The sequence below is a fragment of the Micromonospora ferruginea genome, assembly GCF_013694245.2.
GTDB lineage: Bacteria > Actinomycetota > Actinomycetes > Mycobacteriales > Micromonosporaceae > Micromonospora > Micromonospora robiginosa.
In genome coordinates this window covers 2117861-2173457 of sequence record NZ_CP059322.2, presented here as the reverse complement: position 1 = coordinate 2173457, position 55597 = coordinate 2117861, and the positions used below count along the sequence as shown (strand labels likewise).

The window sequence follows — 55597 nt, the reverse complement described above, 5'->3', positions numbered from 1 at the left end:
CCTTCGGGCGGCCCCGCTACCAGGTGCTGCTCGTGGAGCTGGCCGGCCCGGGCGGCAGCCGGGTGCTGGTCTGCCGGGGCGTCGGCGCGAACGCGCTCACCGGCGCCGCGGTGGCGCTCGGCGCGGTGGCCGCCGCCGCCGGTGACCTGCCGCCCGGCGTGCACCACCTCGCCGAGGTGGTCGACCCGGTGTGGGCGGTGGACCGGCTGCGGGTCAGCCCGGCGGTGACCGCGCTGCACGTCGAGGACGGCCCGCTGTCCCGGCACGAACCGATCGAGGAGGGGGTGGCGTGAGACCGAGGGTGCTCGTCGCCGGTACCAAGTTCGGCCAGGTCTACCTGCAGGCGTTCCGGCAGCCCGACTTCCCGTTCGAGCTGGCCGGGATCCTGGCCGGCGGCAGTGCCCGCTCGGTGGCCTGCGCCCGGCACTACGGGGTGCCGCTGTTCACCGACGTGTCGCAGGTGCCCGAGGACGTGACGCTGGCCTGTGTGGTGATCCGCGGCGGCCTGCTCGGCGGGCCCGGCGGGGAGGTGGCCCGCGCGCTGATGGAACGCGGCATGCACGTGCTGCAGGAGCATCCGCTGCACCACGACGAGCTGGTCGAGTGCCTGCGCACCGCCGGGCGGGCCGGGGTGGTCTACCACCTCAACTCGTTCTACGTGCACACCGCGCCGGTGCGTCGGTTCGTCGCGGCGGCACGCGCCCTGCTGGCCCGCCGGCCGGCCCGCTACGTCGACGCGGCGTGCGGCTTCCAGGTCGCGTACGCGCTGCTGGACATCCTCGGCCAGGCGCTCGGCGGGGTCCGCCCGTGGGGGCTGGCCGCCCCGGCGGAGCTGCCCGAGCAGGTGCGCCGGCTGTCCCCGGTGGACGTGCCGTTCCGCAGCGTCGACGGGGTGCTCGCCGGGGTGCCGCTGACCCTGCGGGTGCAGAACCAGATGGACCCGGCGGACCCGGACAACTACGCGCACCTGCTGCACCGGGTCACCATCGGCACCGAGGCCGGCAACCTGACCCTGCTCGGCACGCACGGGCCGACCGTCTGGAGCCCCCGGCCGGACTTCCCGCAGCAGGTGCAGGACCGGGGGGTGGGCCGCCCGCACTTCGCCGGCTCCGGCGACGACGAGCCGGACCACCTGGACGTGCCGAGCGCGCAGCCGCTGGACGAGCCGACCGCGCCCAGCTACCGCGAGGTGTTCGAGCGGGTCTGGCCGGCCGGCGTGGGACACGCGCTGGGCGAGCTGCACCGCGCGGCGCAGGCCGGCGAGAAGCCGGTCCGCCACGGCCAGTACCACCTGACCCTGTGCCGGCTGTGGCAGGACGTCACCGCCCGGCTCGGACCGCCCGAGCTGCTGCACTCCACGCCGCCGCGGATGCTGCTGCCCGCCGACGTGGCCGAGCTGGCCGACGCCGCCGCCCATGCGGTCGAGCCGGAGCCGATCGGGGCGCGCCGGTGACCGCCGCCCGGACCTGGCTGCGCTGCCCCCGGCCGCTGCGCTGGCCGGCGCTGCGCCTGGTCTGCTTCCCGCACGCCGGCGGCAACGCGGCGTTCTACCGGCCCTGGGCGGCGCACCTGCCCGACGACGTCGAGCTGCACGCCGTGCAGTACCCGGGCCGGATGGACCGCACCGGGGAGCCGTTCGCCGCCGACCTGCCGAGCCTGGCCGCCGGTGTCGCGTCCGCGCTGCGCGCGCTGCCCGGCGACGTCCCGGTGGTCCTTTTCGGGCACAGCCTCGGCGCGTCGGTGGCGTACGAGACGGCCCGCCGCCTGGACGGGCCGGGCGGTGGGCTGCGGGCGCTGGTGGTCTCCGGCCGCCCGGCCCCGGACCGGCTGCGCGACACCCGCGTGCACCTGGCCGACGACGACACGCTCTGGGCCGAGACCGGCCGCCTCGGCGGGACCGGCCGGGAGACGCTGGAACACGACGGGGTGAAGGCGGTGGCCCTGCCGGTGCTGCGCGCCGACTACCGGATCGCCGAGACCTGGCGGCCGGAGCCACCGGTGCCGTTGCGCGCGCCGGTGCTGGCCTGCATCGGCGCGGACGACCCCGAGGTGACCGTGGACGAGGCGAACGCCTGGGCGGCCCGGACCCGGGGCCGGTTCACCCTGCACACCTTCGGAGGCGGGCACTTCTATCTGCTCGCCCACCGGCACCGGCTCGTCGAGACGATCCTGCGCGCCACGCACCGCAGCCCGGTGCCCACCTGGTCGGCGGCCGGCCCGTGATCCCGGCCCACCTGCGCTACCACCGCGCCGGCGACCTGACCGAGGCGCTGCGGCTGCGGCGCGAGCACGGTGACCTGCTGCGGCCGCTGGCCGGCGGGCAGTCCCTGCTGCCGGCGCTGAAGCTGCGCCGCGACGCCGTCGACACGCTGCTGGACCTGGGCCGCCTCACCGAGCTGTCGTACGTGGCGGCGCGCGGCGACCACCTCGCGATCGGCGCGCTGACCCGCTACCACCTGCTGCTCACCGACCCGCTGGTCGAGCGGCACGCCCCGATCCTGGCGGCGGCCGCCGCGTCGGTCGGCGACCCGCAGGTGCGCCACGCCGGCACGGTCGGCGGCGCGCTGGCCCAGGCCGACCCGGCCGCGGACGTGCCGACCGCCCTGGTGGCGCTGGCCGCCACCGCGGTCCTGACCAGCGTGGACGGTGCCCGGCTGGTGCCCGTCGCCGAGCTGGCCGTCGCGCCGGGCGTCACCGTGTGCCGGCCCGACGAGCTGCTCACCGAGGTGCGGGTGCCGCTACCCGGCCCGCGCCGGTGGAGCTACCGCACGTTCGCCCGGCCGGCGCTGGAGTGGTCGCTGGTCGCCGTCGCGGTGGCCGACGGCCGGGTCGCGCTGGCCGGCATGGACGACACGATCCGGCGCGCCACGGCCGTGGAGGCGGCGCTCGCCGAGGGCGCCGGACCGGCCGACGCGGCGGCGTACGCGGACCAGGGCTGCGCGCCCCCCGACGACGTACGGGGGTCCGCCGACTACCGCCGGCACCTGAGCCGGGTCCTGGTGGCCCGGGCGCTGGCCGACCGCAACCGGGAGCGACCATGACCATCGACACCCGACCCGGCGCCGCGACCGTCACCGTCACGGTCACCGTCAACGGCCGCCCGCAGCGCCGCGAGGTGCCGGCCCGCACGCTGCTGGTCCACCTGATCCGCGAGGAGCTGGCGCTGACCGCCGCCACCGTCGGCTGCGACACCTCGTCCTGCGGCGCCTGCACCGTGCTGCTCGACGGCCGCTCGGTCAAGTCGTGCACGCTGCTCGCCGCGCAGGCCGACGGCGCCGAGATCGGCACCGTGGAGGGGCTCGCCGACGGCGACCGGCTGCACCCGGTGCAGGAGTCGTTCCGGGAGCACCACGCGTTGCAGTGCGGCTTCTGCACCCCCGGCATGGTGCTCGCCGCGGTGAGCCTGCTGGCCGAACACCCGGGCCCGCTCACCGAGGCGCAGGTGCGGCACGGGCTGAAGGGCAACCTGTGCCGCTGCACCGGCTACCACAACATCGTCCGTGCCGTGCTCGCCGTCGACGCGGCCCGCCACGCCGGGTGAACGCCAGAAACCGGAAGGGAGACCGACGATGTCGGCACGCTACGTACTCGGGGTGAACATCGGCTTCCACGACTCCAGCGCGGCGCTGCTGCGCGACGGCGCGCTGTGCGCGCTGGTCGAGCAGGAGCGGGTCAGCCGGCGCAAGCACGCGGTGGGGCAGCCGCCCGCGGAGGCGGTCGCCGCCTGCCTGGCGATGGCCGGCATCGGGCCGGCGGACGTGGACACCCTGGCGATCGGCTGGGACTTCCGGCAGATCCCGCTGGGCCGCAACCGCCGGTTCACCACCGACGGGCTGCGCGCGATGCTCTTCCCCGACCAGGAGGACCTGGTCATGCCGGCGGTGCGCTGGGTGCCGCACCACGTCGCGCACGCCGCCAGCGCCGCGTTCAGTTGCGACACCGACGAGGCCGCGGTGCTGGTGGTCGACGGCGCCGGCGAGACCCAGTCGACGTCGATCGGCCGCTTCGCCGACGGCGAGGTGGAGATCCTGCGGGAGTGGCCGGTCGAGGAGTCGCTGGGCTTCTACTACAACGCCGCCGCCGAGTGGGCCGGACTGGGCTACTGGGGCACCGGCAAGCTGATGGGCCTCGCCGCGTACGGGCGGGCGGCGTCGGGCGCGCCGGTGCGGGCCGTGCCGGGCGGATACGAGCTGGTCCGGGCGCCCGCCGCGCAGGTGCCGGCCCGCCGGATCGCGTCGCTCGGCCCGCTGATGGCCTACTACCCGGCGGTGGCCGAGTCGCTACGGCCGGGCTTCGGGGCGTTCTTCCCGTACGCGCCGCGCGAGGCCGAGGAGCCGATCGCGTACGCGGACTTCGCCGCCACCGTCCAGCAGGGGCTGGAGGAGGCGGTGCTGTCGCTGGCCACCGAGCTGCGCCGGCGGGTGGACACGCCGGTGCTGGCGCTGGCCGGGGGCGTGGCGATGAACTGCACCATGATCGGGGTGCTGGTGCGCAGCGGGCTGTTCGACCGGGTCTACGTGCCGCCGGTGCCCACCGACGCCGGGGTGTCGCTGGGCGCCGCGCTGGTCTCCGCGCGCGAGTGCGGACCGTTCACGCCGACCCGCATCGACCACGCGTACTGGGGTCGGCCGGTGACCACGGAGGCGGGGGAGTCGGCCGCCGCCCGGGCCGGCCTGGCGCACCGCCGTCTCGGCGACGACGCGCTGGCCCGGTTCGTGGCCGGGGAGATCGCCCGGGGACGCATCGTCGGCTGGGCCCGGGGTCGCGGGGAGATCGGGCAGCGCGCGTTGGGCGCCCGCAGCCTGCTCGCCGACCCGCGCGACCGGCGCAGCCTGGAGCGGCTCAACGTGCTCAAGGGGCGGGAGATGTGGCGGCCGGTGGCGCCGAGCATGCTCGCCGAGCACGCGCACGAGCTGATCGAGGGCCGGCTCGACGACCCGTCCCGGTTCATGCTGGCCGCCGCGTCGGTGCGTCCGGACGCCCGGCGGCGGATCCCGGCGGTGACGCACGTCGACGGTTCGGCACGCCCGCAGACGGTGCACCGCGACACGAACCCCGGCTACTGGGCGCTGATCGAGCAGTTCCGGCAGCTCACCGGCGTGCCGGCGGTGGTCAACACGTCGTTCAACCTGGCCGGGGACCCGATCGTGGACTCGGCCACGGACGCGGTGGACACGTTCACCCGGGCCAAGGAGATCGACCTGCTGGTGCTCGGCGACACGGTGGTGACCCGCGGCGAGGACGACCTGCCGGCCTGAGCGGGTGGGGCGGGCCGGGAAACCCGGCCCGCCCTCAGGCCGCGCCGCGCCGCCGCTCTCGCCACACCTGCCGCAGCCGGTCCACGAAGAAGTCGCGGTTGACCCAGTAGAACTCCAGCCAGATGTGGTCCGGGTCGCGCAGCCAGATCTGCGAACCCGCCTCGTGCTTCGAGGTGGTGACGCCGGAGTGGGTCACGCCGAGGGCGTCCAGGTGGGTGACCCAGTCGTCCAGGTCGGCCCGCTCCGGCACGTGGTAGGCGAGGTGGTGCAGGCCGGGGCGGCGCTCGTCGAAGCGGTCCGGCACGCTCGGGTCGCCGGGCGGTTCGGCCCGGCCGAGCACCACCGAGGCGAACGAGCCGGGGTGCACCAGGGTGCGGAACCGGAACCCGGACTCGGGCGGGGTGACGTCGTTGACCACCACCATCTCGAAGACCGTCCGGTAGAACTCGGTGCTGCGGTCGAGGTCCACCACGGTGAGGTTGATGTGGTTGCGGCCGTCCAGGCGGGGCATCGGATCCTCCTCAGCTCGCCCGGCCGGCCGACGCGGCGGCGGCCGGGGCGTCGTCGGTGGGCGAATCCGCCGGCACCGCCTCCAGGACGGACATCGACGAGGTCGGCGTGATGCGGGCGAGGCGGAACCCGGCGTCGGCGAGCAGCGCGCGGAACTCGTCCTCGGTGCGGGTGTGCCCGCCGAACAGCGCGAGGGCCTTGACGTCCATCACCTTGCCGGTGTCGTCGTGGTTGCCGTACCTGCTGACCGACTCGACGATCACCACCCGGCTGTCCGGGCGCACGGCGGCGCGCACCGCGCGCAGGATCGCCGCGGCCTGCGCGTCGGGCCAGTCGTGGATGATCGTCTTGAGCAGGTAGACGTCGGCGCCCTCGGGCAGCGGGTCGAAGAAGCTGCCGCCGCGGGTCTCGCACCGGTCGGCGACGCCGGCGCGGGCCAGCACCGCCGGCGCCTCGGCCACCACGTGCGGCAGGTCGACCAGGATCGCGCGCAGTCCCCGGTGCCGGGCGAGCAGGCCGGCGGTGAAGGTGCCGTGCCCGCTGCCCACGTCCACCAGGGTCGCGGCGTCGCCGAGGTCGAGCACCGGCAGCACGGTACGCAGCACGAACGGGTTGACGCTCTCCGCCGAGCGCTCGAACCGGACGCACTCGTACGGGTGGTCGGCGAAGTGGTCGTAGTAGCGCGCGCCGTCGTGGACGTGGCCGAACGCGGTCTCGCCGGTGCGGATGCTGTGGGTCAGCCGCGCCCACGAGTAGATGTCCGGCGGCATGAGCGGGAAGCACTCGCGTACCGAGAACGGGTGGTCGCTGCGCAGCGGCTCGGCCAGCGGGGTGAGCCCGAAGACCTCGGGCTCGGTCTCGGTGAAGATGCCGCGCCCGGCCAGGGCGCGCAGGCCGCGGGTCAGCGCGCCGGGGTCCGCGCCGACGCGCGCGGCCAGCTCGCCCACCGGCAGCGGGCCGTCGGTGAGCTGGTCGGCGACGGCGAGGTCGCAGATGACCCGGATGGTGAACGGGACGATGTAGTCGGCCAGCTCGGTGAGCCGGGTGACCGAGGCGAGGTCGATGCGGGGCGTCACGGGCATGACGACACGGTATCCGCTCCACCGTTGCCATACCAGATACGATGCGAGATGCTTGATACGTGCATCTGAACCTGTTCACCCAGTGCTCGCCGTCCCCGCAGTTCAAGGGCTTCTGGCGGCATCCCGCCGACCGCAGCGCCACCGGCTACCGCGACCTCGGCTACTGGGTGGACCTCGGCCGCAAGCTGGAGGCCGCCTGCCTGGACGCGCTCTTCTTCGCCGACGTGCACGGCGTCTACGACGTCTACCAGGGCAGTTGGCGGGCGGCCGTGCGGCACGCGGTGCAGATCCCCTCGATCGACCCGCTGCTGGTGCTGCCGGCCGTCGCGGCCACCACCTCCCACCTCGGCCTCGCGGTCACCTACTCGACCACGTACCACGCCCCGTACGAGTGCGCCCGGGTGTTCAGCTCGCTGGACCACCTCACCGGCGGCCGGGTCGCCTGGAACATCGTCACCTCGTACCTCCGCTCGGCCTCGGCGAACGGGCTGGGCGCGCACCTGGACCACGACGAGCGCTACGACCGCGCCGACGAGTACGTCGAGGTCGCCCGCCGACTGTGGGAGGAGAGCTGGGACGACGGCGCGGTGGTGCGTGACGCCGAGGCGAACGTGTTCACCGACCCGGACCGGGTGCGCCAGATCGACCACCGGGGACCGTGGTTCGACGTGCGCGGTCCGCACCAGTGCGAGCCGTCGCCGCAGCGCACGCCGGTGCTCTACCAGGCCGGTGCGTCCGGGCGGGGGCTGACGTTCGCGGCCCGGCACGCCGAGGTGGTGTTCCTGACCATGGCCGAGCCGACCGACGGCGCGCCGCAGGTGGCGAAGCTGCGCTCGCTGGTGGCCGCGCACGGGCGCGACCCGCGCTCGGTCAAGGCGTTGCAGGGCAGCATGGTGATGGTGGCGCCGACCCGCGAGGAGGCCCGCCGCCGCGCCGAGGAGTACGTGGCGCTGTGGAGCGGCGAGGGCCAACTGGCCAAGTGGTGCGGCTGGATGGACGTCGACCTCGGCGCGTACCCGGACGAGACGCCGGTGGGCGAGATCGCCGGGCAGGGCAGCCACAGCTTCCTGGGTTTCCTGCGCCGGCTCGGACCCGAGCGCGCCTGGACCGTCGGCGACGTGCGCTACCTGGTGGCGACCGCGCGCCGGCCGCGCACCAACGCGCCGGTCACCCTCTTCGGCACCGTCGAGCAGGTCGCCGACCGGATGGAGCAGTGGATGGAGGTCGCCGACGTGGACGGCTTCAACCTGATTCCCTGCCCGACCACCCAGGGGATCGCCGACATCTGCGACCTGCTGGTGCCGGAGCTGCAACGGCGCGGGCTGTTCCGCACCGCGTACGACCCGGCGGAGCGGACGCTGCGGGAGCGCTACTTCGGTGCCGGCGCCCCGGTGCCGCCCCGGGTGCCCGCGCTGGAGCCCGCCTCGGCCTGAGGGCGCTCAGAACATGGTGGTGTCGACCGGCGCGCCGGCCAGCAGCGCGCCGACCGTGCCGTAGCTGTCCCGGCCGTTGACGAAGTGCTGGGTGGCGGTGTTGATGTCGCGCAGCCGTCGCTGCAGCGGCGAGCCGTCGAACACCGTGGACGCCCCGGCCAGCGCGTACGCCGCCTGCACGGCCTGGTGCGCGACGGCGGTGACCTGCGCCGCGGTGGCCCGCAGGCAGGCCCGCTCCAGCGGGCTGAGCACCTCGCCGCGGCGGGCGGTCTCCCAGGCGTTCTCGGCCTCGGCGTGCAGCAGCGCGCGGGCGGCGCGCAGCGCCACGTGGGCCTCGCCGAGCCGGTCGTGGAAGACCGGGGAGTCGGCCAGTGAGCGGGTGCTGAACGTGCGGCGGCGGCCGGCGGCGGCCTGGTCGGCGGCGTCGCGCACCGCGCCCTGGGCGATGCCGAGGTCGACCGCGGCGATGAGCAGCCCGGCCTGGGCGATCCGGAACACCGTGCGGTGCACCTCGTCGCCGCCGCCGACCAGGCTGAAGCCGCGGTGCTCCGGGCAGGTCCGGGCGGCGGCCCGGACGTCGAGGCTGGCGGTGCCGCGCAGGCCGAGCACCTGCCAGGTGTCGACCAGGTCCAGCTCGGCGGCGGGGAAGAGCACCATCCGGGTCAGCGGCGCGCCGTTGGGCAGCGTGCGGGGCGTACGTCCGTCGAGCACGATGCAGTTCAGGTAGATCCAGCTCGCCTGCGGGGCGCCGGTGACGAAGGGCCACCGGCCGTTGACCTGCCAGCCGCCCGCGCCGTCCGGGGCGGCCCGGCCCTTGGGCGCGACCGCGCCGGCGCCGAGCACGTCCGGGCCGGCGGCGTAGATCTCCTGCCGGGCGGCCTCGGGGAAGCAGGCGAACAGCAGGTGCGCCAGCCCGACCTGACCGACCAGCCAGCCGGTGGACGAGTCGGCGACGGAGAGCTGCTCGACCACCCGCAGCGCCTCGACCAGCGGCAGGTCGGCGCCGCCGTGCGCGGCGGGCACCAGCATGCGCAGGCAGCCGGCCGCGGCGAGGCCGGCGATGACGTCGTCCGGGATCCGGCCGGTGCGGTCGATCTCCGGCGCCCGTTCCGCCAGGTCGGGGAGCAGGCTGTCGACCCGGGGCAGCGTACTGGTCACGAACGCACTCTATCCGCTCACTCGTATCTTGTTTAGCCTTGTATCTGCTATCAATCTCAGATACATGTACTGAGGGAGGAGGTGACGGGCCGATGAGCGCAGACGCCACGCCGGGTTCGCCGTTGCTGAGCTGGCTGGAGCGACCCCGCGCGGACCGGGGGGTGCACTTCGCCGCCGCCGGCGACGAGTGGGACTTCCACTCCTACGCCGCACTCGCCGACCGCACCCGGGCGGTCCTCGCCGGCCTGACCGCCTCCGGGGTCGGCCCCGGCGACGTGGTGTCCGTCGTGGAGCCGGCCGGGCCGGACTTCGTGGCCACGCTGTTCGCCGCGATGGCCGCCGGTGCGGCGCCCTCGCCGATCGCCCCGCCGCTGACCTTCGGAGACCGCGACGTCTACCGCGAGCACGTGCTCGGGCTGCTGCGCGCCGCCGCGCCCCGGGTGCTGGTCTGCGCGCCGCGGCTCACCGCGACGATCGGGCCGCTGGCCGCGGCCGCCGGCGTGACCCGGGTGCTCAGCGCCGAGGAGCTGGTCTCCGCCGGCGGCGGCGCCCGGGGCACGGTCGCCGAGCCCGGCCCGCTGGCCCTGCTCCAGTTCACCTCCGGCTCCAGCGGCCGGGCCCGGGGCGTGCGCGTGCCGCACGCCGCGCTGGCCGCCAACGTCGCGTCGATCCGGCGGTGGCTGGCCATGACCCCCGACGACCCCACCGCCTCGTGGCTGCCGGTGCACCACGACATGGGCCTGATCGGCTGCCTGGTGACGCCGGTGGTGAACACCAGCGACCTGTGGCTGATGCCGTCCGAGGAGTTCGTCCGCGACCCGGCCCGTTACCTGCGCTGCTTCGGCCGGCACGGGGCGCGGCTGACCTCGATGCCGAACTTCGGGCTGGAGTACGTCGCCCGGCGGGTGCGCCCGGCCGCGCTGGACGGGATGGACTTCTCCGCCTGGCGGGCGGTGATCGTCGGCGCCGAACGCATCGACGTCGACGCGCTGCGCCGCTTCTGCGACCTGCTCGAACCGCACGGCTTCGACCCGCGGGCGCTGCTGCCCGCGTACGGGCTGGCCGAGGCCACCCTGGCGGTGACCGGGCTCCCGCTGGAGGAGCGGTACGCCGCCGTCGACCTGCGGCCGGACCGGCTGCGCCCGGGCGCGCGGGTGGTGGCCGGACCCGACGAGCCGGCCGACGACGGGCCGACGCAGCCGGTGGTGGGCTGCGGCCGTCCGCTGACCGGGGTCCAGGTGCGGATCCTGGACGCCGACGGCGCGCCGGTGCCCGACGGGGTGGTCGGCGAGATCGAGGTGCGGGGTCCGTCGGTCGCCCGGGGCTACGTCACCGACGGCGACTCGGCGTCGCAGACCGCGTTGGACGACGGCGTGCTGCGCACCGCCGACGCCGGCTTCCTGCACGAGGGCCAACTGCACGTGCTCGGGCGCCTCGGCGACAGCATGAAGGTGCGCGGCCGGGCGGTCTTCGCCGAGGACCTCGAATGGGCGGTCTGCCGCCCCGGGGTGCCGGCGCAGCGGATGGCCGCCCTGCTGGGTCACCGGGCCGGCGCGGCGACCGTGGTCGCGGTCTTCGAGCAGGCGCGCCCCGAGTGGCTGGCGCAGGCGTCGCAGGAGCTGCGCCGGCGGGCCGAGGGCGCGCAGGTGGTCATCGTGGACGCACCGCGCGGCACCATCGCCCGCACCTCCAGCGGCAAGCCCCGGCGACGCCAGATGTGGCAGGCGTTCGTCGACGACCGGTTGCCCGGCACCGTGGTCACCCCGACCGCCGGGCACCGGCAGCAGACCACCGAACACACGACGGCGTCCTGAGGGATGTCCGGACAGGAGGCGGCAATGACCGAGGCGACCAGGTCGACCCCGACCGAGGTACGGACCGTGGAGGACGTGCGCGAGTCGGTGACGGCGATCGTCACCGAGCTGGCACCCAACCCGGAGCAGATCGAGGGGGCCGGTGACTCGCGGCTGGTCGAGGACCTTGGCTTCCACTCGCTGGCGCTGCTGGAGCTGGCGTTCACCCTGGAGGACGAGTTCGAGCTGCCGCCGATCGACGAGACGACGGCCCGCAAGATCGTCACGATCGACGCGGTGGTCGAGCACGTCAGCGGCATCCTGCGCGAGCGCGGCGAGCTGGCCAGTTGACCACCCGCACCGGGCCCGCCCCCGGGCCGGCGGCGCCCGGTGCGCCGGCCGACGACGCGGCGCAGCGCCGCGCCCGCGCGCTGTCGCTGCGGCTGTTCCTGGCCATGCTGCACACCCAGGAGCTGCTCGCCGGCTACCTGGGCACCAAGCTGGGCCTGTACGAGGCGCTGAGCCGGGGTCCGGCCGACGCCGCCGAACTGGGCGCGCGGGCCGGGATCGCCCCCCGGTACGCGCGGGAGTGGCTGGAACAGCAGGCGGTGGCCGGCTTCCTCGACGTCGACGACGTGACCGCGCCGCCCGAGCGGCGGGTCTACCGGCTGCCGGAGGGGCACGCCGAGGTGCTGCTCGCCTCGGACAGCCCGCTGTCGCTGGTGTCGCTGACCATGCTGCCGCTGGGCGGGGTGGCTGGCGCGCTGCCGGCGCTGCTGGAGGCGTACCGCACCGGGGCCGGGGTGCCGGACGAGCTGTTCGGCGACGACTGGCGTCACGGGCACTCCGGGGCCAACCGGGCGCTGTTCACGCACGCGCTGCCCGGCTGGCTCGCCACCCACCTGCCGGCGGTCCACGACCGGCTCGCCGCCGGGCCGAGCCGGATCGCCGACGTCGGTTGCGGGGCCGGCTGGGCGGGCATCGCGCTGGCCCGCGCGTACCCGCTGGCCGAGGTCGACGGCTTCGACCTGGACGCGCCGACGCTGGCCGCGGCGGCGGAGCACGCCGCGGCGGCCGGGGTGGCGGACCGGGTGCGGTTCCACCGTCGCGACGCGGCGGAGGCGGAAGCGGCCGGCGGCTTCGACCTGGTCTGCGTCTTCGACGCGCTGCACGAGATGAGCCGGCCGGTGCCGGTGCTGCGGGCCTGCCGCCGGCTGCGCGGGCCGGAGGGCGCGGTGCTGGTGCTCGACGCCAAGGTGGCCCACCGGTTCGTCGCGCCCGGCGACGAGGTGGAACGGTTCCAGTACGCCACCAGCGTGCTGCACTGCCTGCCGGCGGGCCTGGCCGGGCCGGACTCGTCGGCGACCGGGACCGCGCTGCGCCCGGCCCAGGTGCGGCGCTTCGCCACCGACGCCGGGTTCGCCGACGTGCAGATCGTGCCGGTGGACGACCGCTTCCACCGGCTCTACCAGCTCACCGGCTGACCGCCGTGGGGCCGCCGGACGCACCGGCGGCCCCACGGCTCAGGCCGTCAACTCCGCGCCGAGCGCCCGCTTGTCCACCTTGCCCACCCCGGTGTACGGCAGCTCCGCGCGCACCTGGAGCCGGTCCGGCAGCTTGTAGCCGGCCAGTCCCCGCCCGGTGAGGAACTCCCGCAGCTCGCCCAGCGTGGGTGCGCTCCCGTGCGGCACCACCACGGCGCAGGTCTTCTCGCCGAGCACCCGGTCGGGCACCGGCAGCACCGCCACCTCGCGCACGCCCGGGTGGGCGAGCAGGTGCTCCTCCACCTCGCCGGCCGGTACCTTCTCGCCGCCGCGGTTCACCACCTCCTTGATCCGGCCGACCACGACCAGCTCGCCGGTCGGGGTCCACCGCACCAGGTCACCGGTGCGCAGCAGGCCGTCCGGGGTGAACGCGTGCGCGTTGTAGTCGGCGGCGCGGTAGTAGCCGCGCAGCGTGGTCGGCCCGCCGACGACCAGCTCGCCCACGTCGCCGTCGGGCACCGGCGCGCCGGTGTCGTCCACCACCCGGAACTCGTCGGCGGCCGACAGCGGCCGGCCCTGGGTGTGCGCGGCGCGCTCCGGCGGGTCGTCGGGCCGGGTGCAGGCGATCGGACCCTCCGCCATGCCGAAGAAGTGCGTCAGCCGGATGCCCAGCTCGTCCACCGCCCGGGCGGCCACCTCGGGGCTCAGGTTGGCGCCGCCCACCTCGACCACCAGGCCGGACAGGTCGGCGCGCAGCAGCGGCGCGAGGTCGGTCCAGAGCGGCAGGAACGCCGGCATCAGCGTGGTCAGCGTGACCTTCTCCCGGGCGACCAGCCGGAACGCCTCGTCGGGGCTGGGGCTGCCGGCGAGCACCGCGGTGCCGCCGGCCCGCAACGCGCCGAGCACCCCCGGGCAGCCGAGCGCCGCGTTGTGCGCGGCCGGCAGCGCCGCCAGGTAGACGCCGTCGGCGCCGAAGCCCATCGCCGCCGCGGTCGCCCGCAACTGGTACGCGTAGTCGTCGTGGGTGCGCGGGATCAGCTTCGGCACGCCCGTCGACCCGCCGGAGAGCAGGAAGAACGCCACGTCGGACGGGTCCGGTCGGGGCAGCGGCACCGGGTCGGCGTCCACCTGCGCGAGGGCGGTGAACTCACCGGGGTCGCCGACGACGAACACCTCCCGCAGCGACGGCGTCTCGGCGCGTACGTCGGCGGCCAGCTTGCGCAGGTCGAAGCCCTGGCTCTGGTCGACGGTCAGGTAGGCCACCGCCTCGGTGTGCGCGCACAGGTGGCCGATCTCGGCGCGCCGGTGCGCGGGCAGCGCCAGCACCGGCAGCGCGCCGAGGCGGAACAGCGCCAGGCAGACCACCACGAACTCCACCGAGTTCGGCAACTGCACGACCACCCGGTCGTACCGGCCGATGCCGCGCCCGCGCAGCCCGGCGGCCAGCCGGTCGGCGCGGCGGTCCAGCTCGCCGTAGCCGATCCGCTGCTCGCCGGCGACCAGCGCGGTCCGCTGTGGATCGGTGCGGGCCAGCTCCCGGCCCAGGTCGCCGAGCACCTCACCGCGCCAGTAGCCCTCGGCGCGGTAGCGCGCCGCGAGGTGCTCCGGCCAGCCCACGCAACCGTCAAGCATCGAAGCCTCCCGGGACGACGGTGACAGCGATCCCCACACAAGCTAGTGTGCACATACACGAGATACAAGACACGCGATAGGGGAGGCGGTTGATGGTGCTGGCCCGGCCCCGCGCCGATCTCGAGGCCCTCACCCGGCTCACCGAACTGGCCGACTACATCGTGCCGTTCACCGTGCGCGTCGTCGCCGACCTCGGCGTCGCCGACCAGCTCGCCGACGGCCCCCGCCCGGTGGCCGAGCTGGCCGACGCCACCGGCGCGCACGCGCCCGCGCTGCTGCGGGCCCTGCGCGCGCTGGCCGGCAAGGGCATCTTCACCGAGGTCGAGCCGGAGGTGTTCGCGCTCACCCCGCTCGCCGAACCGCTGCGCGCCGACCATCCGCTGTCGCTGCGCGACGCGTACCCGCTGCTCGCCGCCGACGTGCGCGCCTGGGCCGGGCTGGACCGCTGCCTGCGCACCGGCGAGGCCGCGTTCCCGCGCGTGCACGGCGCCGACTACTGGTCCTACCTGGAGCGGCACCCCGCCGACAGCCTGGCCGTCGACCGGTGGATGTCCAGCCTGACCAAGCTGCACCTGCGCACCGTGCTGCCGGCCTGGCCGTGGGCGCAGGCGCGCGAGGTGGTCGACGTGGGCGGCGGCGACGGGGCGTTCCTCGCCGGCCTGCTGACCCGCTACCGGCACCTGCGCGGCGTCCTGCTCGACCTGCCGCACGTGGTCGCCGCCGCGCCGGCGCTGCTCGACCGCGCGGCGGTGACCGACCGCTGCCGGGTGGTGCCCGGCAGCTTCTTCGACCCGCTCCCGGCCGGCGCAGACCTCTACGTGCTCAAGACGATCCTGCCCGGCTGGGACGACGCCCAGGCCACCGCCATCCTGCGTCGCGTCGCCGAGGCGATGCGGCCGGAGAGCCGGCTGCTGCTGCTGGAGGCGATCGTCCCGGCCGGCGACGCGTTCGACGTGGCGAAGCTGGTCGACGTGCACACCCTGGTCCTCACCGCCGGCCGGCACCGCACCCACGCGGAACTTCTCGACCTGCTCTCCGACGCCGGCCTGCGGCTCGACCGCGTCGTCGGCACCCCCACGCTCACCGTGATCGCCGCCGGTCCCGCCGGGGCGCGGCCGACCACCCCCTAGGAGGTTTCCGATGGCCCCGAGCCGACCCCGGATCGACATCGAGTCGGTGTTCCGACTGACCGAACTGGCCGACTACATCGTGCCGTTCACCGTGCGCGCCGTCGCCGACCTCGGCATCGCCGACCAGCTCACCGACGGCCCCCGCCCGGTGGCCGAGCTGGCCGACGCCACCGGCGCGCACGCGCCCTCGCTCCTGCGGGCCCTGCGCGCGCTGGCCGGCAAGGGCATCTTCACCGAGGTCGAGCCCGAGGTCTTCGCGCTCACCCCGCTCGCCGAACCACTGCGCACCGACCACCCGCTGTCGCTGCGCGACGCCTACCCGCTGCTCGCCCCGGACATCGAGGCGTGGGCGCACTTCGACCACAGCATCCGCACCGGCAAGGCCGCCTTCGACCAGGTGCACCCCGAGGGCTACTGGTCCTACATGGCCGCGCACCCGCGCGACAGCGCCCGCTTCGACGCCTCCCAGCAGGCGGCCACCCGGTTGGAGCTGCGCGCCGCGCTGCCCGCGTACCCGTGGGGGGACCTGGGCACGATGGTCGACGTAGGCGGCGGCAACGGCGCCTTCCTCGGCGGCATCATGGCCCGGTTCCCGAACCTGCGGGGCACCCTGTTCGACCTGCCGCACGTGGTCGCCGAGGCCGAGCCGGTGCTGCAGAAGCTCGGCGTGGCGCAGCGGTGCACGGTCACCGGCGGCAGCTTCTTCGAGACGGTGCCGGCCGGCGCGGACGCCTACATGCTCAAGCGCATCCTCTACGGCTGGGACGACGACGGCGCGGTCCGGCTGCTGCGCGCGGTCCGCGCGGCCATGCGCCCGGACAGCCGGCTGCTGGTGCTGGAGCCGGTGGTCGAGCCCGGCGACCGGTTCGACGTCGGCCGCCTCTACGACCTGCTGCTGCTGGCCATGGTCGGCGGCGGCGCCCGCTCCCGCGAGCACATCGAACGGCTGCTGGACGTCGCCGACCTGAAGCTGGCCCGCAGCCTGCCCACCATGATGTTCCCCATCCTCGAGATCGTGCCGAAGACGGAGGCCTGAGCGATGCGACTGGTCGTGGACTACTCCCGCTGCGAGAGCAACGCCGTGTGCGTGGGGCAGGCGCCGGAGGTGTTCGACGTCGGTGAGGACGACCTGCTGCACGTCACCGAGCAGCCGCTGGAGGGATCGCTGGGCCGGCGGGTGCGCGAGGCCGCCCGCCGCTGCCCGAAGCAGGCCCTCTCCGTCGTCGACGACTGAGCGTCGGCGGGCGTGCCCGGGCCGCGGTGACCCGGGCACGCCCGCCGGTCAGGCGGTCGCGGACCGGATCGCCGACCAGACCCGCTCCGCGGTCAGCGGCATGTCGACGTGCCGCACGCCCAGGTGGCGGACCGCGTCGAGCACCGCGTTCTGCACCGCCGGGGGCAGCCCCACCGCGCCGGACTCGCCGAGGCCCTTGGCGCCCAACGCGTTCACCGGCGTCGGCGTCTGCATCGCCACCGTGTCGAACGAGGGCAGCTCCGCCGCGCCGACCATCGCGTAGCGGTGCAGGTCGCCGTGCAGCGGCGTGCCGTCGGCGGCGAAGCGGACCTCCTCCACCAGCGCCTGCCCGGCGCCCTGCGCCAGCCCGCCGTGCACCTGCCCCTCGGCCAGCAGCGGATTGAGCAGCACACCTGCGTCGTCCACGGCCACCACCCGCAGCAGGGTCACCCGGCCGGTCTCCACGTCCACCTCGACCACCGCCAGGTGCGCCCCGTACGGGCAGGTGGCGGCCGACGGCTGGAACGTCGCCTCGGCGTACAGGCCGTCGCCGTCGGCCAGGTCGGTCCAGCCGACCTCGTCGCCGGACGCGGCACGGAACCGGCCGCCGGTGAACTCGACCGCCTCGGCCGGTACGCCCCACCGTCCGGCCGCCGCCTCCCGACCCCGGTCGACGAGCGCCAGCGCCGCCTCGCGGACCGCCATCCCGCCGGTCTGCAACGACCGGGAACCACCGGTGCCGCCGCCGGCCGGAATCGTGCCGGTGTCGGAGAACACCACGTCGACCCGCTCCACCGGCACGCCCAGCACGTCGGCGGCGAGCATCGCCCAGGCGGTGCCGTGGCCCTGCCCGTGCGGGCAGGTGCCGGAGCGGACCTCCACCCGGCCGTCCGGGCCGACCCGCGCCGAGGCGTACTCGCTGCGGGTGTCCGCGCCGGTCAGCTCCACGAACGTGGACAGTCCGACGCCGAGCTGGCACACGTCGCCGCGAGCGCGGCGGGCCGACTGCTCGGCCCGCAGCGCCGGGTAGTCGGCCTCGGCGAGCACCCGTTCCAGCGCGGCCGGGTAGTCGCCGTTGTCGTAGCGGGCGCGGGTGACGGTGGTGACCGGGAAGCTCTCCGGCGGCAGCAGGTTGCGTCGCCGCACCTCGGCCGGGTCCAGGCCGATCTCGGCGGCGTACAGGTCGATCATCCGCTCCAGCGCGGCCACCGCCTCGGGCTGCCCGGCGCCCCGGTAGGACACCACCGGCGTGGTGGTCGTGGTGACGCTGGCCGAGGAGAACCGGGCGCGGCTGATCCGGTACGGGCCGGTCAGCATGGTCCGGGTCCAGAACGGCAGGATCGACCCGATGCGCGGGTACGCGCCGGCGTCCTGCACCACGTCCAGCGCGTACGACACGATCCGCCCGTCGCGGGTGCCGCCCAGCTCGGCGCTCTGCCGCTGCGCCCGCCCGTGCCCGGCGGCGACCATGCTCTCGCTGCGGGTCTCCGCCCAGCGCACCGGCCGGTCCAGCCGCCGGGCCGCCCAGGCCAGCAGCACGTCCTCGCGGCTGGCGAACGCCTTCGAGCCGAACGCGCCGCCGACGTCGCCGTTGACCACCCGCACGCGGTCCTCCGGCTCGCCCAGCGCGGCGGCCAACTGCGCCCGCCACAGGTGCACGGCCTGGCTGCCGGCCCGGTAGCGCAGCCCGTCCGGCCCCCACACGGCCTGCCCGGCCCGCGCCTCCAGGGGGCACGGCGCGACCCGCTGGTTGGTCATCCGCTGCCGGATCACCACCTCGGCGCCCTCGTGCAGCTCGGCCCGCCCGGCCGGGCGGCGGAAACCGAGCTTGAGCACCATGTTCGTGCCGGCGTCGGGGTGCAGCACCAGCGCGTCGGTGAGCGCCTCGTCCGGGTCGACCAGCGGCGGCAACGGGTCGATGTCGACCTCGACCAGCGCGGCGGCGTCGACCGCCTCGGCCCGGCCGGTGGCCACCACCGCGGCGACCGGCTCGCCGACGAACCGGACCACGCCGTCGGCCAGCACCGGCGTGGTCATCTTCTGGTTGAGCACGCCGGCCTCGGGCGGCAGCGGCGGCAGGTCGACGTCCGCGGCGGTGAACACCGCGACCACGCCCGGCGCCCGGCGCGCGGCAGCCACGTCGACGCCGCGCAGCCGGCCGTGCGCCACAGTGGACCGGACGAAGACCAGCTCCAGGGCGCCGGGCACGATGACGTCGTCGGCGTACGTCCCGCCGGTGGTGAGCAGGACACGGTCCTCGGTACGCCGGACCGGGCGGCCGATCAGGGACATGCGGCGACTCCTCGCGATGCCGGCTCAGGCCGGGGTGACGGCGAGCGGGATCGACGCGTAGGACCGGAACAGCGCGCTGGGCTCCCGTTCCGGCGTCGCGGCCAGCTCCACCCCGGCGAGCCGCCGGGCGAGCCGGTCGAAGATCACCGCTCCTTCGATGCGGGCCAGCGCCGCGCCGAGACAACCCCGGACGCCGCCGCCGAACCCGACGTGCGGGTTGGGCCGCCGACCGACGTCGACGCGGCCCGGGTCGGCGAACACCTCCTCGTCGTGGTTGGCGCAGCCCAGCAGCAGGAACACCGAGCGACCGGGACGGATCACCCGATCGCCGACCGGCACCGGCTCCAGCGCCAGCCGCGCGGTGTACTGGATCGGCGCGTCGAACCGGACGAACTCCTCGGCGGCGGTGCCGGCCAGCGACGGGTCGGCGCGCAGCCGCCGCCACTGCTCGGGTTGCCGCGCCAGCGCCACGGCGCCGGTGCAGACCATGTTCATGGTGGTCTCGTAGCCGGTGAAGCAGAGGAAGACAACGTTGTCGACGACCTCCTCGACGCCCTCGGCCGGGTCGGCCACGGCGAGCATCCGGTCGAGCAGGTCGCCGTCGGGGTCGGCGCGCCGTTCGGCGAGCACGTCGCGCACGTAGCCGCGCAGCCAGCTCAGCGCGGCGTCGGCGGCCGGCCGGTCGGCGGCCGGCAGGAACGGCGTGAACGCCCGACCGAGCGCCGACGCGCGCGGCCACACCTCCGCCCGGGTGCGCGCCACGGGCAGCCCGATCAGCTCGCAGACCACGCTCGCGGCGACCGGGAACGCCAGGTCGGCCACCGCGTCCAGGCGGCCGGTGTCGCACGCGGGCGCGAGCAGTTCGTCCACCATCGCGCCGATGCGCTCCGCGCTGCGCCGGGCGACGCCGGGGCTGAACGCGCGCACCATCTGCTGGTGCAGCCGGCTGTGGTCGTCCGGGTCACGGGTCGGGATGATCCGCCGGAACACGTCGCGGGACAGGTCCGGCGCCATCCGGAACTGCGGGTCCTCCTCGGGGAAGGTGTTGCTCAGCCGGCGGTCGCGCAGCAGGGCGACCACGTCGCGGTGGCGGGTGACGCCCCAGCTCGCCGGCCCGAAGCGGCACAGCGGGCCGGCGGCGCGCATCCGCGCGTACGTGGGGTAGGGGTCGGCGACGACCTCGGGGGAGAGCGGGTCCATCCGCGCCGGCAGGACCCGGCCGGCGCGGGTCACCGGCCGACCGCCACCGGCACGCTGGCGTACGAGCGCAGCGTCCCGTCGGTCTGCCGGCGCGCCGGGCCGGCGGCGGTGAGCGTGGGGAAGCGGCGCAGCAGCGTCTCGAACGTCACCTGCGCCTCGACGCGGGCCAGGTAGCCGCCGAGGCAGTGGTGGATGCCGCCGCCGAAGGACAGGTGCGGGTTCTCCTCGCGGGTGACGTCGAGGCGGTCCGGGTCGGTGAACTGCTCCGGGTCGCGGTTGGCGCTGCCCAGGAGCAGGATGAGCACCCGCCCGGCGCGGATGGTGCGGTCGCCGACGGTGACGTCCTCGCGGGCCAGCCGGGCGACGCCCTGGATCGGGCCGTCGTAGCGGAGGAACTCCTCCACCGCCCGGGGCACCAGCGTCGGGTCGGCGCGCAGCAGGGCCTGCTGGTCGGGGTGCTCCAGCAGCGCGGCGACGCCGGTGGCGAGCAGGTTGGTGGTGGTCTCGAAGCCGGCGAAGAACGCGAACACCGCGTTGTCCACGATCTCGTCGGCGGCGAGCACCGCGCCGTCGTCGTCGGTGGCCGCGAGCATCCGGGACAGCAGGTCGTCGCCGGGTTCGGCCCGGCGCCGGTCGAGGATCTCGCCGAGGTAGCCGCGCAGCCACTCGACCGCCCGATCGGCGGCGGGGCGGTCGGCGTCGGGCACGATCGCGGCGAAGGCCTTGCTGAGGTCGAGCGCGTGCGGCCGGATCTTCTCGTGGTCGGCCGGTGGGATGCCCATCAGCGCGCACACCACCATCACCGGCAGCGGAAAGGCGAGATCCGAGACCGCGTCGAACCGGCCGGCGCGTTCCGCCGGGTCGAGCAGCTCGGTGACCATGGCCTCGATGGTGGGGCGCAGCCGGCGTACCAGGGCGGGGGTGAACGCCCGGGCCATGAGCCGGCGCAGCCGGCCGTGCTCGGGCGGGTCGCGGTAGAGGATGATGCTGCCGAAGAACGACCCGGCGGGGCCGTCGCCGGCCGACATGCGGTGGTAGTCGGCCGGGAACTCGCTGCCCAGGCGCGGGTCGCGGACCAGCCGGGCGACGTCGGCGTAGCGCGTGACGCCCCAGCTTCCCGGCCCCATCCGGCACAACGGCCCGGCCGCGCGCAGCGCGGCGTAGGTGGGGTAGGGGTCGGCGACCACGGCCGGGTCGCGCGCGTCGAATCTCGGCGGCATGCGGGTACGGGCCGACGTCATGCCCGCCAGTATGCGCAACCAAAGATACGAGAAACAAGTGCTTCCGAGATACGGGAAACGCGATTAGGCTCCGGTGTCATGACCGAGACCGTGGCGAGCGCTGATCCCCAGATCATCGCGATGGAGTTGCTGATGAAGGCCCCGGCCACCGTCAGCAGCCCCTACCCGCACTACCACGCGCTACGTGCCGCGGCGTCGAAGTACCGGATGGAGCAGCCCGGCCAGGGCATCGGCTGGGTGCTCACCGGATACGACGAGTGCCGCGCCCAACTGCGCAACCCGGCGCTGGACAAGTCGGCGCAACGTCCCCGCATGGGTGACTCCCGTGGCCGGCAGGGCGCCCGTACGCTGCTCTTCCTCGACGGGCCGGAGCACACCCGGCTGCGCGGGCTGGTCAGCCGGGTGTTCACCCCCCGGCGGGTGGAGACCCTGCGCCCCCGGCTCGCCGGCTTCGTCGACGGGCTGCTCGACGACGTCGCCCGTGAGGTCGGCCCGACCGGCGGCGAGGTCGACATCGTCGGCTCGTTCGGCTTCCCGCTGCCGGTGATGGTGATCGGCGAGCTGGTCGGCGTGCCGCCGGAGGACTGGCCGCTGCTGCGCCGGCTCACCCGCGCCGCCTCCGCCGGCCTGGAGATCTTCGCCCCGGAGGAGGTGCTCAAGGCATCCGACCAGGCGCTCGGTGAGATGGAGGAATACTTCACCGACCTGGTCCGCAAGCGCCGCGAGAACCCCCGCGACGACCTCGCCTCCGCGCTGGGGCAGGTCGAGATCGACGGCGACCGGCTCGGCCTCGACGAGCTGATCCAGGTCATCGTGCTGCTCTTCGGCGCCGGGTTCCAGACCATGACCGACCTGATCGGTCTCGGCACCCACGCCCTGTGCCGCAACCCCGACCAGCTCGACCGCCTGCGCGCCGAGCCGGACCTGACCCGCTCGGCGATCGAGGAGCTGCTGCGCTACGACTCCCCGGTGCACGTGCTGGGCCGGGCCGCGGTCGAGGACACCGCGTTCCTCGACGGCACCCCGCTGCGCGCCGGCGAACACGTGATCACCCTGATCGGCGCGGCCAACCGGGACCCGGCCCGCTACGCCGACCCGGACACCCTCGACATCGCCCGCTTCGCCGGCGCCGAACCCCCGGAGACGCCGCTGTCGTTCGCCTGGGGCCCGCACCACTGCCTCGGCGCCCAGCTCGCCCGCGCCGAGGGCCAGATCGCGTTCCGCCGCCTGGTGGACCGGTTCGCGGTGGTCGAGCTGGCCGACCCGGACATCGACGAGATCGACCTGGAGTGGCGGCACAGCAGCACCTTCCGCGGGCTGGAGGAGCTGCGGGTGCGGCTCGTGCCCGCCTGAGACAGCCACCACCACACGCCGACAGCCGAGAAAGGGGGGACGATGCCGGAGGCGGTGATCGTCGAGGCGGTCCGCACCCCGATCGGCCGGCGCGACGGGGCGCTGTCCGGCCTGAAGGCCGTGGAACTGCTGCGGCACGTGCAGGTCGAGGTGCTGCGCCGCGCCGGGGTGGAACCCGGCGACGTCGACCAGATCATCGGCGGCTGCGTCACCCAGGTCGGCGAGCAGAGCCTCAACGTCACCCGCAACGCGTGGCTCAACAGCGGCCTCGACTTCGAGGTCGCGGCGAGCACGGTGGACACCTCCTGCGGCTCCGCGCAGCAGGCCAACCACCTGATCGCCGCGCTGGTCACGGCCGGCGCGATCGACGTCGGCATCGCCTGCGGCGTGGAGTCGATGAGCCGGGTCCCGGTCGGGACCAACCTCTACCAGGGGCCCGGCCACTACAAGACGCCCGACTACCCGTACGACGATCCGCCGCGCGCGCAGTTCGGCGGTGCCGAACGCATCGCCACCCGGCAGGGGCTGACCCGCGCGGACCTGGACGCCTACGGCCTGCGCTCGCAGCGCCTCGCCGCCCGCGCCCGCGACGAGGGCCGCTTCGACCGGGAGACCAGCGCGGTGCCGCTGCCCGACGGCACGCTCGTCACCACCGACGAGGGCATCCGCGAGAGCACCGCCGAGGGCCTGGCCGCGCTGCGCCCGGTGGTCCCCGACGGCCGGCACACCGCCGCCACCATCTCGCAGATCTCCGACGGCGCGTCGGCGATCCTGTGGATGTCACGGGAGCGCGCCACCGCCCTCGGGCTGCGGCCCCGGGCCCGGCTGGCCCACCAGGTGGTCACCGGCGCGGACCCCTACTACCTGCTCGACGGGCCCGTCGTGGCGACCCGAAAGCTGCTCAAACGCGCCGGGATGAGCCTCGCCGACGTCGACCTGGTCGAGGTCAACGAGGCGTTCGCGTCGGTCGTGCTGTCCTGGGCCGCGCACCACGACGCCGACCTGGACCGGGTCAACGTCAACGGCGGCGCCATCTCGCTCGGGCACCCGCTGGGCAGCAGCGGCACCCGGCTGCTGGTCACCGCGCTGCACGAGCTGGAGCGCCGCGACCGGCACAGCGCGCTGGTCACCATGTGCTGCGGCGGCTCGCTGGGCACCGCCTCGCTGCTGGTACGGGAGTGAACGGCATGGACACCGACACGAGCGCTCCCACCGACGCCGCCGCGTTCTACGCCGACGCGCGCGCCGACCTGCCCGGTCCGCTGCACGGCGTCCGCGTGCTCGACGTGACGAAGGTCTGGTCCGGCCCGGTCGCCAGTTGCGTGCTGGCCGACCTCGGCGCCGACGTGCTGCGGGTGGAGATGCCCGGCAACCGGGAAGGGCTCATGCCGCCGCACATCCCGGGCACCGGGCTGTCCTGGTTCCGGCAGAGCGTGCACCGCAACAAGCGCAGCATCGGGCTGGACCTGCGGCGCCCCGGCGCGGCCGAGGTGTTCCTGCGGCTCGTCGCCACCGCCGACGTCGTGGTGGAGAACTACAAGCCCGGCACCCTGGACGCCTGGGGCGTCGGCTACCGGGCCTGCCGCGAGGTTCGCCCCGACGTGGTGCTGGTCTCCATCTCCGGCTACGGCCAGTACGGCCCGGACGCCGCCCGGCCCGGCTACGACCCGACCACCCAGGCCGCCGCCGGGTGGATGTCGCTCAACGGCGAACCCGACGGCGCCCCGCTCAAGGCGCCCACCTTCCTCGCCGACGACATCGCCGGCCTGCACGCGGTGATCGGCGCGCTCGCCGCGCTGCGCCACCGCGACCGCACCGGCGAGGGCCAGCACGTCGACGTGAGCATGCTGGACGCGTTGCTGTTCTCCAGCAACGGCTACCTGACCCTCGGCGCGACCGGGGTGCCGCTGCGCCGCTGGGGCGACCAGGCCGACTTCGTGGTGCCGGCCGGCTGTTTCCGCTGCGCCGACGGGCACGTCTACGTCGCCGTCGCGCTGGACCGCTCCTGGCGGCGCCTCGCCGAGGTGGTCGGCCGGCCCGAGCTGGCCCGGGCGCCCGGATACGCCACCAACGAGGAGCGCCGGGACAACCGCGCCGAGGTCAACGCCGTTCTCGCCGGCTGGTGCGCCGAACGGACCTGCGCCGACGTGGTCGCCGTGCTCGACGACGCCGGGATCACCGCCGAGCGGGTCCGCACCTTCGCCGACGCGGCCGCCGACCCGCAGGTGCGGGCCCGGGCGATGGTGCAGGAGACCGTGCTGGCCAACGGCAGCACCGCGCCGCTGACCGGGCCGGCGGTGAAGTTCTCCCGCACGCCGACGGCGGTGCGCGCCGGCGCCCCCGAACCGGGCGCCGACACCGAACAGATCCTCGACGAGCTGAAGGTGGACGCGGCCACCCGGGCGCGGCTGCGGGCGGAACGGGCGATCGGATGACCGGAGGTGGCATGGACACGGCGGGTGAGACGCCGCGCTGCGCGCTGGTGACCGGCGCGTCACGGGGCATCGGGCGGGCGGTCGCGCTGCGGCTGGCGGCCGAGGGCTACGCGGTCGCGGGGTGCTTCAGCACCGCCGGCGAGGCCGCCGAGAAGACCCGCGCGGAGGTCGAGGCGTACGGGGTGCCGAGCTGGTTCGCCCCCTGCGACGTCACCGACCGGGCGGCGGTCGACGACTTCGTCGCCACCGCCGAGAAACGCCTCGGCCCGCTGACCGCGCTGGTCAACAACGCCGGCATCACCCGGGACCGGCCGATGGTGCTGATGGGCCCGGAGGACTGGCACGACGTCGTCGACACCAACCTGACCGGCACCTGGAACACCTGCCGCGCGGTCGCGTTCCGGTTCCTCAAGCGCCGCCGCGGGGCCGTGGTCAACCTCTCCTCGGTCGCCGGGGTCACCGGCAACGCCGGGCAGACCAACTACGCGGCCAGCAAGGCCGGCATCATCGGGCTCAGCCGCTCGCTGGCCAAGGAGGTCGCCGGGTACGGCATCCGGGTCAATGTGGTCGCGCCGGGCTTCGTGGAGACCGACATGACTGCGGCGTTGACGGAGAAGCAGCGCGCGCAGGCGTTGACGCAGATCCCGCTGCGCCGCTTCGGCACCCCGGAGGACGTCGCCGAGCTGGTCGAGTTCCTGCTGTCGGACCGGGCCGCGTACGTCACCGGCCAGGTCGTGCGGGTGGACGGGGGGATCGTGCTGTGACCGCCGTCGTACCCGCCTTCGCCCCGGACCGCACCCCCGCCCAGACGTACGCCGAGGCGGCCGCGCCGCTGCCGGCCGTCGCGTCGGTCCAGGTCGCCGCCGGCCCGCGCGGCGGGATCACCCTGCGCGCCGAGACGACCGTCGACCCGGACGACCTCTACCTGACCGGGCACTTCCCCGAGCTGACCGTCTATCCGGGGGTGTTCACCCTGGAGACCCTGCGGCAGGCGGTCAGCGCGGCGGTCGGCCACTGCGCCGGCCGCCCGCCGGAGCTGCACCGGCTGCACTCGGCCCGGTTCCTCGCCCCGCTGCTGGCCGGCGACACGCTGACCGTGGAGGCGTCCGTCGGCCCGGTCGCGCAGGACCAGTCCTTCGAGGTCACCGCCCGGTGCGTACGCGGCGACGGGGTGCGGACCGCGACCGTGCGCGCCGTGTTCCGCTGGCCGACCGACGGGGACGACGGCCGATGAGACTGGACCACGCCGCGCTGCGCGCCCTGCTGCCGCACCGCTACCCGATGCTGCTGCTCGACCGGGTCGAGGACGTCGAGCCCGGCGAGAGCCTCACCGGCGTCAAGGCGGTGAGCGGCTGCGAGCCCTGCTACCGGGGCATCGCCGAGGACCAGCCCGCCGACCGGTACGCCTACCCGGCGTCGCTGCTGATCGAGTCGTTCGGCCAGGGGGCGGCGGTGCTCTGGCTGCTGTCCCGCCGGTCGGGCACGGCGGGGCTGCCGATGTTCACCGCGGCCCGCGACGTGGTGCTGCTGCACCCGGTGCACCCGGGTGACGTGGTCCACCACCGGGTCCGGCTGGACCAGGTCGTCGACGGCGCCGCGTTCGCCTCCGGATCCAGTTGGGTCGGGGAGCGGCGGGTGGCCGAGTTCGACTCCATGATGGCCGTCGTCCGACCGGTCGACGCCGTCGCCGAGCCGCGAGACTGAGAGAGAGGAACCGCGATGAGTGAACGCGACCAGCACCTGGAGCAACTGCGGGAGATCGTCGCCGAGGTGCTCGAGATGGAGCCCGAGGAGGTCGCCGACACGGCCGACTTCGTCGAGGAGTACGAGGCGGACTCGCTGCGGGCGATCGAGATCCTGGCCCGGATCGAGAAGAGGTACAAGGTGGAGATCCCGCAGGCCGAGCTGAACGAGATGCGCAGCCTCAAGGCCGTGCACGAGGTGGTGGCGCGGTACGCCGGCTGGCAGGACTGAGGCGTGCACCGGGTAGTCGTCACCGGGCTCGGCCCGGTGTCGGGCATCGGCATCGGCGTCGACGAGTTCACCGACGGGCTGCGTCGGGGGCGCTCCGCCGCCGCGCCCATCACCAGCTTCGACGCGTCCGGCTTCCCGCACCGGTACGCCGGCGAGGTGCCCGCGTTCCGGCCGGCGGAGGTGCTGCGACGGGTCCGGGTCGAGCAGTGGGGCCGGTCGGCGCTGCTCGCCGCGGCCGCCGCCCGGCTGGCCGCGACCGACGCGGGGCTGCCGCTGCCGCTGGCCGACCCGGGACGCGCGGGCGCGGTCATCGGCACCACCAGCGGCGAGTCGACGGTGGTGGAGCAACTCGTCGCGGACCTCGTCGCCGGCGGCTACCCGAGCATGTCGGTGGACTCGCTGCGCCAGGCGCCCGCCGAGCGGCTGGCCTACGCGGTCAGCGCCGAGCTGGGCCTGGCCGGTGAGTCGGTCACGCTCACCACCGCCTGCTCGGCCAGCAACTACGCCATCGGCTACGCCTACGACCTGCTGCACACCGGCGAGGCGGACGTGATGGTGGCCGGCGGGGCGGACTCGGTGTGCCGGTGGGCGCACGCCGGCTTCTTCCGCCTGGGCGCGCTGACCGAGCGGCAGTGCCGCCCGTTCGACCGGGACCGCTCCGGCATCCTCACCGGCGAGGGTGGCGCGGCGCTGGTGCTGGAGACGCTGGACCACGCCGTCGCCCGGGGCGCGCGGATCTACGCCGAGGTGCTCGGCCACGGCCTGAACTGCGACGCCCACCACATGGTCGCGCCGAACGAGGACAGCATCGCCGCCTGCATGCGGCTGGCCCTGGACAACGCCGGGATCAAGCCGGTGGACGTCGACTACGTCAGCACCCACGGCACCGGCACCCCGGCGAACGACCTGTGCGAGGCCCGGGCGATCCGGGCGGTCTTCGGCGACCGGGTGCCGCCGGTCAGCTCGATCAAGTCGATGCTCGGGCACACCATGGGCGCGGCCAGCGGCTTCGGCGCGATCGCCACCACCCTCGCCATCCGGCACGGGTTCCTGCCCCCGACGATCAACTGGGCGAACCCGGACCCGGAGCTGCCGTGGATCGACCCGGTGCCCAACGTGGCCCGGCCGGCCACCGTCCGGGTGGCGCAGAACAACGGGTTCGCCTTCGGCGGCAACAACGCCATCACGATCTTCGGGGCGATCCGGTGAGCGGGGTGGTGACCGGCTGCGGTGTCGTCTCCGCCGCCGGGGACTCCGTCGCCGACGTGCTCACCGCGATCCGCGCCGGCGCGGCGGTGCGCGCCGACGTGCGGGACCGGTTCGCCGAGCCGCTGCCGGAGGTCGAGGCGCCGGCGATCGCCGACTTCGACGTACGGGGCCTGCTCGGGCGCAAGGGCACCAGCTTCCTGGACCGGGCCACCGCGTTGGCGATGGTGGCCTGCGGGCGGGCGCTCGCCGACGGGGAACTGACCCCCGACGACGACAACCGGCACCGCATCGGGGTGGTGCTGGGCACCACCACCGGCAGCCTGAAGTCGACCATGGACTTCTCCCGCGAGACGCTGGTGCAGGAGAAGCCGTACCTGGTCAACCCGGTGCTGTTCCCCAACACGGTGATGAACTGCGCCGCCGGTCAGGCGGCCATCCGCCACGGCCTGCGCGGCGTCAACGCCACCGTGGCCGGCGGCCCGCTGGCCTTCCTGTACGCGCTGCGCTACGCGCTCAACGCCATCCGGCGCGGCTACGCCGACGCCCTGCTGGTCGGCGGCGTGGAGGAGTACACGCCGAACACCGCCTGGGCGGCCCGGCTGACCGACGCCGGACCGGCCGGCGAGGCGTCGGCCGTCTACCTGCTGCGTCGGCGCGGCGCCGAGGCGACCGGCGCCCGCGCCGAGGTGCTCTCGGTGGCCACCGGTTTCGCGCCCGACGACGCCGACGCCGGGCTGGCCGGCTGCGCCCGCCGGGCACTGGCCACGGCCGGCGTCCGGGCGGCCGACGTCTGGGCGCTGGCCGGCGACGACGGCGACGGCCTGCGGGACGCCGTGCCCGCCACGGCGGAACGGCTGCCGGTGCGCCCGGCACTGGGCGACTGCCAGGCCGCGGCCGGCGCGCTGGCGTTCGGCGCGCTGTTGGCCCGGTACGCCGAGGAGCCGGCGTCCGCCGGCCGTCCGGCGCTGGTCACCGGCCGCTCCCGCGACGGCGGGGTGGCCGCGGCCGTGGTGAGGGGGTGGGCCGGTGGCGGCGACGATCACCGCTAGCGCGGTCCGCACCTGCTTCGGCGACGGGCCGGCCACCTGGGACGCGCTGCTGCGCGGCGACTGCGGCGTCGCGCCGCTGCGACGGGTGGACCCGCGCCGCGTCGGGGTGGAGCACGGCTACCCGATCGCCGACGACCGGCCGTTCGGGCCCGGCCGCTGGCTCGCCGACTGCGTCACCGAGGCGCTGGCCGCCGCCGGTGTCGATCCTCGCCGCCGCCGGGTGGTCAGCCTGGTCGGCACCGGGCTGCGCGAGTCGGCCGAGGTGGAACGCGCCGCGCTGGGCGGCACGGTGGACTTTCCCGCCGAGCGCCTGCACTTCGGCCCGGCCGTCACCGACGCGGCGCCGGGCGTCGGCCGGGTGGTCACGCTGGCCAACGCGTGCAGCGCCGGCGGGCACGCCCTCGCGCTCGCCCAGGACCTGGTGGAGACCGGCGAGGCGGACGCGGTGCTGGTCGGCGGCACCGACGCCAGCACCGCGTCGATGCTGGCCATGATCGGGCGGGTGGCGGCCAGCCCGACCGATCGGGTGCGGCCGTTCGACGCCGACCGCGCCGGGGTGCTGCTCGGCGACGGCGCGGTGGTGCTGGTCGTCGAGGCGGACCGGCCGGGCACGGGCCTGGCCCGGCTGCTGGGCACCGGGCTGTCCTGCGACGCCGGGCATGAGACGGCGCCCGACCGCGACGGCATCCTCCGGGCGGTATGCGACGCCCACCGCCGGGCCGACCGCCGGCCCGAGCAGGTCGACCTGGTGCTGGCGCACGGCACCGGCACCGCGCTCAACGACGAGACCGAGGCCGGGGTGCTCGCCGAGGTCTTCGCCGGCTGCGCGCCCGGACCGCTGGTGACCGCGCTCAAGGGCGCGGTGGGCCACACCTCCGGCGGGTCGGCGCTGCTCAGCGTCGCCGTCGCGATCGAGGCGCTGCGCACCGGCCGGGTTCCCCCGGTGATCGGGCTGCGCCGGCCCACACCCGAGGCGGCGGGGCTGCGACTCGTGCGGGACCGGGCGGTGGTGGCGCGACCGCGTGTCGCCCAGGTCGACGCGTTCGGCTTCGGCGGCCTCAACGCGGTCACCCTCCTGGAGGCGTCGTGACGACCGTCCACGCCGTGCCGTCCCCGGCGACGACCGGTTTCCGGCCGGTGGCCGCGGTGCTGAGCGCCGCGCTGAACGTGCCGGGGCTCGACGTGCCGACCCTGCTGGTCGGCACCGGCCTGCCCGCACCGGATCTCGGCACGCGGGGCGCGCGCCCCGCTCCTGGCGGGGTCACCGCGCCGGACGACGCCGCCGCCGACGGGCCGGGCTGGCCACCGGAGCGGGCCGCCGAGCTGCTCGGCCGCAAGGGCCTGCTGGCCAAGGAGCCGGCCACCCGGCTCGCGCTGTGCGCGGTGCACCGGGCGCTGGGCCTGCCGCCGAAGGCGCCCCGCCGCACCGGCCCGGCGGACCCGCGTACCGCCGTGGTGGTCAGCTCCAACCTGGGCAACGTCGCCACGGTGGGCGACATCGCCGGGCGGCTGCGCGACGGCGGGCCCCGCGAGGTCGGCCCGCTGGAGGCCCCGAACGCCTCCAGCAACGTCATCGCCGGGGCGATCGCGATCTGGTTCCGCTTCGGCGGCCCCAACCTCACCGTCTGCTCCGGCGCCACCGCCGGACTGGACGCGATCTGGCTGGCCGGCGTGCTGCTGCGCACCGGCCGCGCCGACCGGGTGGTGGTGGTCGGCACCGAACCGGACGACCCGCAGGCCCGCGCCCTGCACGCGGCCCGGCGCGGGGCCACGCCCGGACGGCCGCTGCGGGCCGGCGCCGCCTGCCTGCTGCTGGGCCCGGCCGAGACGCCGGAACGGCGGTCCGCGCCGCGCGGCCCGACCGACGCGGCGGAGCGGCCACCTGCGCCGCGCGACCCCGCCGGCCGGCCGTTGGCGCTGCTCGGGGCGGTCCGCGACGGCGCGTCCGGCGACGGTCCGATCGTCGACGAGGCCCGGCTGGGCGGTGACCACTACGGCGCCGCCGGGGTCGTGCACACCGCACTCGCCGTCCGGCTGACCGGCGGCACGCCGGCCGTCGCGGTGCGCTGCGGCGACCCGGTCGACGGCGTACGCGAGCTGACCGTGCGGGCGGTGCCCCGATGACCCGCGCCGCGCCCGCCGCGCCGGTGCACCAGGTCGCCGGTCCGGACTCCGGCGCGCCGACCGTGCTGCTGGTGCACGGCATGTCCGACACCTGGCAGAGCTGGCGGCACCTGGTGGCGCGGCTGCCGGCCACCTGGCGGCTGTTCGCCGCCGAACTGCCGTGGAAGGCCGGCACCGACCACCACTGGCGGCGGCGGGGCACCCCCGGCGGGTGGCTCGCCGCGACCGTCGACGCCATGACCACGCCGCCCGACATCGTGGTCGGCCACTCGCTCGGCGCGAACGCGGTGCTGGAGATGCTGGCCACCGAGCCGGCGGTGGCGCCGCGCGGCGCGATGCTGATCGCGCCCTTCTACTGCCCGCCCGACCTGCCGATCACCTGGGCGGTGCACGAGCGGGCGCAGGCCAACTTCGTCCAGATCATCGACGAGGGGCTGCGCAACCGGCTCGGCTCCCGGCTGGCCGAACTGGACGCCGCCACGCTGGCGTCGATGCGCGACATCATGGTCGACCGGATCGGCCCGGTCGGGTTCACCGCGCTGTTCGACCACTTCACCGCCACGGCCGGGCTGCCGCTGCACGCGGTGACCGTGCCGACGAAGGTGCTGACCGGTGGGCGGGACCCCAGCCTGGACGGGCCGTGCGCGGGCGCCCTGCGCGCCCAGTTGCCCGACGCCGACATCGTCGTCGAGCCGGACTTCCACCACTTCTGCCACCTCGACCGCGCGGCCGAGGTGGCCCGGCACATCACGGTCTTCGTCGAGCAGGTCTGCCCCGATCCCGCGATCCGAGGAGGTACGCCGTGACCACGGCGGTCCAGCACGAGCCCGTGACCCTGTCCGCCCGGCCCGGGTTCGAGGGCGCCAACATCCGCACCTGGATCGGGTTCAAGCACTTCGCGTACCTGGTCGAGCAGGGCGTCCTGCAGTGGTTCCGGGAGCGCGGGTACGGCCCGGGCCGGCTCTACCTGGAGCACGGCGTGGGTCTGTCGGTGCGGGACTGCTCGCTGCTGCTGCCGGCCGTGCTGGAGGTCGACGACGAGGTGAGCGTGACCGCGACGCCGGGCGCGGGCGGCCGGTTCGCGGTGCGGATCACCCGCCCGGGTGGCCCGGCCCCGGCCGAGCCGGTCACCGCCTGCCGGGCCCGGGTCCGGGTCGCGCTGGTGCGCGCGTCGGACGCGCCGGCCGCCGCGCCGCTGCCGGCGGACCTGGCCGGGCTGCTGGAGGAGCCGGGCGCCGGCGAGCCCGGCCCGGCCGCCGGGGCCGACCCGGCCGCCACCCTGCGGGCCGGCGGCGCCGGCTTCGTCTGGGCCTGGCGGGTGCCCTACTTCTACTGCCAGTACTCCGAGCGCATGCAGCACGCCGGCTACGTCCGGCTGCTGGAGGAGGTGGTGGACCGCTACCTCGCCGACCGGGGCCTGTCGGTCGGGCGGATGCTGCGCGAGCGGGGCTGGATCCCGGTGGTCTCCCGGGCCCGCGTCGAGGTGCGCGGCGACGCGCGCGTCGAGGAGCCGATGTGGATCACCTTCACGGTCACCGACGTGCTCAAGGACGTCACCTACGACGCCCGGATGACCTGCCACGTGGTGCGCGACGGCCGGCTGGTGCAGGTGGCCACCGCCACCATCCTGCACGGGTACGCGGCCAGCCGGGGCCCGGACGCCGGCAGCCTGGCCACCCTCGACCGGCAGACCGTGGCCGCCCTCACCGGCGGAGGGCGATGATGGCGCCCCGACCGCCCCGGTTGTACTTCTCGTTCCGCAGCCCGTACAGCTGGCTGGCGGTGGAACGGCTGACCCGGGCGCTGCACCGCCCGCAGGAGGCGCTGGAGTTCATCCCCTACTGGGACCCGGATCCGCGTACCGGTTCGGCGCTGACCGCGGCCGGTGGCGCGTTCCACTACGTGCAGATGAGCAAGCCGAAGCACCTCTACCTGTTGCAGGACGCCAAGCGGCTGGCCCGGCGGCTGGAGGTGCCGATGCGCTGGCCGATCGACATCGACCCGTGGTGGGAGCTGCCGCACCTGGGTTTCCTCGCGGCCCGGGAACGGGGTGCGGGGGAGGCGTTCTACCGGGAGGTGATCGCGGCGCGCTGGCACCGCGGCGAGGACGTCTGCACGCCGGAGGTCCTGGCCGGGGTGGCCGAGCGGGCCGGCGTCGACCCGCAGGTGGTGCTCGGCGCCGTGGACGACGACGCGATCCGCGCCGCCGGGGTGGACTGCCTGATGCGCGCCTACGACGACGACATCTTCGGCATCCCCTACCTGCGGATCGGCCCGCACCGGTTCTGGGGTTTCGACCGGGTCGACGACTTCCTCGCCGCGTACGCCGACCGTGCCGGCGCGCCGGTGCGCCCGGCGGAGCCCGTGCCGGCCGGCGCCGGCGGGTACGACACCGACACCGGAGGCGGCTGTGGCTGAGCGACGCACCCCCGAGCAGGAGCGGGCGTACCGGCGGCGGCACCTGGTGCTCACCGCGCGCGCCTTCGCGCTGGCCGGCTTCGACGAGGGCGCCGGCGGGCACGTGACCGCCCGGGACCCGATCGACCCGGACACCTTCTGGATCAACCCGTTCGGCCGGCACTTCCGCCACGTCCGCGACGACGACCTGCTGCGGGTGGACCACGCCGGCGAGGTGGTCGAGGGAACGGGCCGGGTCAACCCGGCCGGCTACGCCATCCACTCCGCGATCCACAAGGCCCGGCCGGACGTGGTGGCCGCCGCGCACACCCACTCGGTGCACGGCCGGGCGTTCTCCGCGCTGGGCCGGCCGCTCGCGCCGATCACCCAGGACGCCTGCGCGTTCTTCGAGGACCACGAGGTCCACGACGAGTACGGCGGGGTGGTGCTCGACGGGGCGGAGGGCGACCGGATCGCCGCCACGCTGGGCGCCGGCAAGGCGGTCGTGCTGCGCAACCACGGCCTGCTCACGGTCGGCGGCTCGGTCGCCGAGGCGGCCTGGTGGTTCCTCGCCATGGACCGCTGCTGCCAGGTGCAACTGCTCGCCCAGGCGGCCGGCGAGCTGGTGCTGATCCCCGCCGAGGCGGCCCGGGCGGCGCGCGCGGACATCGGCACCGCCGGGATCGCCCGGCTCAACTTCCGGCCGGTGGCCGAGCACGTCCTGGCCGTCAGCCCCGACCTGACGGCCTGAACCACGCACAGACAGGAGGCTCCGAGTGGCCGAGCTGCTGCAGGACATGGTGCGCGACGCCGGCGGCGACACCGCGCTCGTCGACGAGGACGGCACCCGCACGTGGGCGGAGCTGGACCGGGCGGTCGACAGGTGGATCGCGGCGCTGCACGGCGCCGGCCTCGCCGTCGGCGACCGGGTGGCGTTCGTGCTCGGCAACCGGCGCGAGACCTTCGAGGCGCTGCTGGCCTGCGTGCACTCCGGGCTGGTGGCGGTGCCGGTGAACTGGCACCTGACCGCGCCGGAGATCGCCCACATCCTGGCCGACTCCGGCGCCCGCGCGGTGCTCACCGAGGCCGCGTACGCGCCCGGCGTGCGCGCCGCCGTGGACCGCGTGCCGGACGCCCCCGAGGTGCTGGTCACGGTGGACTCCGGCGAGGGCTTCACCCCGTTCGCCGACCTGCCCGCCGGCCCGCCGCCGCCGGCCGTCTCCGGCGGTGTCCTGCTCTACACCTCGGGCACCAGCGGTCGTCCCAAGGGCGTGGTCAACCCGCTGCTCAGCGTCGGCGCGCCGATCGAACGGGTGGCCGCCACCACGGCCGCGCTCGGCGCCGGGCTCGGCATCCCGACCGACGGCCGGGCCCTGCTGGTGGGCCCGTGGTACCACTCGGCGCAGTTGTTCTTCGCCCAGTTCCCGCTGCTGCGCGGCTGCGCCCTGGTGATGCGCCGGCGGTTCGACCCGGCCGAGGTGCTGCGCGTGATCGACGACGAGAAGATCACCATCAGCCATCTGGTGCCGACGCAGTTCATCCGCCTGCTGCGGGTCGACGACGCCACCCGCGCCGGGTTCTCCGGCGCCAGCCTCGCCCGCATCTGGCACGGCGGCGGCCCGTGCCCGCCGGAGACCAAACGCGCGATGATCGACTGGTGGGGCCCGGTGTTCGTGGAGTACTACGCCGCCACCGAGGCCGGCATCGTCACCCTCGCCGACTCGCACACCTGGTTGGCCCGACCCGGCACGGTGGGCCGGCCGGCACCGCCGACCGAGGTCCTGGTGGTGGACGACGAGGGCCGCCCGGTGCCGACCGGGCGGGAGGGCCGGGTCGCCGTCCGCCGTCCCCCGGGTCGCGGCTTCCACTACCACAACGCCCCGGAGCAGACCGAGAACGCGCACGTCGCCCCGCACACCTTCACCCTCGGTGACCTCGGCCGCCTCGACGGCGACGGCTACCTCTACCTGACCGGACGCTCGGCGGAACTGATCGTCTCCGGCGGCGTCAACGTGTACCCGGCGGAGGTGGAGGCGGTGCTGCTGACCCACCCGGCGGTGGCCGACGGGGTGGTCGTCGGGGTGCCGGACGCCGAGTTCGGCGAGCAGGTCCGGGCACTGGTGCAACTCGACCCGGCGTGGCCGGCCGACGGCGTCGAGGCGGTCCTCGACGCGCACTGCCGGGCCGGGCTGGCCGGGTTCAAGGTGCCGCGCTCCTACGAGCTGGTCGACCGGATCCCCCGCGAGCCCACCGGCAAGGTGCCCCGCGCGGCGCTGCGGGACCGCCACCGGCACGCGCCGGCGCCGCCGGACGTGCTCGCCGACCCGCGGACGTACCTCAGCGGCGTGCCGCACGCCGAGTTCGCCCGGCGCCGCCGGGAGGCCCCCGTCGCCTGGGTCGACGAGGTCGCGCTGACCCGCACCGACCGCGACGGCGAGACGACGTCGCGGGGGCGGGGCTTCTGGGCGGTCACCCGGTACGCCGCCGTGTCGGCGGTCTCGCGTGACCCGGCGCTGTTCTCCTCGGCCGCCGGCGGCGCGTTCCTCGCCGACCCGCGCACCCCGGCCGACCTGGAACGCAACCGGCAGCTTCTGATCAACATGGACGCTCCCGAGCACACCTGGGTACGCCGCCTGGTGGCCGGCGCGTTCACCCCGCGCGCGGTGGGACGCCTGCGCGAGCTGGTCACCCGGCACGCCGAGGAGGTGGTCTCCCGCGCGGTCACCGCCGGTGCGATCGACGTGGTGGCCGACCTGGCCGCCGAACTGCCGCTGCTGGTCCTCACCGACCTGCTGGGCATGCCGGCCACCGACCGCAAGCTGCTGTTCGAGTGGAGCAACAACCTGGTCGGCTTCGACGACCCGGAGCACGGCGGCGGCAGCGTGCCGCGCTACCGGGACACGTTCGCCGCCGCCTTCGCCTACGTGCGGCAGCTCGCCGCGCAGCGGCGGGCCCACCCGACCGAGGACCTGATGAGCCTGCTGGTGCACGCCGAGTCCGACGGCCGGGGGCTGACCGACGCGCAGCTCTGCCAGTTGTGGCTGCTGCTGGTCATCGCCGGCAACGAGACCACCCGGCACCTGATCTCCGGCGGCGTGCAGGCGCTGCTGGCGCACCCGGCGCAGCGGGACCGCCTGATCGCCGAGCCGGACCTGACCGGGCCGGCGGTGGAGGAACTGTTGCGCTGGGTCACCCCGATCATGCAGTTCCGGCGGACCGCCACCCGCGACACCGTGCTCGACGGCACCCGGATCGCCGCCGGTGACAAGGTGGTCGTCTACTACAGCTCGGCCAACCGGGACCCGGAGGCGTTCGCCGACCCGGACCGGCTGGACCTGGGCCGCGACCCGAACCCCCATCTGGCGTTCGGCATCGGCCCGCACTTCTGTCTCGGCGCCCACCTGGCCCGGCTGGAGATGGCGGCCTTCCTCACCGCGGTCCGCCCACACCTGGCCGGACTGCGGCTGACCGGACCGGTCCGCCGGATGCGGACCAACTTCATGAACGCGATCACCGCGATGCCCGCGCGCTTCGACACCGCGCCGAGGGGGGACTGACCCGATGTCACTGGAACTGCACTGGTTCCTGCCCTCGCACGGCGACGGCCGGGACCTGGCCGAGCCGTCGCGGGGCGGGAGCCGCCCGGCGCGCATCACCCGCCGCCGGCCGGACGTCGGCTATCTGGCCCAGGTGGCGCAGGCCGCCGACCGGCTCGGCTTCGCCAGCGTGCTCACCCCGGCGGGCCTGTTCTGCGAGGACCCGTGGATCGTGGCGTCCGCGCTGGCCGCGCAGACCGAACGGCTCAAGTTCATGATCGCGCTGCGGCCGGGACTCGTCTCACCCACGCTGGTTGCGCAGATGGCCGCCACCCTGGACCGGGTCACCGGCGGCCGGGTGCTGCTCAACATCGTCGCCGGCAGCGACCCGGACGAGCAGCACCGCTACGGCGACTGGCTGGACCACGACGCCCGCTACGCCCGGGCCGGGGAGTTCCTGGCCATCCTCAACCAGCTCTGGTCCGGCCGGCCGGTCGACCACGAGGGCGAGCACTACCGGGTACGCGGCGCGCTGCTGGCCCGGCCGCCGGAGACCGCGCCGACGGTCTTCCTCGGCGGCTCGTCGCCCGCCGCCCAGCAGACGGCGGCCCAGCACGCCGACGTCTACCTCGCCTGGGGCGAGACCCCCGCCCTCCTCGGTGAGCTGCTGGCACAGGCACGCGACCGGGCGGCGGAGGCGGGGCGGACGCTGCGCACCGGCAGCCGGCTGCACGTGATCAGCCGGGACACCGCGCGGGAGGCCTGGGCCGAGGCGGAACGACTGCTCGCCGGCGTCGACCAGGCGCGCATCGACGCGGCGCGCAAGCGGTTCTCCCGTACCGAGTCGGAGGGGCAGCGGCGGGCCGCGGCGCTGCACGCCGGCGGCAACGCCCGGATGGAGGTCCACCCGAACGTCTGGGCCGGCTACTCGCTGGTCCGGCCGGGTGCCGGCGCGGCGCTGGTGGGCAGCCACGAGGAGGTCGCCGAACGGATCGCCGAGTACCACGCCGCCGGCGTCGACCACCTGATCCTCTCCGGGCAGCCGCATCTCGAGGAGGCGTACTGGGTCGGCGAGGGGGTGCTGCCGCTGCTGCGGCACGACGGCCTGCTCGCCCCGGACACCGACCGTACGCCCGAGATGGCGGCCCGGTGATGGCGGCGCCGGCGCGGCACCTGCCGCTGACCGTGGTGATCGGCAACCCGAAACCGCACTCGCGGACCCGGACCGTCGCGCTGGGCGCCGCGGCGGCGCTGCACCGGCGGCTGGCCGGCGGGCCCACCCCGGTCGGGCCCCCGGGCGTGATCGACCTGTCCGAGCTGACCGCGGAGCTGGTCGGCCAGGGCAGCCGCCCGGACGCGCTGGACGAGGTGCTGGAGTCGGTCCGCCGTCCCGGGCTGCTGCTGGTGGCCAGCCCCACCTTCAAGGCGGCGTACAGCGGCCTGCTGAAGCTCTTCGTGGACGTGCTGCCCCGGGGCGCGCTGGCCGGCGTGGTGGCGGTGCCGCTGATGACCGCGGCCCGGTCCGGGCACCGCCGCGTCGTCGACACCCACCTGGGCGCGCTGCTGGCCGAGGTGGGCGCCTGCGTGCCGACGCCCGGGCTGTGCGTGCTCGAACGCGAGTTCGACACCGCCGAGGTGGGCATCGGCCGGTGGCTGGACGGCGCCGCCCCGGCGGTCGCCGAGGCGCTGGCCGAGCTGGCCTGAGCCGGCGATCAGCCCGCGCTCACCTCGGCGTCGTGCTTGCGCCGCAGCCGGCTGATCCAGCCCTGCGCGGTGTGCACCGGCACGTCGAAGTGCTCGGCCACCCGGCTGATGGTGCCGACCTGCTCGTAGACCGCCTCCAGGTCGGCCGGGTCGGGCGCCCGCCGGTAGGCGCGCCCGCTCTTGAGCCGGCTGAGGCGCTCCGGCTCGGCCGGGCGTCGGGCGGGTCGCGGCGGCGGCGGTCCCGGCGCGACCGCCGGGGTGACCGGAACGGCCGCGGGCACCGGCCCGACGACCGGACCGGGGCGGTCGCCGGAGCCGGCCGGCCGGCCACGCTCGCGGTCCTGCGGTGGGACGAAGGCACGCAGCAGGGCGTCGAAGTCGACGTACGGCAGCTCGCCGGTCAGGCCGGCGCTCTGCGGAGCACGGACGGTCAGCTCCCGGACGACGGGGTGGCCGTCGCCGGTGTCCAGCCGCACGACGGTCTGGGCCACCGGACCGGTGATCTCCTCGCCGTCGTCCTCCACCGGGACGATGGTGATGATGTATTGGCTCACGGCGATGCCTTCCTGCGCATGTCCGGTGGGGCAGCGAGGCCGTCCGATCTGCTTGAACGGGGGGTGCTGATGGTGGGAGACAAGATATCGGACCTCAGTATGACAGGAGCCAAGATGTCCGACACCATCATGCGGTCGCCTATCCTTCATCTCTCTTCGGTCCAACCGAGAGAACCGGGGTGTCAGGCCGGACCCCGATAGTTGAGCGCCCCGGTGGCCAGCAGCGCCGCCAACGCGGCCCGGGAGGACACCCCGGTCTTGCGGAAGATCCGGGTCAGGTGGGCCTCCACCGTCTTCACCGTCACGTACACCTGCTCGGCGGCCTCGGCGTTGCTCGCCCCCGCCGCGACCAGGCGGGCGATGTCCCACTCCCGCCGGGTCAGCGTCAGCTCGCCCCGGGTCGCGCCGTCGGGGCGGCGGCCGGCCGCGCCGGCCGCCCGGCTCTGCACGGCGGCCACCGCCCGCCGCAACGGTGGCGAGGCCACCAGGTCGGCGATCCGGCGTGCCTCGGCCAGCTCCACCTCGGCCGCCGTCCACTCCCGGACGTCGCACAGCGCCCGCGCCCGCACCAGCCGGGCCGACGCCTCGTCCAACCGCCAGCCCATGTCGGCGAAGCTGTCGGCGGCGGCGCCGGCCAGCTCCGCCGCGCCGCGCGGATCGGTGTCGAGGGTCAGCCGGGCGCGGCTGATCCGCACCATGGCGCTCTGCCCGCGCAGCCGCACCCGCTGCGCGTGCCGCCCCGCCACCGCCAGCCAGTGCAGCGCCTCGTCCCGCCGGCCGCCGCGGTGGGTCATCTCGGCCAGCGACGACGCCCAGCAGGCCCGGCCGGACACCTCCACCTGGCCGAGGTCGGCGCCACCGCAGGCACGCAGCAGGGCCGGCGCCGCGCCGACCCGGTCGCCGGCCAGGAACCGCAGCCGCACCGCCACCCGTTGACTCACCCCGTCGTACCAGTTGGACCGCCGGGTGGACGCGTCCAGGACGGCGGTCTCGGCGAGCTGTCGGGCCGCGGCGGGACCGCGACGCCACGCCACCGCGATGGCGCGGTGCGCCCGGGCCAACCCGACCATCGGTTCGACGCCCATCGCCACGGCCACCTCCTCGGCGTCCTCGCCCTCGCTCAGCGCCCGGTCCAGGCTGCCCAGCCGGCACGTCACCGCGCAGCGGCCGATCAGCAGCCACGGGGTCAACGCGACCAGGCCGGCGCGGCAGCAGATCTCCAGCGCCCGGTCGAGGTGGTGCAGCGCGGACCGGTCCCGCTCCAGCAGGTGCTCGGCCCAGGCCAGCAGCGCCAGCAGGTCCGGGTGGCGGGCGAGTTCGTCGTCGGCGAGCGCGTCCACCTCGGACGACGCGCGGCCCAACGCCTCCTCGACCGGCAGGCCGCAGTCGACGTGCGCGGCGACGAAGCAGCGGACCACCGCCGCGGTGGTCCGGCAGCCGGGCTCGTCGAGCTGGTCGGCGAGCCGGCCCAGGGCGTACGCGTGCTGCCCGGCGCCGGCCGCGCCGCAGAGCGCGCCCGACACGGCGGCCTCCACGCTCAGGTCGAACCGGGCGCGCGGCCCGGCCGGCGCGTCGAGCCGCGGCAGCAGCAGGGCGTACGCGTCGAACGGCCGTCCCAGCAGGCGCTCGACGCGGGCCCGCGCCACCAGCGCCCGGACCCGTTGGTCGTCGTCGGGCAGCGGGCGGCGGCTGAGGTCCTGCAGCAGCGTCCGGGCCTGGCGCAGCCGGCCCGCGCCGACCAGCGCGTCGGCGGTGGCGAAGTCCAGGCGAATCCGGCACGGGTCGGCCGGTCCGGCGTCGGGCAGTAGCCGGCGGACGCCGGTCAGCCACCGGATGGCGTCCAGCCGTGGGGTCTGCGGGTTCTCCGCCGCCTCGATCAGCGCGTCGGCCGTGGCCGGGTCGGTGCACTGCCCACCGGCCCACAGGTGCTCGGCGTAGCGCGTCACCGGGTGGCCGAGGTCGCGCAGCAGGCCGGCGGCGAGGGCGTGCAGGTGGCGTCGCCGGCCGGGGGACAGCGACCGGTACACCACCGCCCGGTCGACCTCGTGCCGGAAGCGCAGGGTCGGCGCGAGCGCCGGGTCGGTGCGCAGCAGGTCGGCCGCGACCAGCCCGTCCAGCAGGTCGCTGGTGGTGGCCGGGTCACGGCCGGCGAGCGTGCCCGCGAGCGCCGGCTCGAACCCCTCCGCGCACACCGACACCGCCTCCAGCATCCGCCGCTGGTCGACCTCGAGCGCGTCCACGTCGAGCTGCACCGCGGCGGTGACCTCGAACGGCAGCTCCGCCGGCAGGCCGCGCAGCGCGGCGACCGCGCCGTCCAGCGCCTCGGGCCGGTAGGCGAGCACGTAGCGGGGCACCCCGCCGGAGAGCCGGTGCACGCGTTGCCCGGCCCGGCCGTCGGGCAGCCCGAGCAGCGCGGCCACACCGGCCGGATCCAGCGGCGACAGGGTGAACGTGCGCCGGTTGAGCTGGACCACGCCACCGAACGTGGCCGTCGCCCAGCCGGGCATCTGCCGCGGCCGGTACGCGACCACCAGCAGCAGCCCGGCCGGCGGCGCCTGCGCGAGCCGGGCCAGCAGCGTCGCCACCGCCGGCGGCACGAGGTGCAGGTCGTCCAGGAGCACCACCGACGCGCCCGCGACCGGTTCGGGCCGGCCCGCCGCCGGTGCGGCCGGGTCCACCAGCGCGGTGAGCGAGCGCAGCACCCGGTCCCCGTCGCGGCCGGCCGCCGCGAGCACCGGCACGCCGGCCCGGCCGGCCCGGACGGCCAGCTCGCGCAGCAGGCGCGTCTTGCCGCAGCCCGGATCGGCGGCGAACTCCAGCATCGACGGCTGCCCGCCCCGGGCCGCGCACAGCGCCTTGTCGAACACGTCGAGCGCGCAGTTGCGGCCGACCAGCGGTTCCAGGGGTCCGCCGGGCGCCACCGGCTCGACGCCGCTCACCGGCGCACCGCTGCCCGGCCCGCCTCGACGCGACCGGGTGGGGCGGCGCCAGGTGACACGCTCAGGTCCCGCATCAGCCGCCCCCCAGTTCCGCCCCTTGTGGACCGTGCGGCGTGCCCGACCCGCCCGGAACGTCGCCGGTGTCGGGGCGAGCACCCGGTGTCACTCTACGATCGCGAAACAACTGTGACGATCGCGAGAGTGGCCGGATCTGACCGTCTTGGAAGAGGAATCGACCGTGGTCAACCAATCGCGCCCGGATCCCTCCGGTCGCCCGGCGCGCCGCCGCGATCGCGATCGGTTCACCTCACTGTCGGGTTTTCCCTACTGTCGCTTCGACGGGCGTGGCCTACCGTCGACTGCGGCGGTGCGACGCCTACGTTGGGGGAACGGTTCATGACGATGCATGGTCGATCCTGTCTGGACGGTCCGTCGGCGACCGGGGTCGAGAGGACACCCGATCGCTGGCACGTGTTCCGGTGCCTGCTGCCCCCGCGCGCCGCGGTGGCCGACGCGTTCGTGACGCGGGGAGTCGGCCCGCTCCTGCGCGAGTTGCAAACCGTCGGTGAGGTGTCCGGCTGGTCGTTCACCCGCCAGTCGCCGCGGATGGTCGACATCCACCTGCTCGGTGGCTCGCCGGCGCTGCTCGCGGCGCGCCTGGCCGGTCTCTGCGCGGCGGTCGGCGCGCACGGCCCGACGCGGCTGCCGCAGCTCTCCGGGCCGCCGACGCCCGACCTGCGGCTGGTCGACGTGGCGGTGGAGCTGATCGGGATGACGCCGGACCGGCCGGCCCGACTCGGCGCCGCGGTCGACCTGACCATGGTGGCGGCGGTCCGCACCTGTCCCGCGCTGCGCGTCGCCGACGCCCCGGTCGTGGCCGGCACGCGGGACGTCGCGGTGGTGCCGCCGGCCCGGTGGCGGCGGATCGCCGCCGCGCTGGCCACCGAGCAGCACCCGCTGACCTGCTGGTCGCGGCTGCTGGAGACGCACCGGCACGCGCCCGGCTACGACGGCTCGGCGGCGTTCGGCATGGTGCACGTGCTGCACAACCAGCTCGGGCTGACCGCACGCGACGAGCAGCGGGTGCACGCCGGGTTGATCCGGTCGCTGTCGCGGCGCCCCGGCGGCCCGCGCCGCTCGCCGCGGTGGCACCAGGGCGTCGTACCCCCGGGGGGCGTGGGCCGGCGCGGCTGAGCGCCGCGCTCAGCGGCGGGCGGGCCGACGCTCGGGTCGGGGTCGGCCGCGTTCCGGGTCGACGCCGACCTGCACGGCGAAGGCCGGGTCGACGGCGAGCAGCGGTCGGGGGCCGAACAGCGCCATGGCGGTCAGCAGCGCGTCGGTGTCGCGCCCCTGCCAGACCGGGCGGCGTTCGGGGTCCAGGTCGGCGTGCTCGCGGCGCAGCCGGCGCAGCAGGCGCAGCAGGCGGCGGGCGGCGGCGCCGGTCTCCGGCACCTCGGTCAGCCACCAGCCGCCCAGCGCCGTGGCCAGGCAGCACAGCAGCAGCCCGGCGACCGACGCCGGGCCGCCGGCGGCGCGTCCCTCGACCGCGCTCTCCACGAGCCGGGTCACGCCGACGGCGGCGACCACGAACAGGGGCAGGGTGCCCAGCGCGACGCGTCGCCGCTGCGCGGGGGTGAGCAGCCAGCCGTCGCGGGCCAGCCGGGCGACGGTGCGGCGCAGCGCCCGGCCGACGTCGGGGTCGGCGAGGACCGCGGCCCAGGTCTGCGGGCGGCGCAGCGCGGTGTGCAGGGCGCGCACCAGCGCCGGTGAGCGGGGCGGCGGCGGGCCGTCGGCGTGCAGGGTGGCGAGTTCACCCACGGTCACCCCGCCGGTGCGGCGCAGCGCGGCCACGCCGACCTGGCAGGCCAGCAGCGCCCGGTCGGTGAGGTACGCCAGCTCGACCCGGTCGGGCGTCGCGCCGCGGGCGCGGCGCCCGGTCAGCTCCCGCACCGCCAGGGCGAGCGCGACGGCCACGGCCACCGCGCCCAGGTAGTCGAGGAGGAAGAGCGGCCCGCTGACACCCCAGAGCATGGCGACAAGTATGGCCCGGCCGCCCGGCCCGGTGATCAGGAGGCGTGCCGGGCCCCGCCGGAATGCGGTGGCGGGGTGGCCCGGTCGGCGCTAGCGTGCCGGCGATGCGCATCCGTGACTGCACCGACGCCGACTGGCCGCAGGTCTGGCCGATCGTCGAGGACGTCCTGACCGCCGGCGACACGTTCGTCTACGACCCGACCTGGCCCGCCGAGGTGGCGCGCGAGGTGTGGCTGGAACGCCCGCCGGGGCGTACCTCGGTGGCGGTGGACGACGACGGCGTCGTGCTCGGCACCGCGAAGATGGGCGCCAACAAGCCCGGCCCGGGCTCGCACGTGGCGACGGCGAGTTTCATGGTCTCGGCCGCCGCCCGCGGCCGGGGCGTCGGTCGGGCCCTGTGCGAGGACGCGCTGGACTGGACGCGCCGGCAGGGCTTCGCCGCGATGCAGTTCAACGCCGTGGTGGAGACCAACACCGCGGCGGTGGAGCTCTACCGGCGGCTCGGCTTCACCGTGGTCGGCACCGTGCCGCAGGCGTTCGCCCATCCGCGCGAGGGTCGGGTGGGCCTGCACGTCATGCACCGGTTCCTCTGACCGGCGCCGGTGCGCGAGGATGGCCGGATGAGCGCTGAACCGATCGAGCTGGCCGCCGCCCTGGCGCGGTTCGACCAGTTGTGGAGTCCGCGGATCGTCACCACGGTCAACGACTACGACGTGCGGATCGCGAAGGTGGCCGGCGAGCACGTCTGGCACAGCCACGACCACACCGACGAGTTCTTCCTGGTGCTCGACGGGGAGCTGCGCATCGCGCTGCGCGACGGCGCCGACGGCGGGCAGCGCGAGGTCACGCTGCCGCGCGGCGCGGTGTTCGTGGTGCCGCGCGGGGTGGCGCACCGGCCGTACGCGCCGGACGGCGCGTCGATCCTGATGTTCGAGCCGTCCGGCACGTCGAGCGTCGGGGACCGGCACGACGCGGTGCCCGGGCACGTGGACGCGACCACCGGGCACCGCCTCTGACCCGGCCGGAAGTGTCGGGGACCACGGTTAGGTTCGTCGCGACGACAGCCGCCGAAGGAGTCCCGCCATGACCACGCTTCCCGACCGCCCGCGCACCGCCCTGCTCGTCGTCGACGTGCAGAACGGTGTGGTGGCCGAGGCCCACGACCGCGACCGGGTGGTCGCCACCATCGCCGCCCTGGTCGAGCGCGCCCGCGCCGCCGGCGTCCCGGTGGTCTGGGTGCAGCACCGCGCCGAGGACCTGCCGGCCGGCAGTGAGCCGTGGCAGATCGTGCCGGAGCTGACGCGCCGCGACGACGAGGCGCTGGTGCACAAGGCCTACGGCGACTCGTTCGAGGACACCGACCTGGAGCGGGTGCTCGCCGACGCCCGGGTGGGCCGGCTCGTGGTGACCGGCGCGCAGACCGACGCGTGCATCCGCTCGACGTTGCACGGCGGTTTCACCCGCGGCTACGACGCCGTCCTGGTCGCCGACGCGCACACCACCGAGGACCTGTCCGCCTACGGCGCGCCCCCGCCGGCGCAGGTCATCGCGCACACCAACCTCTACTGGGGGTTCCAGAGCGCCCCGGGCCGCACCGCCGGCACGGTCGAGGCCACCGACGTCGACTTCGCCGCCACCGTCGCGGCCTGACCGTCGCGCGCCGCGCCTGCCGGCGGCGAAAACGCCTGGCCGCCCCGGGTGGCGGCTGGCAGGCTGCCGCCCATGACCGCACAAGCTCTGGCGGGGGCGCTCGCCGACGAGCGCCGCCGTGTCGTGTTCGCCGCGATCGTCCTCGGCGCCCGGGACGTGCCCTCGGTGGTGGCCCGCACCGGCCTGCCCGCCCGGGACGCCGCCACCGCGGTGCGCCGGCTCACCGACGCGGGGGTGCTGGCCGACGACGCGGCCGGGCTGCGGGTCGACGGCGAGCGGCTGCGCGAGTTCGCCCGGGCCGCGTCGGCGGCTCCGGCGACGCCGGCGGCCGACCCGCGCGAGACGATCCTGCGCACGTTCCTGCGCGACGGCGCGCTGGTCCGGCTGCCCGCGCAGCGCGGCCGGCGTCGGGTGGTGCTGGAACACATCACCGAGCGCACCTTCGAGCCGGGGTTGCGCTACCCGGAGCGGGCGGTGGACGACGCCCTGCGCCCCTGGTGCGACGGCGGCGAGGCCGACCACGTCACGCTCCGCCGCTACCTGATCGACGACATGCTGCTCACCCGCGAGCAGGGCGTCTACTGGCGGACCGGTCCGTGACCGGCTGGACGACGCACCTCGCCCGGCCCGACGATCCGGACGCGGCCGCGCTGCTGCGCGAGTACATGGCGGAGATGGTGCGCCGCTGGTACGGCCGCCCGGAGCGCCCCGGCGAGGTGGACGCCGCGCTGGCCGAGATGCCCAGCGACGACCTGGTCCCGCCGACGGGGCTGCTGGTGCTGGCCCGCCGCGACGGCCGGCTCGCCGGGTGCGCCGGGCTGCGCCGGCGGCCGGGCTGGGCGGAGCTGACCCGGGTCTACGTGCGTCCGGCGCACCGGGGTTCGGGGGGCGGCGCCGTTCTGCTCGCCGCCGTGGAGGCGGGCGCGGGTGCGGCCGGCGCGGACCGGATCCGGCTGGACACCCGCTCCGACCTGGTCGAGGCGCGCGCCCTCTACGCGCGTCACGGCTACCGGGAGATCCCCGCGTTCAACGCCGGGCCGTACGCGCAGCACTGGTTCGAGAAGTCACTGCCGGCCCGGGTTGACGACGCCGCGGCGTCGCGCTAAAACAGAAACCGAGAAGTTGAGTCCCCTCGACTCAACCGGAGACCTTGGGCCAGGAGAACCGAGGAGGCAACGGCCATGTTGATGCGTACCGACCCGTTCCGTGAGATCGACCGGATCGCCGAGCAGTTCTTCGGCACCACCACCCGGCCGGCGGTGATGCACCTGGACGCCTACCGCGACGGCGACCACTTCTACGCCGCGTTCGACCTGCCCGGCGTCGACCCGGACAGCATCGACTGCACCGTCGAGCGCAACGTGCTGACCGTGCGCGCCGAGCGTCGCCGCCCCACCGGCGAGCAGGTCGAGCTGGTCGCCGCCGAGCGACCGATGGGCACGTTCACGCGGCAGCTCTTCCTGGGCGACACGCTGGACACCGACCGGCTGGAGGCCGGCTACGACAACGGCGTGCTGACCCTGCGCATCCCGATCGCCGAGCGCGCCAAGCCGCGCCGCATCACGGTGACCGCGACGGAGGGCAACGGCCACCGTCAGCTCACCACCGCCTGAGCGCGCCTCATGCCGACGCGGGGGAGGCCGGTACGCCGGCGGCCCCCGCGTCGGCGTCGGGGTAGAGCCGGGTCAGCGCGTGCGCGGTGGCGGTGAACCGGGCGCGCAGCTCCGCCGGCGCCAGCACCTCCACCTCGGCGCCGAGCTTGAGCAGCTCGCCGTGGGCGTGGCGCACCGACTCGATCGGCACGGTGGTCTCCAGCCAGCCGTCCGGGCCGGGTTCGCCGGCCGCTGCCCGGGCCGCGCGGCTCATCTCCGGCGGGAAGACGTACGGCATGAACTCCAGCGCGGCGGCGGTGAGCCGGATCCGGGCCTGCTCGCGGTAGACGTCGCGCTCGTAGCGGGCGGTCCACTCCCGCCAGTAGGTGGCCAGGTCGAACCCGTCGGGCCGCTCGGCGTGCTCGTCGGTGACGCTCGCGTCGAGCACCGCGCCGACCCGGTAGGTGCGCACGTCGTCGTCGCAGCGGGCCACCAGGTACCACCGGCCGGCCTTGAGCACCACGCCCAGCGGGGCGACCAGCCGGGTGATCTCGCGCGGCGCGCGCCAGCGCCGGTAGCGCAGCCGGACCAGCCGGTCGGTCCACACCGCCCCGGCCAGCGTCTCCAGGTGCGGCACCGGCTCGGGGTGGCGGAACCAGCCGGGCGCGTCCAGGTGGAAGCGTTGCCGGATGCGGCCGGTGCGGTCGGCCAGTTCGTCGGGCAGCGCGGCGCGTACCTTCAGCTCGGCGGCGGCCACCGCGGACGCCAGGCCCAGCTCGGCGGCCGGGCCGGGCAGGCCGGCGAGGAACAGCGCGTCGGCCTCCGGCCCGGTCAGCCCGGTGAGCCGGGTGCGCCAGCCCTCCAGCAGCCGGTAGCCGCCGGCCGGGCCCCGGTCGGCGTACACCGGGACGCCGGCGGCGCCGAGCGACTCGACGTCGCGGTAGACGGTGCGCACCGACACCTCCAGGGCCTCGGCGAGTTCCCCGGCGGTCATCCGCCCCCGGGTCTGCAGGAGCAGCAGCAGGGAGACCAGTCGGCTGGCGCGCATCCGCCGACGGTAGCCCGCGCCGGAAATCCTTCTCGGGCGCGCCTCGTCGCGAAACACGCCACCGACTGAGAGCCTTTCTCACATGTTGCGTCCCGAGGTGTTGCCCCGCGCGCGTCCCGCCCTGCCCGGCGGCCCGGCCGACTTCACCGAGGCGTGGCTGCGCAACCGGCGCCTGTCCGAGCACACCCGTGACGCCTACCGCCGCGACGTCACCGGCTGGCTGCGCTGGTGCGCCGAGCGCGGCGTGGAGCCGCTGCGGGTCACCTTCCTCGACGTCAACGCGTACGGCCGGGACCTGGAGTCCACCCCGCGCGGGCGGGACGGGCGTCCGCTCACCCCGGCCACCGTGGCCCGCCGGCTGTCCGCGCTGTCGAGTTGGTACGACTTCCTGGTCAAGCTCGGCGCGGTGCCGGCCAACCCGGTCGCCGCGGCGGACCGGCCCCGGGTCGACCGGGACCACTCGGCCACCGTCGGCCTGAGTCCGGAGGAGGTCGACGCGCTGCTGGCCGCCGCCGACGCCGACACCGGCCCGACGGCCGCGCGCAACCGGGCCGCGCTGGCGCTCCTGGCCGACCTGGGGCTGCGCGTCGGCGAGCTGGTCTCGCTCAACCTGGCCGACCTGGGCGCGGAGCGCGGGCACCGCAGCGTCCGCTTCGTCGGCAAGGGCGGCAAGGTACGCCGCCGCGCGCTCACCCCGGGCACCGCGTACGCGCTCGACGCCTACCTGGCCGACCGGGCCGCCGCGCAGGGCGTGACGGTGCCGGAGCTGACCGGGCCGCTGCTGGTCACCGGCACCGGTGGGCGGCTGGACCGGCACGCCGTGTTCCGGCTGGTGCGCCGCCTCGCGCAGAGCGCCGGGATCGCCGCCTGGGCGCGGCTGTCGCCGCACTCGCTGCGGCACGCGTTCGCCACCACGGCCCGCTCGGAGGGGGTGCCGCTGGAGGACGTGCAGGACGCCATGGGCCACGCTGACCCGCGCACCACCCGCCGCTACGACCGCGACCGGCACAACCTGGACCGCGACCCGGCGTACGCGATCTGGGCGGCCCGCGCCCGTCGGCGCGGCTGACCCCCGACCCCACCCGAGGTCAGTCCTTGCGGCGGGGGCACAGGCAGAACGGCTGGCCGATCGGGTCGAGCAGGACGGTCCAGCCCTCGCCGCCGGGCTGGAACTCGGGGCGGGTCGCGCCGGCGGCGAGCAGGTCCTTCTCGGCGAGCGCCACGTCGTCGACGACCAGGTCGAGGTGGTAGCGCTTGGCGCCGGTCTCGTCCGGCCAGGCCGGCGGCGCGTACCCGGGCACCAGCCCGAAGCCGATCGACGTGCCACCGGCGACGACCATGGCGTACTCGGCCTGGCTGTGGGTGATCTCCCCGCCGAGGGCGTGGGCGTAGAAGGCGGCGTGGGCGGCCGGGTCGGAGCTGTCCAGGTTGACCATCGCGAGGTTGGCGTGTGTCGTCATGCCGGGCAGTCTGCCGCCGGTACCTGCCACCTGCTGTCAGGTACGTGCGGGCGATTCTCGGGGCCTCGGCGGTGACGCCGGCGCGCCTATGCTGCCCGGGTGCGGGTGTTCGAGATCGCCGGGAAGGTGGCGCTCTTCCTGGCCGGGTTGAGCGCGATCGTCGACCTCATCTCTCCGGCGAGGCTGCGACGGTGGGGTGAACGCGCCGACGCGTACGCCCGACGCCGCACCGAGTACCGCGGCATCGCCAGGGTCGCGGCGCTGCGGGCCGACGCCCGCCGGTACTTCGTCGCGAACACCTCGGTCGCGACGGTGGGTGGGGTGGTGCCGCACTCCAGCCTGGTCGACACCCCACCCACCGGCGCCCCGCACGGGGTGGACGAGGCGGCCTTCCTCGCCTTCTGGCACGCCGTGAGCGACGAGGCGCGCGACACCTACGACTCGCGCGACGAGCAGGCAGGAGACCCGATGCTGGCGGCGAGCGCGCTGGTGGAGCGCCGCATCGACGAGTTCCTCGCCCGCGAGCTGCCCGACGGCGACCGGCGGCTGGTCGGCAGCGCCGCCGACGCGACGGAGCGCAGCTTCGGCGTCGCCCTCGTACTGCTGATGCTGGCCTCGATCGTGCTGGCCGTCGGCGTCAACGCCGTCGAACTGACCGGACTGGCGGACCAGCCGCTCCCGGTGAAGATCCTCTCGGCCGCCGGACTGTTGGCGCTCTGCCTGACGGTCCTCACCCTGGCCGCCATGCCGCTGGCGGTGCCCGGCGTGCTGGAAGGGCACCTGCTGGGCGTCGCGGCGCGCCTGCTCGGGTTCCTGGCCCGGCCGGTGCGCCCGGTCCGCATCACCGCGCTGGTGCTGTTCGTCGCGGGCTCGCTGATCGACCTGCTGGTCCTGCTGCGCAAATAGCCCGGTAACCGGCTGCGCGCCGGTCGCCGGTTGCCTACCGTCGACGGTGATGGGCAGGCAGCGGGTGGAGCACCGACCGGTCCGGCGTCGCCGGCCGATGCGCGCCGGTGTGCTGGTCGCCGGGCTGGGGCTGGGCACCTGCCTGATCGGGGTGGCCGGGCTGGCGGCGTGGAACGCCCAGGTGGTGTTGCAGGCCGGGGGGCCGGTGCGCGAGACCGCGGACGGGTTCTTCCGCGAGGTGGCCGCCGGGGACACCGACCGGGCCTACGAGCGGCTGTGCGCCGAGGCCCGGGGCCGGTGGAGCCGGACCGGGTTCGACAGTTGGGTGCGCACTCCGCCGCTGGTCAGCGGCTACGAGATCGTCGACGTGTCGGTGAAGACCCGGGCCGGGCGTCCGCGCGCCACGGTGGTGGTGCGCCTGAACCGCGACGGTGGCGGCAGCGAGGAACGCGAGCTGCCGGTGGTGTCGGAGGACGGCGGCTGGCGGGTGTGCGGGGATCCGTTCTGACTCTCAGGCCCGCGGACCGAGGTCGCCGGAGCGGTAGTGTCGCCGGCACAGCACCTGATAGCGCACGTCGGCGGTGTCGACGGTGTCGCCGATGACGACCTGCGCGCCCTCGCGGACCACGCGGCCCTGCACCACCCGGGCGTTGAGCAGCCCTTCGCGGCCGCACCAGCACAGCACCTCGACCTGGATGCGGGCCACCTCGTCGGCCAGTTCGAACAGCCGTTGCGCGGCGGGGAAGAGGCAGGAGCGGAAGTCGGTGGCCAGGCCGAAGGCGTAGACGTCGACGTCGAACCGGTCGACCAGCTCGGCCATCTGCTCGACGTGCTCCAGGTCGTAGAAGGACGCCTCGTCGCAGATCAGGTAGTCCACGCGTACCCCCTCGGCCCACGCGGAGCGGACCAGGTCGCGCAGGTCGAGGCCGTCGGTGACCTCGATCGCCTCGTGGGCCAGGCCGATGCGGGTGGTGACCTGCGGGCCCAGCGAGCGGTCGATGCGGGTGGTGACCAGGCCGCGGCGGCCCTGCCGGGCGTGGTTGTAGTTCATCTGCAACGCCATGGTGGACTTGCCGCAGTCCATCGGACCCCAGAAGAACTTCAGCGCGGCGGCGTGCAGGGGCCGGCCGTCGACGCCGCGGGCGGCGGCGCAGCCGCCGGCGCGGTCGTCGCCGGGCCCCGGCAGGGGGCGGGCCAGGCAGGTCGGGGCGGCAGCGGCGTCGTCGGTCACGTCGGGGCAGCCTAGCCGATCGACGCCGCCGCATACCGGCCGCGATGATCGACCGGGGGTGCTCAGAGCACCCGGGGCGGGGTGTTGCCGGCGGCGATGATGGCCCGGCGCATCGGCACGGCGGCCAGCAGCGCGAAGCCGACCACGAAGAAGATCAGCAGGGAGACCAGGCCGACCCGGTAGGAGGAGGTGAGCTGGAAGACCAGGCCGAAGGCGAGCGGGCCGAGCCAGCTCGTGCCCTTGTCGCTGATCTCGTAGAAGCCGTAGTACTCGCCCTCCTTGCCGGCGGGGATGAGCTGGCTGAACAGCGAGCGGCTCAGCGCCTGGCTGCCGCCGAGGACCAGGCCGATGCAGCCGCCGAGGATCATGAACGGCACCGGGGCCTCGGCGGGCAGCCGGAACGCCGCGATGATCACGCCGGTCCAGAGCACCAGCGACAGCAGCACGGTCTTCCAGGCGCCGATGCGCTTGGCGAGCGCGCCCAGGGCGAGCGCGCCGCCGAAGGCGAGGAACTGCACCAGCAGGATGGTCACGATCAGCGTGCTCTGCTCCAGGCGCAGCTCCTCGGTGCCGTACTGGCTGGCGAGGGTGATGACGGTCTGGATGCCGTCGTTGAAGACCAGGAAGGCGAGCAGGAAGAACAGCGTCAGCGGGTACGCCTTGACCTCGCGCAGGGTGCGTCCGAGCTGCCGGAACCCGTCGGTGAGCACGTTGCCGCCGCCGCCGTGCAGCGCGGCGGCGGTGGGGTGTTCGCGCAGCCAGCGCAGCGGCAGCAGGGTGAACGCGGCCCACCACACGCCGGCCGAGACGATCGACCAGCGGGCCAGGTCGAGGGTGCGCTGGGCGTTGCCCTCCTCGCTGAGCGCGGTGACGGCGACCAGGTTGAGCGCGAGCAGCAGCCCGCCGCCGAGGTAGCCGATGGCCCAGCCGCGGCTGGAGATGCCGTCGCGCTCGTCCGGGCCGCCGAGCTGCGGCAGGAACGAGTTGTAGACCACCACGGCGGCGCCGAAGCTGATGTTGGCGATCAGGAACAGCGCGCCGCCGAGCAGGTAGCGCTCGCCGGTGACGAACGCGAACGCGATGGTGGCCCCGGCGCCGGTGAACGCGGCGGCGGCGAGCAGCCGCTTCTTGTGCGCCGAGCGGTCGGCGACGGCGCCGACGACGGGCAGCACGAACACGGTGAGGAAGACCGACAGCGAGATCAGGTACGGGTAGTAGGAGCCGGCGGCGACGCGGATGCCCAGCGGGTGCACCACCCCGTCGCAGCTGTCGGCGCCCAGTTCGCAGCCGGCGGCCAGTTCGGTGACGGTGGTGAGGAACGGCCCGAGGAAGACCGTGATGACGGTGGTCTGGAACGCGGAGTTCGCCCAGTCGTAGAGGTACCAGCCGGTGCGTTCGCGGCGGGTGCTGCCCGGTTGCGCGGGCTCGGCGACGGCGGGGGTGACCGTATCGGCCATCGGGCGGTCCTCGGTGGCTCAGGCGGCCCAGTGGCCGCGGCTGCGGTAGACGTCGCGGAGCACGCCGACGTGATCGGTCATGATGCCATCCACACCAAGATCAAGTAAGTGGTGCATCTGGGCAGGTTCGTCGATCGTCCAGACGTGCACCTGCAACCCGATCCGGTGGCAGTAGGCGATCAACCGCCGGTCGACCACCGGGATCCGCCGGTAGGCGACCGGCACCTGGGCGGCGACCACGGACGGCGGCAGCCGGTGCGGGCGCCCGTGCAGCGAGGCCAGCCGCAGCCGGGCCACGGCGCCCATGCCGAGACTGGTGGCGACCTTCGGCCCGGCCAGGGCGCGCAGCCGCCTCAGCCGGGCGTCGCTGAACGAGGCGAGCAGCACCCGCTCGGCGGCGCCGGCGCGCCCGAGCGCCTCGACGGTGGGCGCCGCCGCGGCGTCGGCCTTGACGTCGACGTTGAAGCGGACCTCCGGCCAGGCGGCGAGCACGTCGTCGAGGCGGGGCACCACGGCGGCGCCGCCGACCCGCACCGAGGCGAGGTCGGCCCAGCGGAGGTCGGCGATGCGGCCGGGCTCGCCGGTGACGCGGCGCAGCGTCGGGTCGTGGAAGACCACCGGCACGCCGTCGGCGGTGGCGTGCACGTCGGTCTCCACGTACCGGTAGCCCATGGCCACCGCGCGGGCGAACGCGGCGGCGGTGTTCTCGTCGCCGTCGGCCGCGCCGCCGCGGTGGGCGAAGGCCAGCGGCACGGGCGCGTCGAGATAGCCGTGTCGGGGCTGCACGCCGGCAGTATGCCCGGCGGAGGCGACGTCCGGATGGCCGGCCGCCCAAATTCCCTATCCTTCCCTGTTGCGCCTACCATAGGGTGCGATGAGTAACGACATGTACTCGGTGGATCGGGTGGCGGAGGTGCTCGGGCTGCACCCGCGCACCGTGCGCGGCTACATCCGCGCCGGCCGGCTGCGCGCCACCCGCATCGGCAAGCAATATCGCATCGCCCGCGCCGACCTCGACGCGTTCACCGGCCGGCCGGCGCCGCCGCCCGCCCCGGCGGCGGAGGTGTCGAGCATCGTGACGCTCGACGGCGTGGACCGGGCCGGCGCCGACCGGCTCGCCACGCTGGTGCTGGCCGGCGTCAACACCCACCACGACCCGGACCGTCCGCTGCAGGTGCGCACGGTCCACGACGAGGAGCGACAGCGCATGACGATCGTGGTCCTGGGCGACCTGGGCGCCACCGCCGAGCTGCTGCGGCTGCTCGACGCGGTGCGTGACGGCGACAACGGCCTGTTCGCGGGGGAGGCGGGCAATGGCTGACGAGTTGTCCGAACGCGCCGGCGTCACGGTGCTGCTGTGCGATCCGGCCGGCCCGCCGATCGCCACCGAGGCCGACGCGCTGGAGCTGATCGGCGCGGCGTTCGCCGGCGCCACGGTGGTGGCGGTGCCCGCCGCCCGGTTCGACCCGAGCTTCTTCACGCTGGGCACCCGGTTCGCCGG

58 protein-coding genes (2 of these 58 cut by a window edge) are annotated in these 55597 nt (G+C 75.5%); 43 read left to right on the top strand and 15 right to left on the bottom strand.

The window, feature by feature from the left end:
- The 6 genes in view from H1D33_RS09680 to H1D33_RS09655 are tightly spaced (at most 28 nt apart) and all read left to right on the top strand, a layout consistent with a single transcriptional unit that may run on beyond the window.
- On the top strand, nt 1-293 hold the 3' portion of the coding sequence (locus H1D33_RS09680) for an NAD(P)H-binding protein (protein ID WP_181568390.1). Its footprint begins 811 nt before the window's first position; only the last 293 of its 1104 coding nucleotides appear in the window; its start codon lies beyond the left edge, outside the window; its stop codon occupies nt 291-293.
- Complete coding sequence (locus H1D33_RS09675) at nt 290-1453, top strand: Gfo/Idh/MocA family oxidoreductase (RefSeq protein WP_181568391.1); 1164 nt, start codon at nt 290-292, stop codon at nt 1451-1453. Before H1D33_RS09680 ends, H1D33_RS09675 begins: the two co-directional genes overlap by 4 nt.
- Nucleotides 1450-2223: a thioesterase II family protein gene (locus tag H1D33_RS09670; RefSeq protein WP_181568392.1), complete on the top strand. Its 774-nt coding sequence runs from the start codon at nt 1450-1452 to the stop codon at nt 2221-2223. Before H1D33_RS09675 ends, H1D33_RS09670 begins: the two co-directional genes overlap by 4 nt.
- Entirely contained in the window at nt 2220-3041 is an 822-nt protein-coding gene (locus H1D33_RS09665) for an FAD binding domain-containing protein (protein WP_181568393.1), read from the top strand. The genes H1D33_RS09670 and H1D33_RS09665 overlap by 4 nt, the downstream gene beginning before the upstream one ends.
- Nucleotides 3038-3541, top strand: coding sequence for a (2Fe-2S)-binding protein (locus tag H1D33_RS09660; protein WP_181568394.1), 504 nt, complete (start codon nt 3038-3040; stop codon nt 3539-3541). The genes H1D33_RS09665 and H1D33_RS09660 overlap by 4 nt, the downstream gene beginning before the upstream one ends.
- A 28-nt stretch (nt 3542-3569) precedes the next feature.
- Entirely contained in the window at nt 3570-5258 is a 1689-nt protein-coding gene (locus H1D33_RS09655; protein WP_181568395.1) for a carbamoyltransferase family protein, read from the top strand.
- A gap of 34 nt (nt 5259-5292) precedes the next feature.
- On the opposite strand, the gene H1D33_RS09650 is transcribed toward H1D33_RS09655, so the two are convergent.
- Entirely contained in the window at nt 5293-5769 is a 477-nt protein-coding gene (locus tag H1D33_RS09650) for a VOC family protein (protein ID WP_181568396.1), read from the bottom strand.
- Nucleotides 5770-5779: 10 nt separating this feature from the next.
- Nucleotides 5780-6850 carry a methyltransferase gene (locus H1D33_RS09645; RefSeq protein ID WP_181568397.1) on the bottom strand — a complete coding sequence of 357 codons (1071 nt, stop codon included), beginning with the start codon at nt 6848-6850 and terminating at the stop codon, nt 5780-5782.
- 59 nt (nt 6851-6909) lie between these two features.
- Between H1D33_RS09645 and H1D33_RS09640 the strand changes: the two genes are divergently transcribed.
- Nucleotides 6910-8283, top strand: a complete 1374-nt coding sequence (locus H1D33_RS09640; protein ID WP_181568398.1) for an LLM class flavin-dependent oxidoreductase — start codon at nt 6910-6912, stop codon at nt 8281-8283.
- A gap of 6 nt (nt 8284-8289) precedes the next feature.
- Here the strand turns inward: H1D33_RS09640 and H1D33_RS09635 are convergent, their stop codons facing one another.
- Nucleotides 8290-9441: an acyl-CoA dehydrogenase family protein gene (locus tag H1D33_RS09635; RefSeq protein ID WP_181568399.1), complete on the bottom strand. Its 1152-nt coding sequence runs from the start codon at nt 9439-9441 to the stop codon at nt 8290-8292.
- Between the two features lie 92 nt (nt 9442-9533).
- Here H1D33_RS09635 and H1D33_RS09630 point away from each other — a divergent pair, with 92 nt between their 5' ends.
- The 3 genes from H1D33_RS09630 to H1D33_RS09620 are packed head-to-tail and all read left to right on the top strand — an operon-like array spanning nt 9534 to nt 12718.
- Nucleotides 9534-11255 carry an AMP-binding protein gene (locus H1D33_RS09630; RefSeq protein ID WP_181568400.1) on the top strand — a complete coding sequence of 574 codons (1722 nt, stop codon included), beginning with the start codon at nt 9534-9536 and terminating at the stop codon, nt 11253-11255.
- A gap of 24 nt (nt 11256-11279) precedes the next feature.
- The gene (locus H1D33_RS09625; RefSeq protein ID WP_181568401.1) at nt 11280-11585 is read left to right on the top strand and encodes an acyl carrier protein; all 306 of its coding nucleotides are present in this window, start codon (nt 11280-11282) and stop codon (nt 11583-11585) included.
- Nucleotides 11582-12718, top strand: coding sequence for a class I SAM-dependent methyltransferase (locus tag H1D33_RS09620; protein ID WP_246411490.1), 1137 nt, complete (start codon nt 11582-11584; stop codon nt 12716-12718). The genes H1D33_RS09625 and H1D33_RS09620 overlap by 4 nt, the downstream gene beginning before the upstream one ends.
- 39 nt (nt 12719-12757) lie before the next feature.
- Here the strand turns inward: H1D33_RS09620 and H1D33_RS09615 are convergent, their stop codons facing one another.
- Entirely contained in the window at nt 12758-14350 is a 1593-nt protein-coding gene (locus H1D33_RS09615; RefSeq protein ID WP_181568402.1) for a (2,3-dihydroxybenzoyl)adenylate synthase, read from the bottom strand.
- 92 nt (nt 14351-14442) lie between these two features.
- Here H1D33_RS09615 and H1D33_RS09610 point away from each other — a divergent pair, with 92 nt between their 5' ends.
- Genes H1D33_RS09610 through H1D33_RS09600 form a run of 3 tightly spaced genes read left to right on the top strand, consistent with a single transcriptional unit; the run spans nt 14443 to nt 16714 of the window.
- Nucleotides 14443-15480, top strand: a complete 1038-nt coding sequence (locus tag H1D33_RS09610; protein WP_181568403.1) for a methyltransferase — start codon at nt 14443-14445, stop codon at nt 15478-15480.
- Nucleotides 15481-15490: 10 nt separating this feature from the next.
- Nucleotides 15491-16516 (top strand): methyltransferase, encoded by a 1026-nt coding sequence (locus H1D33_RS09605; RefSeq protein ID WP_181568404.1) that lies wholly within the window; start codon nt 15491-15493, stop codon nt 16514-16516.
- Nucleotides 16517-16519: 3 nt separating this feature from the next.
- A complete protein-coding gene (locus tag H1D33_RS09600) occupies nt 16520-16714 on the top strand; it encodes a ferredoxin (protein ID WP_181568405.1) in 195 nt (64 codons plus the stop codon).
- Nucleotides 16715-16762: 48 nt separating this feature from the next.
- On the opposite strand, the gene H1D33_RS09595 is transcribed toward H1D33_RS09600, so the two are convergent.
- The 3 genes from H1D33_RS09595 to H1D33_RS09585 are packed head-to-tail and all read right to left on the bottom strand — an operon-like array spanning nt 16763 to nt 21447.
- A complete protein-coding gene (locus tag H1D33_RS09595; protein ID WP_181568406.1) occupies nt 16763-19006 on the bottom strand; it encodes a xanthine dehydrogenase family protein molybdopterin-binding subunit in 2244 nt (747 codons plus the stop codon).
- 24 nt (nt 19007-19030) lie between these two features.
- On the bottom strand, nt 19031-20239 hold the full coding sequence (locus H1D33_RS09590; RefSeq protein ID WP_246411492.1) for a cytochrome P450: 1209 nt from the start codon (nt 20237-20239) through the stop codon (nt 19031-19033).
- Nucleotides 20236-21447 carry a cytochrome P450 gene (locus H1D33_RS09585; RefSeq protein ID WP_181568407.1) on the bottom strand — a complete coding sequence of 404 codons (1212 nt, stop codon included), beginning with the start codon at nt 21445-21447 and terminating at the stop codon, nt 20236-20238. The genes H1D33_RS09590 and H1D33_RS09585 overlap by 4 nt, the downstream gene beginning before the upstream one ends.
- A gap of 78 nt (nt 21448-21525) precedes the next feature.
- On the opposite strand from H1D33_RS09585, the gene H1D33_RS09580 reads away from it, so the two are divergent.
- The 18 genes from H1D33_RS09580 to H1D33_RS09495 are packed head-to-tail and all read left to right on the top strand — an operon-like array spanning nt 21526 to nt 39228.
- Nucleotides 21526-22800, top strand: a complete 1275-nt coding sequence (locus tag H1D33_RS09580; protein WP_181568408.1) for a cytochrome P450 — start codon at nt 21526-21528, stop codon at nt 22798-22800.
- 42 nt (nt 22801-22842) lie between these two features.
- Nucleotides 22843-23982: a steroid 3-ketoacyl-CoA thiolase gene (locus tag H1D33_RS09575; protein ID WP_181568409.1), complete on the top strand. Its 1140-nt coding sequence runs from the start codon at nt 22843-22845 to the stop codon at nt 23980-23982.
- A gap of 5 nt (nt 23983-23987) precedes the next feature.
- The gene (locus tag H1D33_RS09570) at nt 23988-25235 is read left to right on the top strand and encodes a CaiB/BaiF CoA transferase family protein (protein ID WP_181568410.1); all 1248 of its coding nucleotides are present in this window, start codon (nt 23988-23990) and stop codon (nt 25233-25235) included.
- An 11-nt stretch (nt 25236-25246) separates the two neighbouring features.
- Complete coding sequence (gene fabG, locus H1D33_RS09565) at nt 25247-25999, top strand: 3-oxoacyl-[acyl-carrier-protein] reductase (RefSeq protein ID WP_181568411.1); 753 nt, start codon at nt 25247-25249, stop codon at nt 25997-25999.
- Nucleotides 25996-26469 (top strand): 3-hydroxyacyl-ACP dehydratase FabZ family protein, encoded by a 474-nt coding sequence (locus tag H1D33_RS09560; RefSeq protein WP_181568412.1) that lies wholly within the window; start codon nt 25996-25998, stop codon nt 26467-26469. Before fabG ends, H1D33_RS09560 begins: the two co-directional genes overlap by 4 nt.
- Complete coding sequence (locus H1D33_RS09555; RefSeq protein WP_181568413.1) at nt 26466-26939, top strand: 3-hydroxyacyl-ACP dehydratase FabZ family protein; 474 nt, start codon at nt 26466-26468, stop codon at nt 26937-26939. The genes H1D33_RS09560 and H1D33_RS09555 overlap by 4 nt, the downstream gene beginning before the upstream one ends.
- Nucleotides 26940-26954: 15 nt before the next feature.
- Nucleotides 26955-27209 (top strand): acyl carrier protein, encoded by a 255-nt coding sequence (locus tag H1D33_RS09550; RefSeq protein WP_181568414.1) that lies wholly within the window; start codon nt 26955-26957, stop codon nt 27207-27209.
- Between the two features lie 3 nt (nt 27210-27212).
- A complete protein-coding gene (locus H1D33_RS09545; protein WP_181568415.1) occupies nt 27213-28418 on the top strand; it encodes a beta-ketoacyl-[acyl-carrier-protein] synthase family protein in 1206 nt (401 codons plus the stop codon).
- The gene (locus H1D33_RS09540; protein WP_181568416.1) at nt 28415-29467 is read left to right on the top strand and encodes a beta-ketoacyl synthase N-terminal-like domain-containing protein; all 1053 of its coding nucleotides are present in this window, start codon (nt 28415-28417) and stop codon (nt 29465-29467) included. Before H1D33_RS09545 ends, H1D33_RS09540 begins: the two co-directional genes overlap by 4 nt.
- Nucleotides 29445-30557: a beta-ketoacyl synthase N-terminal-like domain-containing protein gene (locus H1D33_RS09535; protein ID WP_181568417.1), complete on the top strand. Its 1113-nt coding sequence runs from the start codon at nt 29445-29447 to the stop codon at nt 30555-30557. The genes H1D33_RS09540 and H1D33_RS09535 overlap by 23 nt, the downstream gene beginning before the upstream one ends.
- Nucleotides 30554-31591 carry a beta-ketoacyl synthase N-terminal-like domain-containing protein gene (locus tag H1D33_RS09530; protein WP_246411495.1) on the top strand — a complete coding sequence of 346 codons (1038 nt, stop codon included), beginning with the start codon at nt 30554-30556 and terminating at the stop codon, nt 31589-31591. Before H1D33_RS09535 ends, H1D33_RS09530 begins: the two co-directional genes overlap by 4 nt.
- Nucleotides 31588-32397 (top strand): alpha/beta fold hydrolase, encoded by an 810-nt coding sequence (locus H1D33_RS09525; protein ID WP_181568418.1) that lies wholly within the window; start codon nt 31588-31590, stop codon nt 32395-32397. Before H1D33_RS09530 ends, H1D33_RS09525 begins: the two co-directional genes overlap by 4 nt.
- Entirely contained in the window at nt 32394-33314 is a 921-nt protein-coding gene (locus H1D33_RS09520) for a thioesterase family protein (RefSeq protein ID WP_181568419.1), read from the top strand. Before H1D33_RS09525 ends, H1D33_RS09520 begins: the two co-directional genes overlap by 4 nt.
- Nucleotides 33314-34009, top strand: a complete 696-nt coding sequence (locus tag H1D33_RS09515) for a 2-hydroxychromene-2-carboxylate isomerase (RefSeq protein ID WP_181568420.1) — start codon at nt 33314-33316, stop codon at nt 34007-34009. The genes H1D33_RS09520 and H1D33_RS09515 overlap by 1 nt, the downstream gene beginning before the upstream one ends.
- Nucleotides 34002-34739, top strand: a complete 738-nt coding sequence (locus H1D33_RS09510; RefSeq protein ID WP_181568421.1) for a class II aldolase/adducin family protein — start codon at nt 34002-34004, stop codon at nt 34737-34739. Before H1D33_RS09515 ends, H1D33_RS09510 begins: the two co-directional genes overlap by 8 nt.
- Before the next feature lie 25 nt (nt 34740-34764).
- Nucleotides 34765-37545, top strand: coding sequence for a cytochrome P450 (locus H1D33_RS09505; RefSeq protein WP_181568422.1), 2781 nt, complete (start codon nt 34765-34767; stop codon nt 37543-37545).
- Between the two features lie 4 nt (nt 37546-37549).
- Nucleotides 37550-38677: an LLM class flavin-dependent oxidoreductase gene (locus H1D33_RS09500; RefSeq protein ID WP_181568423.1), complete on the top strand. Its 1128-nt coding sequence runs from the start codon at nt 37550-37552 to the stop codon at nt 38675-38677.
- On the top strand, nt 38677-39228 hold the full coding sequence (locus H1D33_RS09495; protein ID WP_181568424.1) for an NADPH-dependent FMN reductase: 552 nt from the start codon (nt 38677-38679) through the stop codon (nt 39226-39228). Before H1D33_RS09500 ends, H1D33_RS09495 begins: the two co-directional genes overlap by 1 nt.
- An 8-nt stretch (nt 39229-39236) precedes the next feature.
- Here H1D33_RS09495 and H1D33_RS09490 read toward each other — a convergent pair whose 3' ends face one another.
- Together H1D33_RS09490 and H1D33_RS09485 are read right to left on the bottom strand one after the other, a co-directional pair.
- Nucleotides 39237-39782: a hypothetical protein gene (locus H1D33_RS09490; protein ID WP_181568425.1), complete on the bottom strand. Its 546-nt coding sequence runs from the start codon at nt 39780-39782 to the stop codon at nt 39237-39239.
- 182 nt (nt 39783-39964) lie between these two features.
- Entirely contained in the window at nt 39965-42721 is a 2757-nt protein-coding gene (locus H1D33_RS09485; protein WP_181568426.1) for a LuxR C-terminal-related transcriptional regulator, read from the bottom strand.
- A 396-nt stretch (nt 42722-43117) separates the two neighbouring features.
- Here H1D33_RS09485 and H1D33_RS09480 point away from each other — a divergent pair, with 396 nt between their 5' ends.
- Nucleotides 43118-43915, top strand: coding sequence for a hypothetical protein (locus tag H1D33_RS09480; protein ID WP_181568427.1), 798 nt, complete (start codon nt 43118-43120; stop codon nt 43913-43915).
- Nucleotides 43916-43924: 9 nt separating this feature from the next.
- On the opposite strand, the gene H1D33_RS09475 is transcribed toward H1D33_RS09480, so the two are convergent.
- Complete coding sequence (locus H1D33_RS09475) at nt 43925-44752, bottom strand: TIGR04222 domain-containing membrane protein (protein WP_181568428.1); 828 nt, start codon at nt 44750-44752, stop codon at nt 43925-43927.
- Between the two features lie 104 nt (nt 44753-44856).
- Here H1D33_RS09475 and H1D33_RS09470 point away from each other — a divergent pair, with 104 nt between their 5' ends.
- From H1D33_RS09470 to H1D33_RS09445, 6 genes are all read left to right on the top strand, one after another.
- The gene (locus H1D33_RS09470; RefSeq protein ID WP_181568429.1) at nt 44857-45345 is read left to right on the top strand and encodes a GNAT family N-acetyltransferase; all 489 of its coding nucleotides are present in this window, start codon (nt 44857-44859) and stop codon (nt 45343-45345) included.
- A 27-nt stretch (nt 45346-45372) separates the two neighbouring features.
- A complete protein-coding gene (locus tag H1D33_RS09465; RefSeq protein ID WP_181568430.1) occupies nt 45373-45768 on the top strand; it encodes a cupin domain-containing protein in 396 nt (131 codons plus the stop codon).
- A 67-nt stretch (nt 45769-45835) separates the two neighbouring features.
- The gene (locus H1D33_RS09460) at nt 45836-46402 is read left to right on the top strand and encodes an isochorismatase family protein (RefSeq protein ID WP_181568431.1); all 567 of its coding nucleotides are present in this window, start codon (nt 45836-45838) and stop codon (nt 46400-46402) included.
- Between the two features lie 72 nt (nt 46403-46474).
- A complete protein-coding gene (locus H1D33_RS09455) occupies nt 46475-47002 on the top strand; it encodes a DUF2087 domain-containing protein (protein ID WP_181568432.1) in 528 nt (175 codons plus the stop codon).
- A complete protein-coding gene (locus H1D33_RS09450) occupies nt 46999-47508 on the top strand; it encodes a GNAT family N-acetyltransferase (protein ID WP_246411497.1) in 510 nt (169 codons plus the stop codon). The genes H1D33_RS09455 and H1D33_RS09450 overlap by 4 nt, the downstream gene beginning before the upstream one ends.
- Before the next feature lie 75 nt (nt 47509-47583).
- Nucleotides 47584-48015, top strand: a complete 432-nt coding sequence (locus H1D33_RS09445) for an Hsp20/alpha crystallin family protein (RefSeq protein ID WP_181568433.1) — start codon at nt 47584-47586, stop codon at nt 48013-48015.
- A gap of 7 nt (nt 48016-48022) precedes the next feature.
- Here the strand turns inward: H1D33_RS09445 and H1D33_RS09440 are convergent, their stop codons facing one another.
- The gene (locus H1D33_RS09440; protein ID WP_181568434.1) at nt 48023-49042 is read right to left on the bottom strand and encodes a helix-turn-helix transcriptional regulator; all 1020 of its coding nucleotides are present in this window, start codon (nt 49040-49042) and stop codon (nt 48023-48025) included.
- Between the two features lie 82 nt (nt 49043-49124).
- Between H1D33_RS09440 and H1D33_RS09435 the strand changes: the two genes are divergently transcribed.
- On the top strand, nt 49125-50111 hold the full coding sequence (locus tag H1D33_RS09435; RefSeq protein WP_181568435.1) for a tyrosine-type recombinase/integrase: 987 nt from the start codon (nt 49125-49127) through the stop codon (nt 50109-50111).
- Between the two features lie 19 nt (nt 50112-50130).
- On the opposite strand, the gene H1D33_RS09430 is transcribed toward H1D33_RS09435, so the two are convergent.
- Nucleotides 50131-50502 carry a VOC family protein gene (locus tag H1D33_RS09430; RefSeq protein ID WP_181568436.1) on the bottom strand — a complete coding sequence of 124 codons (372 nt, stop codon included), beginning with the start codon at nt 50500-50502 and terminating at the stop codon, nt 50131-50133.
- 99 nt (nt 50503-50601) lie between these two features.
- Here H1D33_RS09430 and H1D33_RS09425 point away from each other — a divergent pair, with 99 nt between their 5' ends.
- Nucleotides 50602-51408 (top strand): hypothetical protein, encoded by an 807-nt coding sequence (locus H1D33_RS09425; RefSeq protein WP_181568437.1) that lies wholly within the window; start codon nt 50602-50604, stop codon nt 51406-51408.
- 49 nt (nt 51409-51457) lie between these two features.
- Complete coding sequence (locus tag H1D33_RS09420; RefSeq protein WP_181568438.1) at nt 51458-51916, top strand: Rv0361 family membrane protein; 459 nt, start codon at nt 51458-51460, stop codon at nt 51914-51916.
- 3 nt (nt 51917-51919) lie between these two features.
- On the opposite strand, the gene H1D33_RS09415 is transcribed toward H1D33_RS09420, so the two are convergent.
- The 3 genes from H1D33_RS09415 to H1D33_RS09405 all read right to left on the bottom strand — a co-directional run bounded on the left by H1D33_RS09415 (nt 51920) and on the right by H1D33_RS09405 (nt 54882).
- A complete protein-coding gene (locus H1D33_RS09415) occupies nt 51920-52639 on the bottom strand; it encodes a thymidine kinase (protein ID WP_181568439.1) in 720 nt (239 codons plus the stop codon).
- Nucleotides 52640-52701: 62 nt separating this feature from the next.
- Nucleotides 52702-54096 carry an MFS transporter gene (locus H1D33_RS09410; RefSeq protein ID WP_181568440.1) on the bottom strand — a complete coding sequence of 465 codons (1395 nt, stop codon included), beginning with the start codon at nt 54094-54096 and terminating at the stop codon, nt 52702-52704.
- An 18-nt stretch (nt 54097-54114) separates the two neighbouring features.
- Nucleotides 54115-54882, bottom strand: a complete 768-nt coding sequence (locus H1D33_RS09405) for a glycerophosphodiester phosphodiesterase family protein (protein WP_181568441.1) — start codon at nt 54880-54882, stop codon at nt 54115-54117.
- 88 nt (nt 54883-54970) lie between these two features.
- Between H1D33_RS09405 and H1D33_RS09400 the strand changes: the two genes are divergently transcribed.
- Complete coding sequence (locus H1D33_RS09400) at nt 54971-55417, top strand: helix-turn-helix domain-containing protein (protein ID WP_246411499.1); 447 nt, start codon at nt 54971-54973, stop codon at nt 55415-55417.
- Nucleotides 55410-55597 carry the 5' portion of a DUF4180 domain-containing protein gene (locus tag H1D33_RS09395; RefSeq protein WP_181568442.1) on the top strand. Its footprint extends 181 nt past the window's final position, so 188 of the gene's 369 nt are visible here — the first part of the coding sequence; its start codon is at nt 55410-55412; its stop codon lies off the right edge, out of view. Before H1D33_RS09400 ends, H1D33_RS09395 begins: the two co-directional genes overlap by 8 nt.

Bases quoted from the DNA above. Each gene is read 5' to 3' on its own strand.
- H1D33_RS09410 (WP_181568440.1), bottom strand. From the start codon at position 54,096: ATGGCCGATACGGTCACCCCCGCCGTCGCCGAGCCCGCGCAACCGGGC.
- H1D33_RS09580 (WP_181568408.1), top strand. From the start codon at position 21,526: ATGACCGAGACCGTGGCGAGCGCTGATCCCCAGATCATCGCGATGGAG.
- H1D33_RS09575 (WP_181568409.1), top strand. From the start codon at position 22,843: ATGCCGGAGGCGGTGATCGTCGAGGCGGTCCGCACCCCGATCGGCCGG.
- H1D33_RS09470 (WP_181568429.1), top strand. From the start codon at position 44,857: ATGCGCATCCGTGACTGCACCGACGCCGACTGGCCGCAGGTCTGGCCG.
- H1D33_RS09525 (WP_181568418.1), top strand. From the start codon at position 31,588: ATGACCCGCGCCGCGCCCGCCGCGCCGGTGCACCAGGTCGCCGGTCCG.
- H1D33_RS09660 (WP_181568394.1), top strand. From the start codon at position 3,038: ATGACCATCGACACCCGACCCGGCGCCGCGACCGTCACCGTCACGGTC.
- H1D33_RS09650 (WP_181568396.1), bottom strand. From the start codon at position 5,769: ATGCCCCGCCTGGACGGCCGCAACCACATCAACCTCACCGTGGTGGAC.
- H1D33_RS09465 (WP_181568430.1), top strand. From the start codon at position 45,373: ATGAGCGCTGAACCGATCGAGCTGGCCGCCGCCCTGGCGCGGTTCGAC.
- H1D33_RS09430 (WP_181568436.1), bottom strand. From the start codon at position 50,502: ATGACGACACACGCCAACCTCGCGATGGTCAACCTGGACAGCTCCGAC.
- H1D33_RS09445 (WP_181568433.1), top strand. From the start codon at position 47,584: ATGTTGATGCGTACCGACCCGTTCCGTGAGATCGACCGGATCGCCGAG.
- H1D33_RS09600 (WP_181568405.1), top strand. From the start codon at position 16,520: ATGCGACTGGTCGTGGACTACTCCCGCTGCGAGAGCAACGCCGTGTGC.
- H1D33_RS09440 (WP_181568434.1), bottom strand. From the start codon at position 49,042: ATGCGCGCCAGCCGACTGGTCTCCCTGCTGCTGCTCCTGCAGACCCGG.
- H1D33_RS09555 (WP_181568413.1), top strand. From the start codon at position 26,466: ATGAGACTGGACCACGCCGCGCTGCGCGCCCTGCTGCCGCACCGCTAC.
- H1D33_RS09605 (WP_181568404.1), top strand. From the start codon at position 15,491: ATGGCCCCGAGCCGACCCCGGATCGACATCGAGTCGGTGTTCCGACTG.
- H1D33_RS09655 (WP_181568395.1), top strand. From the start codon at position 3,570: ATGTCGGCACGCTACGTACTCGGGGTGAACATCGGCTTCCACGACTCC.
- H1D33_RS09630 (WP_181568400.1), top strand. From the start codon at position 9,534: ATGAGCGCAGACGCCACGCCGGGTTCGCCGTTGCTGAGCTGGCTGGAG.
- H1D33_RS09615 (WP_181568402.1), bottom strand. From the start codon at position 14,350: ATGCTTGACGGTTGCGTGGGCTGGCCGGAGCACCTCGCGGCGCGCTAC.
- H1D33_RS09550 (WP_181568414.1), top strand. From the start codon at position 26,955: ATGAGTGAACGCGACCAGCACCTGGAGCAACTGCGGGAGATCGTCGCC.
- fabG (WP_181568411.1), top strand. From the start codon at position 25,247: ATGGACACGGCGGGTGAGACGCCGCGCTGCGCGCTGGTGACCGGCGCG.
- H1D33_RS09585 (WP_181568407.1), bottom strand. From the start codon at position 21,447: ATGACGTCGGCCCGTACCCGCATGCCGCCGAGATTCGACGCGCGCGAC.
- H1D33_RS09495 (WP_181568424.1), top strand. From the start codon at position 38,677: ATGGCGGCGCCGGCGCGGCACCTGCCGCTGACCGTGGTGATCGGCAAC.
- H1D33_RS09625 (WP_181568401.1), top strand. From the start codon at position 11,280: ATGACCGAGGCGACCAGGTCGACCCCGACCGAGGTACGGACCGTGGAG.
- H1D33_RS09595 (WP_181568406.1), bottom strand. From the start codon at position 19,006: ATGTCCCTGATCGGCCGCCCGGTCCGGCGTACCGAGGACCGTGTCCTG.
- H1D33_RS09460 (WP_181568431.1), top strand. From the start codon at position 45,836: ATGACCACGCTTCCCGACCGCCCGCGCACCGCCCTGCTCGTCGTCGAC.
- H1D33_RS09435 (WP_181568435.1), top strand. From the start codon at position 49,125: ATGTTGCGTCCCGAGGTGTTGCCCCGCGCGCGTCCCGCCCTGCCCGGC.
- H1D33_RS09645 (WP_181568397.1), bottom strand. From the start codon at position 6,850: ATGCCCGTGACGCCCCGCATCGACCTCGCCTCGGTCACCCGGCTCACC.
- H1D33_RS09480 (WP_181568427.1), top strand. From the start codon at position 43,118: ATGACGATGCATGGTCGATCCTGTCTGGACGGTCCGTCGGCGACCGGG.
- H1D33_RS09475 (WP_181568428.1), bottom strand. From the start codon at position 44,752: ATGCTCTGGGGTGTCAGCGGGCCGCTCTTCCTCCTCGACTACCTGGGC.
- H1D33_RS09400 (WP_246411499.1), top strand. From the start codon at position 54,971: ATGAGTAACGACATGTACTCGGTGGATCGGGTGGCGGAGGTGCTCGGG.
- H1D33_RS09420 (WP_181568438.1), top strand. From the start codon at position 51,458: ATGGGCAGGCAGCGGGTGGAGCACCGACCGGTCCGGCGTCGCCGGCCG.
- H1D33_RS09455 (WP_181568432.1), top strand. From the start codon at position 46,475: ATGACCGCACAAGCTCTGGCGGGGGCGCTCGCCGACGAGCGCCGCCGT.
- H1D33_RS09515 (WP_181568420.1), top strand. From the start codon at position 33,314: ATGGCGCCCCGACCGCCCCGGTTGTACTTCTCGTTCCGCAGCCCGTAC.
- H1D33_RS09570 (WP_181568410.1), top strand. From the start codon at position 23,988: ATGGACACCGACACGAGCGCTCCCACCGACGCCGCCGCGTTCTACGCC.
- H1D33_RS09610 (WP_181568403.1), top strand. From the start codon at position 14,443: ATGGTGCTGGCCCGGCCCCGCGCCGATCTCGAGGCCCTCACCCGGCTC.
- H1D33_RS09500 (WP_181568423.1), top strand. From the start codon at position 37,550: ATGTCACTGGAACTGCACTGGTTCCTGCCCTCGCACGGCGACGGCCGG.